Source organism: Variovorax sp. FG153, from assembly GCF_057809595.1.
In genome coordinates this window covers 1-56,116 of record NZ_JBMDKG010000012.1, presented here as the reverse complement: position 1 = coordinate 56,116, position 56,116 = coordinate 1, and the positions used below count along the sequence as shown (strand labels likewise).

The following is a 56,116-nucleotide window of genomic DNA, read 5'->3' as shown; positions in this document are numbered from 1 at the left end:
GGGGCGCCAGGTCAGCGAAGGCATGACCAGCGTGCGGTCGTCGGGCACGTAGTCGACCTGCGTGTCGGACTTGCGCTGCAGCGCCACGAGGCGGTACGACCAGTCGCCGTCGGCCGTCAGCGGTCCGGTCAGGTCGGCCTGGATCTGCTTGCGGCCCCAGGAGCCGAACTGCACGCCCACTTCGCGCGCGGCCTGCGTCTGCGGCCGCTTGCTGACCATGTTGATCACGCCACCGGCCGTGCCGGCGCCGAACAGCATGCCCGACGGGCCGCGCAGCACCTCGAGGCGCTCGAGCGTGTAGGGGTCGGGCCGCGCGGTCGCGGTGTACCAGCCCGCGGAGAAGAGCTGCAGCCCGTCGAGGTAGACCGAGGCATCGCTGCCGCGCACCAGGAAGCTGTCGGAGCGCGAGTCCAGGCCGTAGGCATCGGAGCGCACGCCGGCCGCGTAAGTGAGCGCGTCCTGCAGGTTGGTGGCGCCCTGGTCCAGGATCTGGTCGCGGGTCACGACCGTCACCGACTGCGGCGTCTCGGCCAGCGGCGTGTCGGTCTTGGTGGCGGTCGCCGCATTCCTCGCGCGGTAGCCGTTCACCGGCGTGGTCGCCGTTTCGGCCGGGGCCTCGACCCGGATTTCGGGCAGTGCCGTCGTGGCGGCCGTTTGCGCCAGCACCTGCTGGTTCGCGTAGATCGCGAGACACCCCATCAGCGCCAAACCGTTGCGCCGCGTCAACAAGACCGCCATTCCCACTCCGCTCCTCACAAGACATTAAGAATCATTCTCATTCTAGAACGAAGTAGTTCACATTTTTGACAATTCCGGGAGGGTGCAGGGGGCGCTGCGGAAGATGGCGATTCGTTGTTCCGGCGCAACGCAGCTGGCATCGGCACGCACCAGGCGCGGGATAGTCCCGTCAAGCTTCGCCTGCCGCCCCTGCAACATTCGCGTCCGCCGTCATGCACACCTCCCTCGCCTCCCGGTTCCCCGCCCTGCGCGGCGCCGCGGCATGGCTGCTCGCGCTGGCGGCCGCCTTCGTGCTCTCAGGCTGTGCCGGCCTGCCGCCACGGGCGGCCGACACGCCGGTGCTCGCCATCCCCGCTTCCAATGCCACCCTGCTCGGCCGCGCCGCCGCCCATCTCGATGCGCCGCGCGACGGGCTGTCGAGCGTGCGGCCGCTGATCGAGGCCTCGTTCGCGCTCGATGCCCGGCTCGAGCTGATCCGCCGCGCCCAGAGCTCGATCGACGTCCAGACCTACCAGCTCGGCAACGACAAGACCGGCCGCCTGCTGCTGCGCGAGCTGCGCGATGCCGCGCGCCGCGGCGTGCGCGTGCGGCTGCTGCTCGACGACTTCTATACCTCCGGCATGGATCCGCTGCTGCTCGGCCTGGCGGCCGAGTCGAATGCCTCGGTGCGGCTGTTCAACCCCTTCGTGAACGCGCGCGACCACTCGGCCACGCGCTGGATGGAGTTCTTCGGCGATTTCCGGCGGCTCAACCACCGCATGCACAACAAGCTGTTCGTGGCCGACGGCGCCATCGCCATCGCGGGCGGGCGCAACCTCGCCGACGAATACTTCCTGCGCAGCGAGGTCGCCAACTTCATCGACTTCGAACTGCTGATGGCCGGCCCGGTGGTGGCCGAATCGGCCGCGGTCTTCGACACCTACTGGAACAGCGACGTCGTCTATCCGATCGAGACCGTGGCCATCAACCACCGCACGCCGGCCGTGCTGAAGGCCGACTTCGAAACCGCCACCTCGTTGCGCTTCGCGCCCTGGCCCGACCCGCCGGGCGACAGCGACGTGCTCGGCGACCCGCCGCTCGGCCTGCAGCTGCTGAACATCACCACCCTGCAATGGATGCGCGCCGATGCGCACGCCACCGCCGACAGCCCGAACAAGGCGCTCGGCGTGATGCGGCATCCCACCGAATCGGTGGCGCAGCGCTTCCACGAACTGGCCGCCACCGCGCGCTCGAGCGTGCTCGTGATCTCGCCCTACTTCATCCCGGGCGACGAGGGCATGGCACGCATCCGCGAAGGCCGTCGGCGCGGCGTGCAGGTCAGCGTCATCACCAACTCGCTGGCCGACAGCGACGAGCCGCTGGTCAACATCAACTACAACCGCTACCGCGTCGACATGCTCAAGCTCGGCGTGGAGCTCTACGAGGTCAGCACCCAGCAGCTCAAGCGCAGCGGCCAGTTCCGCGACCTGCTGAAGAAGGCGCGCGGCCGGCTGCATGCCAAGCTCGCGCTGATCGACCGCGAATGGGTGATGCTGGGCTCGATGAACCTCGACCCGCGCTCGGCCCTGCTCAACACCGAGTTCGGCGTGCGCGTGCGCAGCTTCGACCTGACCCAGGCCCTGCTCTATGCCTACCAGCTCGACGACATCGAGGGCGTCTACCGCGTCGTGCTCAAGCCCGATGGCGAGAACGTGCAGTGGATCGGCACGGGGGACGTCAACAACGAGGTGCTCGACAGCGAGCCCGATTCGAGCATGCTGACGCGGCTGCAGCTGCTGCTGTTCTCGTGGTTCGTGCCGACGGACCAGCTCTAAGGATCGCCGGCGCGATCACCTGTACATGATCGTGAAGGTCGCGGTGCCATCCGCCCGCCCCGCCCCGATCTTGTCGCCGGTCTGGTAGTAGCGCGCCGTGAAGGGCACGATGTAAGAGCCGTCCTTCGACGGGCCGACCTCCGCGTCATCGCCGAACTTCACGGGCATCTGCTTGTCGTCGACGATCTGGATACCGACGCCCTGCGCCGTCAGTACGGTCCCGCTCGGGGTGATGCGCAGCACGCCTGGTTCGTTCGACGGGTCCTGCACGGCATCCATGCGCAGCAGCACCATGTTCTGGACGCCCGGTCCCGACTGGCAGTTGAGCTTGATGCTGAACTTGCGCTCGGCCGCGGTGCTGCCTTTGCCCCTGAAGTCGCCCTTGGCCACCTTGCCGAAATCCACCAGGATGTTGCGCGAGCCGGCGTCCACCGAACAGGTGGGTGTGATGATCGTGATGCCTTCCCCCAGCAGGAAGGTCGTGAGCACCGAGCGTTGGTCCGACCCCTGGGAGAAATACCGGGTGTAGGTGCCCTGCGCGAAGGGGCCGCTGCCCGTGCGGGCCGCGATCTTGAACAGCTCCACCTGAAAGGCCGAGCCCGGTTGGAACCATCCGAAATCGGAACTCGTGATTGTGTGCGGGTAGTAGGTGCTGGCTTGGGTCCCGCCGAAGAAGCGCGAAAGCCGGATGCCTACGCCGGGTACGTCGGTGGTGAAGACACTGTTGTAGCCGGGCACCGCCGTGCCCTGCAGCATCACGCCTCTCACGGTACCGCCGCCAGGGCAGGTCCAGGGTCTGTCGTTGCCAGTGAGGGTCAGCGGGAATATCTCGCGCCTGATCAGGCCGCCAACCGGGAGATCGTTCGGGATGTACACCCGACCCATCGACATGTTGACCGTCTTCTCGATGTAGCCTGGCACGACGTAGCACTCGGCCAGGGCACCGGACGACAGCGCGAACGCCGTCACGGCCACACCGAGGGAACGGCGCGCGGCCTTCATGGCATGGAATGGATGGCAGCGGTTCATTTCACCTCCTTTGGTTGCGCGCCCTTCGATCCGGCGGGCGTCTCGCACTGCCCGTTCAGTTCCCGGATCGGAGGCGGGTTGGGTTCCTCGGGCAGGCTGTAGACCACCGTGCAGCGGTCCTCCTCGCGCTGCCCCCATCGCACCGTGAGGCGCCCGCTCTGTTCAGCCCCCGTCACGAAGGCCTGTCCATCCGGACCCACGATGCCCATTTCCTGGCCTGTCTCGTTCTCGACCACCGAGCCGAAAGGCAGCGGCTCGCCCTTGCGGTCGCTCAGGGTCAACATCAGCCGAAAACCCACGGCCGTTTCGAACTTCGCCAAGACCACCGCACCGCGCGTGGGGACGACCGCAATCGCCGCGTTCTTGACCTCCACGGTTTCGCCCAGGTCCTGGGTGCGCAGAGCCAGACGGTTCTCCCGATAGGGACTGACGTTGGCGATCACGGCATTTCCCGCCCAGTCGGTGGCGATCCCGGGGCGCGATTCGACGCCCACGCCGGAAGCCTTGGGGACCTGGACCAGTGCGATGGTGTCCCCCAGCGGCTGCGACAGGGTCACGCCACCGCCGTGCGCCAACAGGCCCCCCGCCACGCCGAAGTTGGTCTGCCGGTAGCTGGAGCCCTGCGAATGGCTGAGGTCGAAGCGCCCCACCGGCGACAGATAGCTGGCGCTGGCACTGCCGGTCGATCCGGAGTCATCGACCCGATTGGCCGATACGCTGTAGCTGAGACGCGAATCCTCGAGCGCGGTGCCGAACACGCTGACCTGCTGGCTGGTGCGGCCCTTGCGCTCCTGCGTCATCGCATACTGGGCGCTGGCACCGGAGGCACCCAGCGGAATGCTCACGGTGAGCATGATCTGATTGCTGGGCTTGTTGCTTCGGTAGCTGCTGCTGCGGTTGTAGTAGATGCTGTAGCCGAACTGCTTGTAGTTCCCCGAGTACCCGATCTGCACCAGGCTGTCCTTGGCGCTGGTACCCCAGTAGCTCTGCTGGCGCGCCGAGGCGAACATGGAGCCCCAGTCGCCCAGCGACTGGGAGAGCTCCAGGCGCAGTTCATTGCGACGGTTGTTGAGACGCTCGCTCGGATCGAGGCCTTGCATGTCCGCGGCTTCCTGGAAAGTGCGGTAGCCGCTGGTGGAATAGCGATAACCCGCCACGCGAACGGTGGTCCCCGCATCGAAGGCCTTGGAGTAGAGGAAGCGCACCGACTGGCCGTTGTAGGTCCTGTCGACCAGCAGCGGCAGCGGCATGACGGCGCGCGCGGCCGACAGGTCGGCGGAAATGGCGCCGAAGGCGCGCATGTTCTTGCCCACGCCGGCCATCACCGACTGGTAGCGCCCGGAGGCGATGAACCCGCCGTAGACGCTGTAGTCGTTGCCAAGGCCGTGCGCCACCGTGGCCTGCACGAATGCCGGCTCGGCACGCGATCGCAGCGGCAGGCCCCATGGCGATTGCGCGATTCCGCCGGCGTAGGGAAAGTAGTCGTCACCGGGCGCGCGGCGGTACTTGCCGACCGTGGCGGAAAAGCGCCACGTGCCTTCGCGCAACAACGTGGGCACTGCGGAGAAGGCCTGGATGTACTTGATCTCGCGGCCATCCGCTTCCTTGACGATCACTTCCAGGTCGCCGCTCGACGCCGTGGGATAGAGGTCATCGATCACGAACGCACCGGGCGCCACGAAGGTGCTGTAGATCGTGTAGCCGTTCTGCCGCACCGTCACGCGCGCGTTGGTCTGCGCAATGCCGCGGATGGTGGGGGCATAGCCTTGCTGGCTATCGGGGAGCATGGCCTCGTCGGAGGCGAGTTGCACCCCACGGAACGGCATGCTGTCGAACATGTTGCCGGGCGTGTTGCCATCGCCGATCAGCAACTGGGCATTGAGCGAACTCAGATCGCGCTGGGCATAGGTGTTGACCGCCTGCCAGCGGGACTTGCCGTCCGTGCCGCGACTGTAGGTCGAGAAGTGGCGAAAGCGCCAGTCGCGGTAGTTGAAGCCGCCGCGCAAGCCGACGAACAGGCTGTTGCGCCGAGGCTCTTCGTAGGGCTCGCGGAAGGGGTTGCCGTCGAACGCGCTGCGCGGTATGGCGAAGGGATCGGGCCCGCGACGGTAGTTGTCGCCGCCATGGCGCGAGAAGTTGATCTGGTAGTCGACCATGCCGGCCGTGATGCCCCGATCCCACTTGCCGGGATCGACGGCACCGCGCGCCGAGCGCTTCAGCGCCGCCTGCGGAATGCTGAGTGCCAGGTGCAGCTTGCCACTGTCGTAACTGAAGGAGGCATCGGGAACAGCCGCGCCCAGATCAACGCAGGCCTCGTCCGCGAGCGTCGCCAGGGCGGGAAACACCGCCACGTTGACGCCCCACTCGTCGAGCATGCCGCGCGTGAGACAAGGCTCGGCGTCGTTCTTGCCCTCCTTGGCATCGAAGCGGATCGACATCTGCCCCACGCCTCGGCTGTTGACCGACACGTCCACGGTGTACTGACCCGGCAGTACACGATTGCCGAAGGCAAACAGCGACAGGTCGGCGCTCTGCTGGTTGCCGCCAACGCCGAGGAAGCTTTCGTTGAAGGTCGAGGCGGCGAATTGCTGCGCAAAGGCGGGGACGCCCATGGCACCGAGCGCGAGTGCGCACAGACTGAGGCGGAATGGCGCGCCTGCGCGCGTCCGCCGGACATACATGCACCGCATCGGCCTAGCGCTGTGCGCGGTTGATGGTGGAGGCTTCGGCCTTCGGCACCAGTTCGGGCGTCAAGGCCACGGGTTGAGCGCCTTCAGGCACCCTGACGAACTCCTCGGGCGTTTCGCTGCCGTAGTCGTTGATCGTCGTGAAGTTGATCTGAATGGCCTGCGGGCTCTTGAGGGTGCGGATCGGAAAGCTCAACTCTCCGAACGGCGGGACCATGCCCGCATCGAGCTCCTCCTGGTCCTTCTTGTCCTGGCCCTGACCCTTGTTGACCGTGAGTTTCAGCAAGGTGACGTGAAAGGCACTCGCATTGCCGACCTTGAGCACGGCGCCCTGCCCCCCGGGCCCCTCGCTCACGGACCACTTGAGCAGGCCGCGCGCCTCCGCGGCCGAGCCCGGAAGATTGGAGGGCCTGTAGAACAGCTTGAGCCGGTTGCGTATCGCCACCTGGAGCACGTTCTCCTGGTTCGGCTTCTGGGGGATCTCCTTGACGTTGAGCCAGAACGCCGACTCGCGGTCCTTCGGCAATTCGCCGCCGACACGCATGATGCGCAAGAGATTCTCTTTGCCCGGATCGAGCCGGGACAGCGGCGGCGTGACGATCAGCGGGGTCTTGTTGTTGCCTTCGCCGGCGTCGACCCAGGCCTGGACCACATAGGGCAACGTACCGGTGTTCTTCATCGGAAGGGAAGTCTCGCGGTCCTTCTCGTTCAGGACCACGCGCGTGCCGGAGAGCATCACGCTCGCACCCGCCAGCGCCTGAAGCCCGAACATCACCAGGGCACCGAAGACCCACCGAATTCTTTGATTGCTGCACATATCTAGTCCCCTGCGCGAGCCACGCCCATCACGCGCACGCAAGCACCCCGACGCATCGACAACGACGCCTCGAAGAAAAAGCCGATAAAAGGAAATTTCGACGCGAAAGCTGCGCGGCCTTGCGCCGCCGAAAGCGCGTCGATGAAGGCATGGGGCCGCAAGGACCCCATGCCATCAAGCCCGATTAGTTGTAGGCAATCGAGAACTGCGCGGTACCGTCGGCCGGACCGGCGGTCAGGGCGTCCGTGGACGGCGCCGTCGGCGTCACCGGGAAGAAGGACACGTAGCGCGCCTGGAACTTCAGGTTGTTGTCACCCGCACCCAGGATGTATTCGGACGAAGCCGCGCCCAGGGGGATCTTCAGGCCATTCGCATCGCCGATCTCGATGCCGACGCCCTTGGCGGCTTCGACGGTCGAGCCGGAGTTGTTGACCTTCAGCAGGCCTTCGGCCGCGGCGATGTTGCCGGGGACGCCGGCGCCGGAGAAGGTCACCTTGGCCTTGTTGGTACCCGCGGGGCAGTCGCGCAGGTTGATGGTGAACTTGGCCGCGGTGGAGCCCGTTCCCACTGCGGGGAAGGCGTTCTTCGACACCTTGCCGAGAGGCACGGTCATGTTCACGCTCTCGGGCGCCACCGAGCAGATGCTGTCGGTGATTTCGCCCGTGAAGTTGACCGTACCGTCGGCGGCCATCGCGGCTTGCGACAGGGCACCGACAGCGGCGATTACTGCGAGCTTGGTGAATGCATTCTTCAGCATTGGATTCCTTAATAAAAGTAGATACTAATAATTAGCCTGCACATCCTGCAGACCAATGCGATCCTATCCATCCATGCAATAAAAATGCATTCCACAAAACAATATGGAACAGCAACGTGATTAACTATCCTTCATATTAGCGACCAATGGTTAATTTGAAATAGTGAATTTATTTTCATCATTCAATTTAACTAGGATTTATTAGCGATCGACGCGAGAAGTCTCGAAATGCAAGGCAGAAGACGAACGCAGCCGCCTTGCAAGAACGCAATGACAGGGCACCGCACCGGCGCAAGCGCGGGATGCGACGAAGCCGCCTACTGATGCGTCAGCGTGATGGTCGCGGTCCCATTGGCAATGCCCGGCTTCAGCTCGCCACTGGTTCGCATGTAGCGCGCGACGAAGGGCACGGCATAGGTAAAGTCTTTCGACTCACCCACCCTCATCGCCTTGCCGAACTCCACGGGTCGGCGCTGGGCGTCGAGCACCTGGATGCCGACGCCGCTGGCCGTGATTCCCGCCGAGCCGGCTTCGTTGATCCCCAGCACGCCCGGCAGCGTGGTCGCGTTCGTGGGGTCCATGGTCATCGATACGGTGGACTGCACGGAGCCCGGTGCCGCCTGGCAAGCAACCTCGATGTTGAACGGCGTATCGCGTGCAACGGTTCCGATGCCACCGGTGAGATCGCGGATCGGCACGCGGCCCATCGGAACGAGGAGCTTGCGCGATGGCTCGGTCACGGTGCACGAAGGTGCGACGATCTTTCCACCGTTGAGGATGATCCGGAAATAGTAGTCCTGCGGCTTGTTGGCGACGATCGCATGTCCATAGAGTCCGGGCGTCAACAGCCCGTTGCCGACGCGTTTCGCCGTCTTGATCAGGTCGAAGTTGAACTGGACCCAGCCGCGGTAGTTCGAGGTGGTGGCGCCAGGCGTCGTGCCGTCGACCGAGAACTCGAACGGAAGCGCGCCCGTGGCGCTCTCCCGCCCCCCCATGACCTGCACCCGGTATCCGACCCCCGGTACATTGGTGGAATAGATTCTTTCCCACATGGAGGTGTTGCTCACGAGCGCCCCCTGGGTTCCTCTCAGTTGAACCGTCAACGACTGGCCGAAGTTGCAGTTGGCGATCCAGGCGTTTCTGAGAGCACCTTGCCGATGTGCCAGAACCGTTCCTACAGGCTGGTTGTTGTCCACGACCACCTGGCCGAAGTCGAAGCTGAATTCGCCGATTCGTATGCCGCTCGAATAGAAACATTCCTCCGCTTGCGCCGCGGTCGCCGCCATGGCGACAGCAGTCCAGAGCGTCAACACGCGGATCTTTCTCGCCATCGTTCTGATTGACATGTCTTCTCTACTTCACGAAACGTGGGAGTTCGGGCACGCATTGCCCCTGTGGCAATCCGCCTGAACGGACGAAGGACACGATCTCATCGACGGCCCTTGAGCGAGACGGCCTGCGCCTCGTCGGTGCACCGGCCCACGAACTGGCGAACGGGCAAGGGACTGGCCTCTTCGGGCAGGCTGTACGACACCGCGCATTGGTTCGCCGAACGCTGACCCCAGCGCACCGCGAGGCGGCCGCTCTGGCCCGCGCCGGTCACATAGGCCCGGCCCTCGGGGCCGACGATGCCGACCTCCTGGCCGGCATCGTTCTCGATGCGCGCACCGAAGGGCAGCGGCTTTCCGCGGCCGTCGGTGAGCGTCAGCATCAGCCGGTAGCCCACCGAGGTCTCGAAGGTCGTCAGCACCACCGCGCCGCGCGTCGGCACGAGTTCGGTGGCGGCGGACTTCACTTCCGTCGTGTCGCCCAGGTCCTGCGTGCGCACCGCCACGCGGTTGAGCCGGTAGGGGCTGAGGTTCGGGATGACGGCACTGCCCGAGCCATCGGTCACCACGCCCGGACGCGCGTCGAAACCGACCCCGCCGGCCTTGGGCACCTGCACCAGCGCGACCGTCTCGCCCAGGGGCTGCGACAGCGTGATGCCGCCGCCATGCACCAGCAGCCCGCCCGCCATGCCGATGGTGGTCTGGCGGAAGCCCCGGCCCTGCGAGTGGCCGAGGTCGAAGCGGCCGAAAGGCGCGAGATAGCTGCCCCCCACGCTGCCGCCGGCGCCCTGCTCGCTCGCATGGCTGGCGCTCACGCTGTAGCTGAGGCGGCGATCCTCCAGGGCCGCGCCGTACAGGCTCACCTGCTGGCTGGTGTTGCCCTCGCGATCGCGCGAGACCGCGTACTGCGCGCTGGCCGCGGAAGTGCCGAGCGGAATGCTCAGCGTGAACATGAGCTGGCTCGTGGCACGGCGGTCCTGGTAGGCGCTGCGGTTGTAGAAGACGCTGTAGCTGAACTGCTTGTAGCTGCCCGACCAGCCCAGCTGCACCAGCCGGTCCTTGAAGGAGGTTCCCCAATAGCTCTGCTGGCGCGCGGAGGCGAAGAGCGAGCCCCAGTCGCCGACCTTCTGCGCGAGCTCGAAACGCAGCTCGTTGCGCCGACTGTGCAGGCGCTCGGACGGCGACAGCGCCTGCATGTCCACGGCTTCCTGGAAGGTGCGGTAGCCGCTGGTGGAATAGCGGTAGCCCGCGACGCGAAAGTTGGTGCCGCTGTCGACGAAGGACTTCGCGTAGAGGAACCGCAGCGACTGGCCGCTCTGGCGCTCCTTCCCGCCGAGCGCGAACGCCATCGGCGTGCCGGCCGGATCGGTCGGCAGGCCGCGCGGCGCCGTGGTGCTGGCGGTCGAGAGGTCGAGCGACAGCGCGCCGAAGCTTCGCATGTTCCTGCCCACGCCGGCCAGCACCGACTGGTAGCGGCTCGAGGCCATGAAGCCGCCGTAGACCGTGTAGTCGTTGCCCAGGCCGCGCGCCAGGGTCGCCTGCACGAAGACCGGCTCGATGCGCGCGCCTTGTTCCCGCAGCCACGGTGCCAGCAGCGTGCCGGCACCGCCCTGGCGCATGTCGCCGATGTAGCTGCTGCTGTAGCCGAAGGCGCTGCGGTACTTGCCCACCGTGGCGCCGTAGCGCCAGGTGCCTTCGCGCAGCAGCGTCGGCACCGCCGAGAAGGCCTGTATGTATCGGCTTTCGCGCCCGTCGGCTTCGGTGACCGTGACTTCGAGGTCTCCGCCGGAGTCCGTGGGATAGAGGTCGTCGATCACGAACGGCCCCGGCGCGACGAAGGTGCTGTAGACGACATAGCCGCTCTGGCGCACCGTGACGCGCGCGTTCGTCTGCGCGATGCCGCGGATGGTGGGGGCGTAGCCTTGCTGGCTGTCGGACAGCATGGCCTCGTCGGTGCCGATCTGCACGCCGCGAAACGGCACGCTGTCGAAGAAGTTGGCGGGCGTGTTGCCGTCGCCGATCTGCAGTTGCCCCTGGATCGAAGGCAGGTCGCGCTGCAGCGTGGAGGTGACGGCCTGCCAGCGGCCGCGGCCGTCGGTGTCGCGGTTGTAGGTCGAGTAGTGGCGCATGCGCCAGTCGCCGATGTTGAAGCCGCCGCGCAGGCCCGCGAACAGCGTGTTGCGCTGGGCATCCTGGCGCCCGCGGTCGAGGAAAGGATTGGCGTCGAAGAGGCTCGGCGAGTTCGCGAAGAGGTTCGACCGCTCGCGCTGGTTGTCGCCGCCGTGGCGCGCGAAGTTCAGCTGGTAGTCGAGCATGGCGGCGGTGATGCCTCTGTCCCAGCGCGCCGGTTCGACCGCGCCGCGCGCCGCGCGCTTGAGCGCCGCCTGCGGAATGCCGAGCGACAGCGCGAGCTGGCCCGCGTCGTAGCTCACGGTCGCTTCGGGAATGCTGGCCGGCAGGTCCACGCAGACATCGTCGGCCGCGCCGGCCAGCGCGGGGAAGGCCTCCACGTTGACACCCCACCCGCCCAGCATGCCGCGCGTGAGGCAGGCCACGGCATCGGTCTTGCCCGGCACGTCGTCGAACCGGATGGTGCTGCGGCCAACGGCCCGCCCGTTGACCGTCACGTCGACGGCATAAGTACCGGGCAGCACTCGATTGCCGAAGGCGAAGATCGAGAGATCGGCGCGCGGTTGCTTGCCGCCGCCGATGCCGAGGAATTCTTCCTCGAAACGCGAACCGGCGACCTGCTGCGCCAACGCAGGAATGCCGAGGCTCGCGATGACCGTCGCGCACAGCGTGCGACGGAACGGCGCGGCGCGCAGGATGCGGCGCATGACCTCAGCGCGCGGCATCGCTGGTGGATGGCGTATCGACGACCTCGGGCGTCAAGGCCACGGGCTCGACGGCCACGGGCACGCGCACGCGTTCCTCGGGCGTTTCGCCACCGTAGTCGTTGATCGTGGTGAATCGGATCTCGATCGGTTGCGGCGTCTTCATGGCATCGAGCGGAAAGCTCGACTCCGCGAGCGGCGCGACCATGACGGCCCGGATCACCTGCTGGCCGGCGTTGAGGGTCAAGCCGGTGAAGGTCACGTGATAGACCGTGGGATTGCGGATCTTCAGCACCGCCCCCTGGTCCGGCGCACCGGCAGCGACGCTCCAGCGCAGCTGCGTGCGCGCATCCGCCGGCTGGCCCGACAGCGCGGCGGGACGATAGAACAGCTTGATGCGGGTACGCACCGCGATCTGCAGCACATTCTCTTCCTGCGTCTTCTCGGGAATCTCCTTGACGTTGAGCCAGTACACCGATTCGCGGTCGCGCGGCAATTCACCGGGCATCCGCAGGATGCGCAGGATGTTTTCCTTGCCGGGATCGAGCCGCGACAGCGGCGGCGTGACCAGCAGCGGCACGTCGGTCAGGCCCTCGCCCGCATCGACCCAGGCCTGGATGACATAGGGCGAGCCGCCGGTATTGCGCATGGGGATCGAGGCCTCGCGCTCTTTCTCGCCGAGGATCACGCGCGTACCGCTGAGCGATACCGCCGCATCGGCGTGCCATGAAATGCCCAGTCCCAATGCCATGGCCAGGGCCCAACCGAATGTCTGCTTGCTGCACATAGGAGTTTTCGGGCGCACGCGCCCCATGCGGCGGTACGCCGCCGTACGAAACATGAAGAAAAAGGAAAGCGAAGAGGAGCGCCGCCTCGAGGCGGCGCCAACGGCCGGTGGCTGCGAGAGCCGCGGCCGCGGATCACCCGAACTTAGTTGTAGGCGACGGTGAACTGGGCCATGCCGTTGGCCGGGCCGACCGTGACCGAATCCTTGGTCGCGAGGTAGTTCGCTTTGAATTGCAGCGAGTTGGTGCCGTTGCCCAGGATGTAGCTGGGAGATGCCACGCCAAGCTTGATCGGATTGCCAGCCGAATCCTTCAACTGAATCGCCACGCCCGTTGCGGCCGCCACCGTCTGCCCTGAATTGGCAATGGCCAGGTTGGTGCCATCGGCGGTGCCAGAGAACGTGACCTGCGCATTCTTGGCCGAGGCGGTGTCGCAGTTGAGCAGATCGATGGTGAAGTCGACCGGCGTGGAAGTGCTGCCGAGACCGGTGAGCGTCCGGCTCACGATCTTGCCGAGTTGCACGGTCTTGTTCTGGCTGCCGGGCGCCACCGAGCAGGTGGCGTCGATGATTTCGCCCTGGAAATTGATGGTGCCGTCATAGGCCATCGCGGCTTGCGAGAGAACGCCGACAGCGGCGAATGCGCAGAGTTTGGAGAGGGGATGCTTGAGCATTGGATTCCTTGATTTCAATCGATGAGAGCCCGCTCGATGGCGGCAGGCCCTGCGAGACAAACATCGCCGGCTGCCGCGGGAACGCGGAAAGCCCGGAGATGAATTGATATTCCTTGGTTGATTTCTTGACTACGAGTTTTCGATCAGCGATCTCCCATTGAGTTGAATTGAGCATGAATCCCGCATGGCTTGACGTCGATTCAGACGATTGAGTCGCGATGACGAAGCCCCGTGGCTCGCGTCACGGACGACCATCGGCCACGCTGCCCACCCACGTCGACGGCAGCGAAGGCCTCGCGAGGCCGGCAACTAGGGCGATGGGTTCAGGGCGACCAGGCGGTACCCGACTCCGTAGATCGTCAACAGCCTGATACCCTTCTCCGGGCCCAGTCCCAGCTTGCGGCGCACACGCGTCACGTGCACGTCGAGCACCCGCGAACCGGGGCTGCTGGGCCGATCGAACAACCGCTCCTCGATCTCCGTGCGGGCGACGACCTTGCCGAGGTTCTGGAACAGGATGCAGGCGACCTCGAATTCGCGCGGCTGCAAGCGCACTTCCACGCCATCGACCAACACCACGCGCGCCGCTCGCTTGAAATGAAAACTGCCCCAGATCAGGTCTTCCTCGGCAGACGGCACGTGCCCCCCTTGCCTGCGCGTGTGGAGCAATCGCAACCGCATCGCCAGTTCGGCGCCATCCACCGGCGCCGTGGCGAATTCGATCCGCTCGCCATTCAGCGAGTCCTCGTCGAAGGTGGCCGCGAGTTCCAGGGCATCGCGCGACACGACGACCAGGATGGGCAGCTTCACCATGGTCCGAAGATTCGCCCAGCGCCGCTGGCTCCATCCCTTGTCGGCGCATGCGATCAGCGCGTCGTAGTGACGGCCCGAGGACATCGACTCCCACAAGGTCTGCACCGAATCGAAGGCAGCCGAGGCGAAGCCCTGCGAGTCGAGCGCGCTACGCAGGGTGCCGCGATTGCGCTCGTCGCCGAAGACCAGCGCCAGCGAGGAAATCGACCTCGAAAGGCCCTGCCCGGTGTTGGTGGCGGGACTCATGCGCAGACTCCGAGGGTCGGTGTTTCCGGCTCGAAGCTCGGGACCGCCTGGGCAACGAAGCGCCTGACGCTTTCGCCGACGATGTCGAGATCCATGTCCGGTTCGCGAGCGACGCGCAGCACCACGCCTTCGACGAAGCACTGCAAGGCGAACACCCGGCCGCGCACCTCGGCCTCGGGCAGCGCCTTGCAGGCCTGGCGCATGCGGGCCTGCAACAGCGCGACGAGCGCATGACGCTCGAGCGCCAGAGCTTCGGCCGTTGCGCCGGCCACGCGCGCCCTGCGAGTACCTTCGGCGACCGCCTCCAGCACGAAGGCGGCATTCGTTGCCCCCGTTGCGCGCCAACTGCGCAGCCGCTCGCAGACGAACGCCGCCACGGTCTCGGGCCGCAGATCCGGCAAGTCGCCGAGGCCCATGCCCTGCAGACGCTCCAGCAAGGCCAGCACGATGTCGTCCTTGGTCTCGAAGTGAAGGCGAATCTCGGAAGGGCTCATGCCGACCGCGTCGCAGATATGCACCATGGAGACGGGCCGGATGCCGCGCTCCGCGAAGCACGCACTCGCGGCCAGGAGAATGCGATCGCGGACCGTACCCTCCCGTACCGCGCCAGCCGCCTGCAATTTGTTTCCCTGCAATTGAATCCTTTCGGCCCACTTCTTCGTAAACACAATCCGCGCCACGAAAAGAGAGTGAACATTCAGTTTTTGTTAGGTTACTCCAGTCTTCGCGCAACCACGACACTGCTGACCAGATTCCTAGGGACAAGTGTCATATTTCCCCGGAAAGGAGGAACTAGTTCTCGCCCACCCCTCGGCAAGATCAGTCGATTGTCAGCAAACAGCGGCCTTCTTCGGGGAAAACGAATGCAACCGCAAACAGCAGAAACAAGGGCGCCAGCGCCGCGAAAGCTTGCCTCTCAGATCATGAAAAATGAATGAGCATTTATACTTTCTTTACTCCATGAGCGCCGACGTAAGCTCCCCAGCCAGCCGACACCACACCTCAAGGAAATTCACGCGTGAATAACAAGATCAAGCGCTCGTCTCCCAGCAGCGAACAGCGGGCCGAGTTGCAGAAGCTGAGGATCCTGAAGGCCGCGAGAACCTGCTTCATCCAGGACGGGCTGCATGCGGGCACCATCGCCCGCATCAGCGAGACCGCGCAGATGAGCCCGGGGCTGATCTACCGCTACTTCTCGAGCCGGGAGGAGATCGTTCTCGGCCTCATGCGCCTGCAGGTCAAGGCCGGCTTCGGCCCGGGCATCGCCGGACTGACGCCGAAGGTGGTGACGGCCCGCATCTGCGAATACCTGCGCCGGTGGCTCGCGGGCGACCCCGATGTTCCAAGCCCGCCGCTGATCCTGGAAATGAGCGCGGAAAGCACGCGCAACGAGGCGATCGCCAAGCACATCGTCGACGCCGACAAGGAAGCCAGGGCGTCGCTGATCGCCTGGCTGACGGACCTCTCCGTCCAAGCCGGGGAGACAGTGAGCGAGAAGGAGATCCAGATCCGCGCCATGGCCCTCGGCTGCTTCATCGACGGCCTGGTGCTTCGCGCGGCGCGCGAGCCCGACCTCGACATGGAGATCGTCGAGAAGAGCATGGACAGCCTCATGGCCATGGTGGCCCCTTCGCCGCCACGCAAGGCGACCTGAGGGCAGCCGGGTCCCGGCGACGCGCTCCCCGTGATAGAGTCCGCCGCAGCGTGACTGCCACGCTCGGCCCCGGGGACGACTCCAGGGCGCGATCGCCGCCCCGGGGACGACCCTGCACTTCCTGTGAAGTTCAACCATGGTCCATCCTCGCAGCGCGCAGCCCCTCACCGCCGCCACCTCCTCCGTCCCACCGCAGACCTGGCTGCTGCTGATAGCAGCCTGGGCCGTCGTCGGCGCGTTCACCGTCTTCGGCGCCGGCTGGCTCGGCCCCTCGATGACACCGGTCACCGCGGGCATCGCGTTCGCGGCGCTGTTCGTCACGATCCTGGCCGCGTCCTTCGGCGTGGTGAAGGAAGCCGACCATCTCGCGCATGCGCTGGGCGAGCCCTACGGCACCCTGATCCTGACGCTGTCGATCGTGCTGATCGAGGTGGTGCTGATCGCCTCCGTGCTGCTGGGGCCGGGCGACTTCCCCACCATCGGCCGCGACTCGATCTTCGCCGTCATGATGATCATCATGAACCTCGTGATGGGCCTGTGCCTGATCGCGGGCCACGGCCGCAACGGCCATCAGCGCTACAACGCGCAGGGCACCGCCTCCTACCTGTCGATGGTGGTGCTGCTCGCCAGCATCGCGCTGGTGCTGCCGAAGTATCTGAGCGGCGCGGGTGAGTTCACACGCGTCCAGGCCATCGGCATCTCGGCCATCACCGCCGTGGTCTATGCGGTCTTCCTCGGCCTGCAGATGCGCAGCCACCGCAAGCTCTACATGGAGCCCGCGCCGGGCGACGATGCCGACCCGGCCCGCCATGCCGTCGGCCTGCTGCCCCAGCCCGCGCGGACGGACACGAAGCTCCTCGTGCTGCGCTCGGCCCTGCTGATCGCGCTGATCCTGCCGATCGTGCTGCTCGCCCACCATCTCGCGGTGGTCACCGACTACGGCATCGCGGCGGCGGGCGCGCCCACCGCCCTGGGCGGTGTCCTGATCGCCATCATCGTGTTCACGCCCGAGTCCATCACGGCCGTGAAGGCCGCGATGAACAACGAGATGCAGCGCGCCATCAACCTGTGCCTCGGTGCCTTCGTCTCCACCGTGGGACTGACGGTGCCGGCCGTGCTCGTGATCGGCCTCGTGACCGGCAAGCAGGTGATCATGGGCATCTCGAACACGGAGACGGTGCTCTACATCGCCACCGTGGCGCTGGGCATGCTGAGCTTCAACGGCCAGAAGACCTCGGCGGTCCAGGGCTGGATGCACCTGGCGCTGTTCGCGATCTTCGGGCTGCTCCTCTTCAGTCCCTGAGCCGAGGCTCCCGTTCAATAGGTGCGGCTCGGCACGCCCTGCATGGACAGCGCCCACTGCGCAATCCGGTCCTTGCGTTCGAAGGCCACGCCCGGGTGCTTGTTCGCATAGGCCAGGAACTCGCCCAGCGCCTTCACGCGCGCGGGCGTGCCGCCGATGCGGTCGTGGGTGGAGATCGACATCATCCGCCGGCGTCCGGCCGCCTCGGCATAGAGCTGGTCGAACTCGTCCTTGAGCTCCTGGCCGAAGGCCGCGGCCGTGAGCGGACCCTCCGCGCCGAAGCGCGCGATGTCGTTCATGCGCAGCGTGTAGGGCACGACCGCGAAGGGCTTGCCGTTGACCTGCGTGGTCATCGGCTCGTCGGCCGAGAGATCGTCGATGTGGTACGTGAAGCCCAGTTCCTGCAGGATGCCGAGCGTGCGTGGCGTGCCGCGCAGCCAGAACGCGTTGTAGCCCGCGGGACGGGTGCCGGTGGCCTTGAGCAGCGCATCGATGTTGGCCTGGTACGAGGCGCGCTCCTGCTCGGGCGAGATGTCCCAGTGCGGGGTCCAGGTCTGGCCATGCGCGGCGGCTTCGTGGCCGCGCTGCACGATCTCGCGCGCGAGCTGCGGGTTGCGCTCCACGGCCTGGCCGGTCATGTGCGAAGTCACCTTCACGCCATGCCGGTCCCACAGGTCGAGCAGCCGCGGGATGCCTTCGCGCACGCCGTATTCGAACCAGGTGCGCGCCGGCAGGTCCGGGTACTTCGCATCCATCGGCGGAAACGGCGAGCCGTTGTCGTGCTCGCTCTGCGCGCCCGACTCGAACTGCATCGACACCGAGATCACGAGCCGCGCGCCGTTCGGCCAGTGACGGCCGGTAGCGGCCTTGGCCGCGGCCTTCGGCCGCGCCTGGGCCCGCGCTTCGCCGGCTGCCAGGCCGGACAGCGCGGCGGCCGCCACCGTGCCCGCGCCGCCGCGCAGGATGTTGCGGCGCTCGAGGCTGCCGATGGAGGGGTTGGCGTTCATCTGGAAGATCCCTTTCATGGATGGTGGGGTTTCGAGGGCGGGTTCCACTGCTGCTTCCAGTAGTTCGCCTTGGGGTGCTCGCGCAGGAACACGCAGCACTGCACCCATTGGCCGGGCGACAGCGCCTCGACCGCGCGGGACAGCACCGTGAACGTTGTGTCGGCCATCCGCTGGCTCACCTCGCTCGCGCGCGGATTCGTCAGCACCAGCGTGGCGATCAGTTGCTGCGCGCCGGACTCGTCGCCGCAGAGTTCGGCCACGATGGGTTGCACGCGCGACTTCAGATCGCCGAGCGCGGCCGATCCGCTGTCCGCGAGCGCGCGGTGCAGCGTCCGCAGGGTCCGCGGCCAATCGATGGCCGCGAGCAGGGGAGGCGACGCCTCGACAACGATGTGGGGCATGGCGCGCGACCTCAATCCAGCTTGATGCCGGCCTCGCGGATCAGTTGCTGCCAGCGGATGCGCTCGCCGGCCATCATCCGCGCGAAGCCCTGCGGCGAGCTGTCGACCGTGATCGATCCCAGTTCCGCGAGCTTGTCGCGCGTGTTCTTCTGCGCCAGCGCGCGGCGCATGTGGTCGACCAGCCAGGCCTGGCGTTCGCTCGGCGTGGCCGCGGGCGCGACGAAGCCGTACCAGCCGCCGATCTGCGCATCGACGCCGCTCTCCTTGAGCGTCGGGACCTCGGGCAGCGCGGGAATGCGCGCGGGGCTGGTCACGGCGAGCGCCTTGAGCCGGCCCGACACGATGTGCTGCAGCACCGCCGGCGTGGCCTCGAACAGCAGTTGCACGGTGCCGCCCATCAGATCGTTGAGCGCCGGCGCCGAGCCGCGGTACGGCACGTGCAGGATCGACACCTGCGCCTCGCGCTTGAAGAGTTCGGCCGCCAGGTGCTGCGGCGTGCCGTTGCCCGCCGAGGCGTAGGAGTAGCGGCCCGGCGCCTTGCGCAGCACCTCGAGCGCCGCGCGCAGGTTCGGCGCGGGGAACGAGGGATGCGCCACCATCACCAGCGGCACCGATGCGGCCCAGGCCAACGGCGCGAAGTCCTTGGCCGGGTCGTAGTTGAGCTTGGGATAGAGCGCGGCATTCGCAGCCATCGGGCCGAGCGCCGCGAGCAGCAGCGTGTGGCCGTCGGCCTCGCCGCGCGCCACGGCTTCGGTGCCGATGTTGCCACCCGCGCCGCCGCGGTTGTCCACGAGCACCGTGGCGCCGCTCTCCGTCTGCAGCGCATGCGCCATCAGGCGCGAGATCGCGTCGGTGGTGGCGCCGGCCGGATACGGGCAGACGATGCGGATCGGCTTGGAGGGAAAGGCCTGTGCGTGCGATGCGCCGGCAAGGCCGGGGATGGCAAGGGCCGCGCCGGCCTGGAGGAAATTTCGTCGCTGCATGAATCGGTGCTTCCTGATGTCTCGTCTTGGGAGGCAGTTTCAGAGGATGCGCCGGCCGCGGCAAATCGCATTTTTCGGCACGCCCCATCGGATAATCCGATAGCCATGACCGCACGCCCCAGCAGCCGCGCCCAGCGCGCACGCGATCCCCTCGAGCTCGTTTCGCTGCGGCAACTGCGCTACTTCAGCGCCGCGATGCGCGCGCCCAGCTTCAACGAGGCGGCGCGCGAATGCTCGATCTCGCAGCCCGCGTTGTCGGAACAGATCGCGCTGCTCGAGCAGGTGCTCGGCGTGCCACTGTTCGACCGCACCGGCGGCCGCGCGGTCCCCACGCTGTCTGGGCACGAACTCGAACGCCGCATCGCGGGCAGCCTGCTCGAACTGCAGTCGGCCTTGCGCGAGGTGCCCGAGCGAGCCGACACCATCTCGGGCCTGGTGCGCGTGGGACTCGTGCAGTCCTACGGCGCCTGCTGGGTGGTGCCGGTGATGCGCGCGGCGCAGGCGCGCTGGCCCGCGCTGTCCGTGGCGCTGCGGCGGCGCACCGCGCACGCGCTCGAGGAAGGCGTGCTGCGCGGCGACTTCGAGTTCGCGGTGAGCTTCGATCCGCATCCCCATGCCGACCTCGAGATCGCGCAGTGCTTCGTCGAGCGGGCCGTCGCCGTCGGCGCCCTGCCGCGGCGCGCGCGGCGGCTCACGCTGGCGCAGCTCGCGCCTTGCGGGCTCGCGCTGCTGCCGAGCGAATACATGATGCGCCGCGAGCTCGACGCGGCCTTCGCCTCGCAGGGCCTCAAGCCGCAGGTCCGGCTCGAATCGGATGCACTCGAAGACCTGGTGGCGGCCGCGCGCGAGAGCGGCATGGTCGCGATCCTCAACGCCGCGGCCGCATCGAGCCTGGCGGTGCACGACGCGGTGCCGATCGACAGCGTCGAACTGCAGCGCAAGGCCTGCCTCGTGCGTTCGCGCACACGCCATCACACGAACGCGTCGCGCCATCTCTGGGATGCGCTGGTCGCGGGCGCGCCGGCCCTGCCGTCGGGCTGGACCGCGCCCGGCAAGGCACGGCGCTAGATGCTTCGCAGGTTCACGCGCCGCGACAAGGCCTCGGCACTCTCGCGCCGCTCGCTGTAGCGATCGACCAGATGGCCGGCGCAGTCGCGCGTCAGCAGCGTGAACTTGACCAGCTCCTCCATGACGTCGACCACGCGTTCGTAGTACGGCGAGGGCTTCATGCGCCCGGCTTCGTCGAACTCGAGGTAGGCCTTGGCCACCGAGGACTGGTTCGGGATGGTGATCATGCGCATCCAGCGTCCGAGCACGCGCAGCTGGTTCACCGCATTGAAGGACTGCGAGCCGCCCGAGACCTCCATCACGGCCAGCGTCTTGCCCTGCGTCGGCCGCACGGAGCCGACCGACAGCGGGATCCAGTCGAGCTGCGCCTTCATGATGCCGGTCATCGCGCCATGGCGTTCCGGCGAGCACCAGACCATGCCTTCGGACCACTGCGCGAGCGCGCGCAGCTCCTGCACCTTCGGATGGTCCTCGGGTTCGCTGTCGGGCAGCGGCAGGCCGCGCGGATCGAAGACGCGGGTCTGCGCGCCCAGCGTGCGCAGCAACCGCTCGGCCTCTTCGGTCAGCAGGCGGCTGTACGAGCGCTCGCGGACCGAGCCGTAGAGCAACAGGATGCGCGGCGCGTGCGTCGAACGCTCGGCGGGCCACAGGTGCCGTGGGTCCGGCAGCCGGAAGGCCTCCGCATCCAGGTTCGGCAGGTCAGGGCTTGGCGACACGCTGGCCTTTCGCATCGATGACGGGCTCGCCGTCTTCCTTCGAGAACGCGCCGCGCTGGGCGTGCGGCAGCAGGTCGAGCACGGCCTCCGATGGCCGGCACAGGCGCGTGCCCAACGGCGTGACGACGATCGGGCGGTTGATGAGGATCGGATGCGCGAGCATGAAGCCGATCAGCTCCGCATCGGTCCACTTCGCATCGGCCAGCCCGAGCTCGTCGTGGGGCGTGCCCTTCTGGCGCAGCAGGTCGCGCACGCCGATGCCCATGTCGGCGACCAGTTGCTCGAGCGTTGCGCGGCTCGGCGGATGCTTGAGGTACTCGATGACGGTCGGCTCCTCGCCGCTGTTGCGGATCAGCGCGAGCACGTTGCGCGACGTGCCGCAGTCGGGGTTGTGATAGATCGTGATGTCGCTCATGGAAGGGAGGGATGTCGCTGGTGAGAAAGCAGATCAGCCGAAGCTCAGGCGCAGTGCGAGCGCGGCGAGGGTCAGGGCGAGCACGGGCACCGTCATGACGACGCCCACCTTGAAGTAGCAGTCCCAGCCGATGGTGGTGCCCTTCTTCGCGAGCACATGCAGCCACAGCAAGGTGGCGAGGCTGCCGATCGGCGTGATCTTCGGGCCCAGGTCGCAGCCGATGACGTTGGCGTAGACCATCGCCTCCTTCACCACGCCGGTGGCGCCCGAGGCATCGATGGAGAACGCGCCGACCAGCACCGTCGGCATGTTGTTCATCACGGAGGACAGCACGGCCGCCAGGAAACCCGTGCCCAGGGCCGCGCCCCAGATGCCGCCTTGCGCGAACACGTCGAGCAGCGTCGAGATCCGCTCGGTCAGGCCGGCATTGCGCAGGCCGTAGACCACCAGGTACATGCCCAGCGAGAACACGACGATCTGCCAGGGCGCGCCGCGCAGCACCTTGCGCGTGGCAATGACCTCGCCGCGGGCCGCCACGGCCAGCAGCAGCAGCGCGCCAACGGCCGCCACGGCGCTGACCGGCACGCCCAATGGCTCGAGGCCGAAGAAGCCGACGAGCAGCAGCACCAGCACGACCCAGCCCGCGCGGAAGGTGGCCGGGTCGCGAATGGCATCGGCCGGGCGCTTGAGGCGGCTGGCGTCGTAGCGCGCGGGGATGTCGCGACGAAAGTAGAGCAGCAAGGCCAGCAGGCTGGCGACCACCGCAACGAGGTTGACCGGCACCATCACCGCCGCATAGGCGCTGAAACCGATCCCGAAGAAGTCGGCCGAGACGATGTTGACGAGATTCGACACGATCAGCGGCAGGCTCGCGGTGTCGGCGATGAAGCCCGCCGCCATCACGAAAGCCAGGGTGGTGGCCGGCGTGAAGCCCAGCGCCACCAGCATGGCCATCACGATCGGCGTGAGGATCAGCGCGGCGCCGTCGTTGGCGAACAGCGCCGAGACGGCCGCGCCCAGCAGCACGATGAAGGCGAACAGCCGGCCGCCGCTGCCGCCGCCCCAGCGCGCGACGTGCAGCGCGGCCCATTCGAAGAAGCCGGCCTCGTCGAGCAGCAGGCTGATGACGATCACGGCGATGAAGGTCCCGGTGGCATTCCAGACGATCTGCCAGACCCGCACGACGTCGGGCGGATGCACCACGCCGAGGGCCAGGGCCACCAGCGCGCCCAGCGCGGCGCTCCATCCGATGCCGAGGCCGCGCGGCTGCCAGATGACGAGCACCAGGGTCGCGAGAAAGATGAGAACGGCGGTGAGCATGGGGCGAGCAAACGATGCGGTGCCGACCGTCAGCAGTCGCAGGACGCGCCTTGCGCATCGACCCCGCAGGGCTGCCCCTGGCAGCAGTTCTCGCTCAGATAGGCCAGCAGCCCGTTCATCCGGTCGAACGAGGCGCGGTAGATCAGGTGGCGCCCCTGCCGCTCCTGCGACACCAGGCCCGCGCGGCCCAGCTCCTTGAGATGGAACGACAGGCCCGTGGCCGGAACGCCCAGCGTTTCGGTCAGCGCGCCAGGCGTCATGCCCTGCGGGCCGGCCACGACCAGGGCGCGAAACACGCGCAGGCGCACGCTCTGGGCAAGTGCCATCAGGGAACGGATGACGACTTCTTCTTCCATACTTCAATCATCGTTGAAATATTGAATCGTGGCAACCGACTTCCGGCTCGGCCCGCTCCGGCGCTTGAAACCCCGGCGATTGCCCTTATGATTAGCACTCGCTGTGGTTGAGTGCTAACAAGCCTCGCCTCCAGTCGACGGGCAACCGGTCCTGCGGGATGGGCGCCCAAAAAACCACCACCCAGTTTCTTATCCAGGAGATGCAATGAAACTTCGTCCTTTGGCCGATCGCGTGATCGTCAAGCGTGTTGACAGCGAAACCAAGACTGCCTCGGGCATCGTCATTCCCGACGCCGCCGCCGAAAAGCCCGATCAGGGTGAAGTCCTGGCCGTGGGCCCGGGCAAGCGCAACGACAAGGGCGAACTGGCCGCACTGACCGTCAAGGTCGGCGACCGCGTCCTGTTCGGCAAGTACAGCGGCCAGACCGTCAAGGTCGGCGGCGACGAACTGCTGGTCATGAAGGAAGACGACCTGTTCGCGGTCGTCGAGAAGTAATTCAACAGATCCCCATTCGGAGTAATAGAACATGGCAGCAAAAGACGTAGTCTTCGGCGGTGAAGCCCGCGCACGCATGGTCGAGGGTGTGAACATCCTGGCCAACGCGGTCAAGGTCACCCTGGGCCCCAAGGGCCGCAACGTGGTGCTCGAGCGCTCGTTCGGCGCCCCCACCGTGACCAAGGACGGTGTGTCGGTCGCGAAGGAAATCGAACTCAAGGACAAGCTGCAGAACATGGGCGCCCAGCTCGTGAAGGAAGTGGCTTCCAAGACTTCGGACAACGCCGGTGACGGCACCACCACCGCGACCGTGCTGGCACAAGCCATCGTGCGCGAAGGCTTCAAGTACGTGGCCGCCGGCATCAACCCGATGGACCTGAAGCGCGGCATCGACAAGGCCGTGACGGCCCTGGTCGAAGAGCTGAAGAAGGCTTCGAAGCCCACCACCACGTCGAAGGAAATCGCTCAAGTCGGCTCGATCTCGGCCAACAGCGACGAAACCATCGGCAAGCTCATCGCCGACGCGATGGACAAGGTCGGCAAGGAAGGCGTGATCACCGTCGAAGACGGCAAGTCGCTGGACAGCGAACTGGACGTCGTCGAAGGCATGCAATTCGACCGCGGCTACCTGTCGCCCTACTTCATCAACAACCCCGAGAAGCAATCGGCGCTGCTCGACAACCCCTTCGTGCTGCTGTTCGACAAGAAGATCAGCAACATCCGTGACCTGCTCCCCACGCTGGAACAAGTCGCCAAGGCCGGTCGTCCGCTGCTGATCATTGCCGAAGAAGTCGAGGGCGAAGCCCTGGCGACGCTGGTCGTGAACACGATCCGCGGCATCCTGAAGGTCGTGGCCGTCAAGGCGCCTGGCTTCGGCGACCGCCGCAAGGCCATGCTCGAAGACATCGCCATCCTGACGGGCGGCAAGGTCATCGCCGAAGAAGTCGGCCTGACCCTCGAGAAGGTGACGCTGGCCGACCTGGGCCAGGCCAAGCGCATCGAAGTGGGCAAGGAAAACACCATCATCATCGACGGCGCCGGCGCTGCTGCCGACATCGAAGCCCGCGTGAAGCAAGTGCGCGTGCAGATCGAGGAAGCCACGAGCGACTACGACCGTGAAAAGCTGCAAGAGCGCGTGGCCAAGCTGGCCGGCGGCGTTGCGGTGATCAAGGTCGGCGCCGCCACCGAAGTCGAAATGAAGGAAAAGAAGGCTCGCGTCGAAGACGCCCTGCACGCCACCCGCGCTGCAGTGGAAGAAGGCGTGGTTGCCGGTGGTGGCGTGGCCCTGCTGCGCGCCAAGCAAGCCGTGGGCGACAAGGTCAAGGGCGACAACGCCGACCAGGACGCCGGCATCAAGCTGGTGCTCAAGGCCATCGAAGCCCCCCTGCGCGAAATCGTGAACAACGCCGGCGGCGAAGCCTCGGTGGTCGTTAACGCGGTGCTGGCCGGCAAGGGCAACTACGGCTTCAATGCCGCCAACGACTCGTACGGCGACATGCTCGAGCTGGGCATCCTGGACCCGACCAAGGTGACCCGCACCGCGCTGCAGAACGCCGCCTCGGTGGCCTCGCTGCTGCTGACGACCGAAGCCATGGTGGCTGACGCTCCGAAGGACGAAGCTCCTGCCGGCGGCGGCATGCCCGACATGGGCGGCATGGGTGGCATGGGCGGCATGGGCATGTAATTGCCTCTCGCCCGGCGAGCGCTTCGGCGTTCGGCGGGCGGGTCGTCCAGACACGAAGAAGGCCGGGGTTCGCCCCGGCCTTTTTCATTTCGAGCGCCGTCTCGGCCCCGCCGCGGTCGACGCCATGTCGATCGGCAGCGGCGCATCGGCCTTGACCTCGCGCAGCACGATCGCCGAGCGCACGTGCGTCACGCCGGCCTGCTCGAACAGCGTGGTGTGCAGGAACTGCTCGTAGTGCTTGATGTCGGGCACCAGCACCGTGAGGATGTAGTCGGCCGGCCCGGTGGCCGAGGCGCAGCGCACCACCTGCGGACTCGCGGCCACGGCGCGCTCGAAGTCGCGCACCTTGGCCTCGCTGTGGCGGTCGAGGTTCACCTCGGTCACGGCCGCGAGGTTCAGCCCCACCTTCTCGCGGTCGACGATCACCGTGTAGCCGCGGATCACGCCGCTGGCCTCCATGTCCTTGATGCGGCGCCAGCAGGGCGTGGGCGACAGTCCCACCGCGTCGGCGATCTGCTGCACGGTCTGGCGCGCGTCGCGCTGCAGTTCGTCGAGGATGCGCAGCGAATGATGGTCGAGAGGAATAAATTCGTCGTTCATGGCGATTTTCGAGATGGATATTCCTGATTACAGGGTCACCCTGTAGTGATTCAAGAGAATATTCCTCCTGAGCGAGAACAACAATCTCGCAATGAATTCGAATGACCTCTCTTCGGCCGCAGCCCCCACCCGCGCCGCCGAAACCGCCGCCACGACCACCCTCGCCCGTCCGGGCTACCAGCTCGCCGACAACCTCTGGGCGAACTCGGGCGTGGTCTTCCTCACCGGCACGCAGGCGCTGGTGCGCCTCTTGTGCATGCAGCGCCAGCGCGATGCCGCGCGCGGCCTCGACAGCCGCGGCTTCGTCAGCGGCTACCGCGGCTCGCCGCTCGGCATGGTCGACCAGGCGATCTGGAAGGCCGGCAGCCGCTTCGAGCAGGAGGGCGTGCGCTTCGTGCCCGCCATCAACGAGGAACTGGCCGCCACCCAGGTGCTCGGCACCCAGCGCGTGGAGTCCGACCCCGAGCGCGAGGTCGATGCCGTGTTCGGCATGTGGTACGGCAAGGGCCCGGGCGTGGACCGCGCGGGCGACGCCATCAAGCACGGCAATGCCTACGGCGCCTCGCCCAACGGCGGCGTGCTGGTGGTGGCGGGCGACGACCACGGCTGCGTGTCCTCGTCGATGCCGCACCAGTCCGACCAGGCCTTCGCGGCCTGGAGCATGCCGGTGGTGCAGCCGGCGAACGTGGCCGAACTGGTGGAGTTCGGGCTCTACGGCTACGCGCTCTCGCGCTACTCGGGCACCTGGGTCGGCATGCCGGCGCTGTCGGAGGTGGTCGAGAGCTCGAGCACGGTCGACCTCGACCTGATCCTCGCGCGCAGCGCCGCCTGGCTCGATGCCGACGGCGTGCGCGAGGCCACCGGCCATCGCGCGCCGGCCGACGGCCTGCACTACCGCTGGCCCGACCTGCCCTCGCTGCGCATCGAGTCGCGGCTGGCCGACAAGCACGAGGCGGTGGCCGCGTTCGCGCGCGTCAACAGCATCGACCGCGTGGCGGTCGAGAGCCCCGAGGCCCGCGTCGGCATCGTGACCTGCGGCAAGGCGCACTACGACCTGATGGAGGTGCTGCGCCGGCTCGAGATCTCGACCGAGCGCCTGGCCGCGGCCGGCGTGCGCATCTACAAGGTGGGCCTGAGCTTTCCGCTCGAGCAGACCCGCATGCGCGCCTTCACCGCGGGCCTGGCCGAGGTGCTGGTGATCGAGGAGAAAGGCGCCTTCGTCGAGAACCAGCTGCGCGAGATGTTCTACAACGCGCCGGCCGACGAACGCCCGGCGCTGGTCGGCAAGCACGACCGCGACGGCCGCCCCTTCATCTCGGCGCTCGGCGAGCTGCGGCCCTCGCGACTGATCGAGCGCGTGGCCGAATGGCTCGAGCGCCACGTCGGCGGCGCCGACGGCATCGGCCGCCCGACCGAGCGCGTGCGCGACTTCACGCCGCCCGACCTGCTGGCCAACGCCAGCGATGCCGTGAAGCGCCTGCCCTACTTCTGCGCCGGCTGCCCGCACAACACCAGCACCAAGGTGCCCGAGGGCTCGACCGCGCGCGCCGGCATCGGCTGCCACTTCATGGCCAGCTGGATGGAGCGCGGCACCGCGGGCCTGGTGCAGATGGGCGGCGAAGGCGTGGACTGGATCTCGCATTCCAAGTTCACGCGCGTGCCGCACGTGTTCCAGAACCTCGGCGACGGCACCTACTACCACTCGGGCTACCTGGCGATCCGCCAGGCGGTGGCCGCCAAGGCCACCATGACCTACAAGATCCTGTTCAACGACGCGGTCGCGATGACCGGCGGCCAGCCGGTGGACGGCGTGATCACCGTCGACGCGATCGCGCGCCAGGTCGAATCGGAAGGCGTGGCGCGCGTGGTGGTGGTCAGCGACGACATCCGCAAGTACGACGGCCAGAAGGACCGCTTCCCGGCCGGCACCGGCTTCCACGACCGCAGCCTGCTCGACACGGTGCAGCGCGAGCTGCGCGAGGTGGCGGGCGTCACCGTGCTGATCTACGAGCAGACCTGCGCCGCCGAGAAGCGCCGCCGGCGCAAGAAGGGCGAACTGGCCGATCCGCCCAAGCGCCTGTTCATCAACCAGGCGGTGTGCGAGGGCTGTGGCGACTGCACGGTGCAGAGCAACTGCGTGGCGGTGGTGCCGCACGAGACGCCGCTGGGCCGCAAGCGCCAGATCGACCAGACCCACTGCAACAAGGACTACTCCTGCGCCCAGGGCTTCTGCCCGAGCTTCGTCGGCGTGACCGGTGCCTCGCTGCGCCGCAAGGCCGGCGCGCTGCAGCGCGAGAAGGACGCCGTGCTGGCACGCGCCGCCGCGCTGCCGCAGCCCCCGGGCCACGACTGGGACAACGCGCCCTACGACCTGCTGGTCACCGGCGTCGGCGGCACCGGCGTGGTGACCGTGGGCGCGCTGGTCGCGATGGCCGCGCACCTCGAGGGCAAGGCCGCGAGCGTGCTCGACTTCATGGGCTTCGCGCAGAAGGGCGGCTCGGTGCTGAGCTTCGTGCGCATGGCAAGCCATCCGGAGCGCCTGAACCAGGCCCGCATCGACACCCAGCAGGCCGATGCCGTGCTGGCCTGCGACCTCGTCGTCGGCGCCTCTCCCGAGGCGCTGCAGGCGGTGCGCCACGGCCGCACGCACATCCTCGCGAACCTGCACGAGATCCCGGTCGCCGAGTCGCTGCGCAATCCCGACGCCGAGCTGCACATCGACCTGCTGCTCGAGAAGCTGCAGTTCGCGGCCGGCGAGGAACAGGTGAAGACCTTCGACGCGCAGGCGCTGGCCGAGGAGTTCATCGGCGACACGCTGGCCGCCAACATCCTCGCCGTGGGTTACGCATGGCAGCTCGGCCTGGTGCCGCTGGGCTTCGAGGCGCTGATGCGCGCCATCGAGCTCAATGGCGTGGCGGTCGCCGCCAATCGCCTGGCCTTCGCGCTGGGCCGCATGGCCGCGGCCGATCCCGAAGGGCTCGAGCGCCTGGGCGACACGCTGCAGCCCGCGTCGACGATGGACCTCGCGAACGCGGCCGACGGCGACGACCTCGAGGCCATCGTCGCGCGCGGCGTGGCCCATCTCTCGGGCTACCAGAACGCCGCCTGGGCGCGGCGCTTCGAGACCCGCATCCGCGCGCTGCAGAAGCGCGAATCGGCGCTCGGCGGCGATGCCTCGCTGCCCTTCACGCGCAACGCGGCGCGCAGCCTGCTCAAGCTCATGAGCTACAAGGACGAGTACGAGGTGGCGCGCCTGTACACCGACGGCAGCTTCCAGCGCAGCCTGATGGAACAGTTCGAGGGCGAGAAGATCAAGCTCGAGTTCCACATGGCCCCGCCCTTCCTCGCGCCGCCGAAGAACGGCCAGGCGCCGCGCAAGATCCGCTTCGGTGCCTGGATGCTGCCCGCGATGCGCGTGCTCGCGCGCGGCAAGGCGCTGCGCCACACGCCCTTCGATCCCTTCGGCCGTACGCAGGAGCGGCGGCTGGAGCGCGAGCTGATCGCCCACTTCGAGGCCCGGCTCGACGAACTGGCGCAGGACATGGCGGCCGCCGACCAGAAGCTGCTGGCCGACATCGCCGCGCTGCCGATGACGATTCGCGGCTACGGCCACGTGAAGATCGGCAACCTCGCGCTGGCGCGTGCGCGCGAAGCCGAACTGCTGCACCGCCTGCGGCCGCAGCGCTATCCGGCGCCGGCCTCGACCAAGGCCGCGGGGCAGATCAAGGGTATCGCGATCGTCGCGGCGCACTGAGGCCGCGGAGGCACTCAGGCCGCGAAGGACGCGCGCAGCAGCGGATAGAGCTTGCGAAAGCGCGCATGCCGCGCGCGGTGCCCCGCCGCGGCCTCGGCCTCGGCCTTCGGATCGAAGCGCTGCCGCACCGCGGGCGCGGTGCAGACCGCGGCGATCGCGCCGCCGTCGGCCAGCCAGGCCAGCCGCGCGGCGCCCAGCGCGCCACCGGCCTCGCCACCCTCGGCCAGCGTCAGCGGCACCTCGAGGATGTCGGCCAGCAGCTGCGCCCACCAGCTGCTGCGCGCGCCGCCCCCCACCAGCGCCAGCGCGCCCGCGGGCCGCGCCAGCGTGTCGAGCCCGTCGCGCAGGCCGAAGCTCACGCCCTCGACCACGGCATAGGCGATGTCGTCGGCGCCATGCGCCTGCGTGAGCCCGAACAGCACGCCCTGCGCGTTCGCGTTGTTGTGCGGCGAGCGTTCGCCCGACAGGTAGGGCAAGAAGATCGGCGCGCGCGCACGCGCCGCGTCGTCGAGCCGCGCGGCCGCCGCCAGCAGCGTGGCCTCGTCGCCGAAGCCCAGGTGCCGCGAGGCCCAGCTCACGGCGCTCGCGGCCGAGAGCATCACCGACATCTGGTGCCAGCGGCCCGGCAGCGCGTGGCAGAAGGCATGCACCGCCTGCGCGGGATTCGGTTCGAAGCGGCTCGAGGCGACGAAGATCACGCCCGAGGTGCCGAGCGAGACGAAGCCCTGCCCCGGCTCCACGATGCCCATGCCGACCGCGCTGGCGGCGTTGTCGCCCGCGCCGCCGGCGATCTTCACGTCCGCAGCCAAGCCCCAGCGTTCGGCGAGCGCGGGCTTCAGCATGGCAGAGACCTCGCTGCCCTCCACCAGCCGCGGCATCTGCGCGCGCGTGAGGCCGCTGGCCGCGAGCAGCTCGTCGGACCAGTCGCGCGCGCCGACGTCGAGCCACAGCGTGCCGGCCGCGTCGGACATCTCGCCGACCGCCTCGCCGCTCAGCATGAAGCGCAGCCAGTCCTTGGGCAGCAGCACGCGCGCCACGCGCGCGAAGATCTCGGGCTCGTGCTCGCGCACCCACAGCAGCTTGGGCGCGGTGAAGCCGGGCATCGCGAGGTTGCCCGCGATCTCGCCCAGGCGCGGCACCGCGCGCGTCAGCGCCTCGCACTGCGCGCCGCTGCGGCCGTCGTTCCAGAGAATGGCCGGGCGCAGCACCTCGCCGGCCGCGTCGAGCAGCGTGGCGCCGTGCATCTGGCCCGACAGCCCGATGGCGCGCACCTGCGACAGCGCGGCAGGCTGGTCGGCGCGCAGCTGCGCCATCACCTGCTCGAGCGCCTGCCACCATTGCGCGGGCGATTGTTCGGACCACAGCGGATGCGGCCGGTCCACGGTCAGCGATGCGCGCGCCACGCCGACGATGCGGTGATCGTCGGCGAGCAGCAGCGCCTTGAGCTCGGACGTGCCGAGGTCGAGTCCCAGATACAAGAGAAGCTCCCGGTGGGTTTGGATGAAAGGCGGCGTTCAGGCCATGCCGTTGCCGAAGCGGGTGTCGGCCTGGCGGCGGAACTCGCTGGGCGTCATGCCCTTGATCTCGAGAAAGCGCCGGTTGAAGTTCGCCACGTTGTTGAAGCCGACCTGATAGCAGATGTCGGTCACGTAGTGGTCGGTCTGCATCAGCAGGTGGCAGGCGCTGTTGATGCGCACGCGGTTGACGAAGTCGGTGAAGCTGTTGCCGGTGGAACGCCGGAAGAAGCGGCTGAAGCGGCTCTCGCTCATGCCGAGCTCGGCGGCCAGGTCGGCCATCGAGAGCTGCTCGGTCATGTTGTTGGTGATGCGGTTGACGATGCCGTTGATCTGGTCGACCTGCGCGTCGCCGTCGGCGCCCTGCGCGCCCTGCATCTGCACGCTCGACAGCAGCCGGTAGTCGGTGCACTGCGCGAGGTCGGCCAGGAAGCCCAGGAACAGCCCGAGCCGGCGCACGCCGCGCGCGGCCTTGATGTCGTCCCAGTGCTGTTGCGCCTGCTGCGAGAGGCCGAAGAACTCGATGCCGTGGCGCGCGCGCTCGAGCAGCTGCATGACCTCGCGCAGCTCGGGAATCTGCGCCGCGGCCTGCTCGATCGGCTCGTGCCGGAACTGGATCACGCGGTCGCGCCCGGCGGCACCTCCTTCGGGCACGTCGAGCGAGATCCAGTTGTGCGGCAGCCGCGGGCCGCACAGCACCAGGTGGCCGGGCTGGAACGGCCCGATCCAGTCGCCGATGAAGGCCTTGCCCGAGGTCTCGGTGATCAGGTGCAGCTCGTAGTCCTCGTGGAAGTGCCAGCGCACCAGCGGGCTCGGGAAGCCGTGCGCCAGGCATCGCACCAGGCCGGTCTCCTCGGGCGCCTCGTAGCCCAGCGAGGGCGAACGCGCGAAGTCGCGCTCCAGCTCGGGCTGGCGCTGGCGGGGAATCGAACGCTTGCGGGTGGTGGTGGTCATGGCTGCATGCTCGCTCGCGGGCCGCGCCCGCTGCCAATGCAAGGGTGCTAGAGATTGTCTCCCTGCGCCAGCGCCGCCTGCACGGCCGCCAGCACCGGTGGATCGGCACCCTCGCGGGTGCAGTTCAGGGCCGCGGCGGTGGCGGCGAAGCGCATCACCGCGCGCCAGCCGTCGTCGCCGAGCGCCGCGAGCTGGTCGCGGTGCTCGACGCCCTGGTCGAGCAGCGCGACCGACAGGCCGGCCGTGAAGGTGTCGCCGGCGCCGATGGTGTCGACCACCTGCACGCGCGGCGCGGCCACCGACAGCGGCGCCTTGCCCGCGCGCCACAGCGTGGCGCCCTCGCCGCCGCGCGTGACGATGACGGCGCGCGCGCCCGCGGCCAGGATCTCGGTGGCCAGCGCATCGACCGGGCGATCCGGTGCCAACAGCGCGGCATCCTCGTCGCTGAGCTTCACGAGGTCGGCCATCGCGAACCAGTTGGCGACTCGCAGGCGGTAGGCCGCGAGGTCGGGGATCAGGCTGGGCCGCACATTGGGATCGAACACGATCACGCAGCGGCCCGCGTTGGCGCTCACCAGGTCGGCGATGCGCGTCGCGGCCGGCTCCTGCAGCAGCGAGATCGAGCCGAAGTGCAGGAAGCGGCAGTCGGCCGGCAGCTGCGGCAGCGGCTCGGGCGCCCAGGTCGCGTCGGCGCTGCCGTGCGTGTAGAAGGCATAGCGGTTGGTCTGCGGCGTGCGCTCGACGAAGGCCAGGGTCGAGGGCGCGCTGCTGCGAAGGATGAAGCCGGTGTCGACGCCATTGCGTTCGAGGAAGGCCATCAGCCGCTCGCCGAACAGGTCGGTCGACAGCTGCGTGAAGAAGCCGGTGTGCTGGCCCAGGCGCGCGCAGGCCACGGCCGTGTTGAGCGGCGAACCGCCCTCGTGGCCGAGGAAAGCCAGTGCGCCGGCCTCGCTGGCGGTGAAATCGATCAGGGCTTCGCCCGTGAGTGCAATGCGCATGGTGGAGAAAGGATTTTCTTCGGTCAGTTCAGGGCGCCAGCGTCGTCCAGGAAGCCGCGTTCGGCGGCCAAGGTGGCGGGATGGTCGAGCAGTTCGGCGAACAGGCGCGGCGGGATGGTGATGGCGCCGACGCCCAGCGCGAGCAGCGACAGGTAGGCCTCGCGCGAGCGGATGCTCGCCACCAGCAGCCGCGTGCCCGACGCGGGCCGTTGCGCGACCAGCGACTGCATGCGCGCGATCAGCGCGAGCCCGTCCTGGCCCGCGTCCTCGAGCCGCCCGAGGTACGGCGCCGCATAGGCCGCGCCCAATTGCGCCGCGAAGTGCGCCTGCTCGGGCGCGTAGACGGCGGTCCAGGTCACGGGCACGCCCTGCGCGATCAGCCGCGCGCCGGCCACCAGGCCCTGGCGCGTGGCGGGAATCTTGATGACGAGCTGGCCGGCGTCGAACTTCGGCAGCAGCGAGCGCGCATCCTCGAGCATGCCGTCGACCTCGCTCGAGTACACCTGCGCCTGCACCTGGCGCGCGCCCAGCTCGATGCAGCGCTGCAGCAGGCCGGGCACGTCGGCGCGACCGACACCGGCGCGCCGAAGCAAGGTCGGGTTGGTCGTCACGCCATGGACGACCGGGTGCGGCAGGCAGGCCCGCAACTCCGCGAGGTCGGCGCTGTCGAGGTAGAGATGGAAATCGTCGTTCATGGATCGCGTGCGGCGGGGGCCGGCTATCTTCTCACCGGGCGGCCCGCGCTTCACCGCAAGGAAGGCAAGCGCTCCGATACTTTCCTGACTTCGCTGCAGCGTGCATCGCCACCTCAGCTCATGACGTTGCCGCCATCGACGTTCAAGGTCTGCGCCGTGATGTAGCGCGCCTCGTCGCTGGCCAGGAACACGGCCGCGCCCGCGATGTCGCCCGGCAGGCCCATGCGGCCCAGCGGCACCTCGAGCCCCACGCGCCGCTTCTTCTCGCCGAGGGCCAGTCCCTCGGCCCGGGCGAACAGGCTGTCGACCTGGTCCCACATCGGCGTGTCGACCACGCCGGGCGCGATGCCGTTGACGCGGATGCCGTGCGGCGCCATCGCGAGCGCCGCGCTCTGGGTGTAGCTGATCACGGCGGCCTTGGTGGCGCAGTAGTGCGACACCAGCGCCTCGCCGCGCCGCCCCGCCTGCGAGGCCATGTTGATGACCGAGGCGCCGCGGGTGCCGGCCTCGACCATGTGGCGCAGCACGGCCTGCATGACGAAGAACATGCCCTTCACGTTGACGGCGAACAGGCGGTCGAACGAGGTCTCGTCGCTGTCGAGCAGCGGCGCGAGATCGAACACGGCGGCGTTGTTGAACAGCACGTGGATCGGCCCGAAGGCCACCTGCGCCTCGACCAGCAGGCGCGCGATGGCCTGCATGTCGGTCACGTCGGCCGCGATGTAGGCCAGGCGATCGGGATGGCGCTGCTGCAGCGCGCGCACCGCCTCGGAGGGCGCGGCCGCGCGATCGACCACGCTGCAGCGCGCGCCCTCGGCGATGCAGGCCTCGGCGATCGCCAGGCCGATGCCGCCGCCGGCGCCGGTCAGCAGCACATGGCGATCCTGCAGCCGGGTGCTCATGCCTTGTCGCCGATGAAACTCGCGACACGCCCGCTCGCGCGGCGCACCGCATCGACCAGCCGCGCATCGCCCGCGATCGGGCCCCACAGGCCCGCGTCCGCGCACAGCGCGGCGACCGGGTCGGCCGCATCGCAGATCGCATGCGCCACGGCTTCGTCCATGCCCTGGTCCTGGTAGGCATAGGGCAAGGTGCCGCGGTGCCAGCGCTGCAGGAAGGCCAGGAACAGCGCGGGCAGCATCGCCACGCTGTCGATGGGCTGGCCCGCGGCCAGCCGCTCGCGCACGGTCGGTGCGATGAAGCCAGGGATCTTCGAGAAGCCGTCGGCGGCCACGCGCTGGTTGGTGTCGCGGATGGCGGGATTGCCGAAGCGGTCGAGCACCACGTCGCGGTAGGCCGCGAGATCGATCGGGCTCGGGCTCAGGCAGGGGATGACATCGTCGCTCACGTAGTCGAAGGCCATCTTGCGGATGGCGGCGTCGTGCGTGCCCTCGTGGATGAAGCCGAGCCCCACCAGCGTGCCGGCCCAGGCGATGCAGCTGTGGGTGGCGTTGAGGATGCGGATCTTGGCTTCCTCGTAGGGCTGCACCGAGTCGACCAGTTCGACACCCACGCGCGCCCAGTCGGGGCGGCCGGCCGCGAAGTCGTCTTCGATGACCCACTGGATGAAGCTCTCGCCGGTGATCGCGGCCGCGTCGTCGCGGCCGGTGGCGGCCTGCACGCGCGCGCGCAGCTCGGGCGGCGGGCGCGGCGTGATGCGGTCGACCATGGCGTTGGGGCAGCGGGTGTTGGCCTGCGTCCAGGCCAGCAGCCCGGCATCGCCCGCGCGCTCGATGAACTCGAGCAGGCCGGCGCGGAAGCGCTCGCCGTTGTGGCGCAGGTTGTCGCAGTTCAGCAGCGTGAGCGGGCCCGCGTCGGCCGCCTTGCGCGCGCGCAGGATCGCGCAGACGGCGCCGTAGATGGTCACGCCCGCGCCACCCGCCTCGCCTTTGGCGGCACGCGCGATGTCGGCAGCGAGGTCGGCGAAGGACAGGTCGAGCCGGCCCTTGGTGTCGAGGTAGTAGCCGGCCTCGGTGACGGTGAAGGAGACGATGCGCGTGGACGGCGCGGCGCCGCGCGCGATCGGGCCGGCGAGCGAGGGCTCGTAGGGCAGCACCTCGCGGATGGCCTCGATCTGCTCGTAGCGGTACTCGCCCGCGGGCGACACGGTCTCGAGCGTGTAGCGGCCGCCCTGCGCGCGCAGCGCCTCGACGACCTCGGCCATGTCGGGCCGGATGTTGGCGCCCGAGATCGACCAGCGCGTGTCGCCCGCGTCGATCAGCCGCTGCAGGTAGACCGCCTGGTGTGCCCGGTGGAAGGACCCGAGGCCGAGGTGGAGCACCGTGAACTCCGAGGGAGCGGGTGGAAGGGGTGCTGCTGCGAGAGTCACGAAGAATGTCCCGGAAGAGGAAGAGTGAAACGAGAGAGGGGATTCAGGCCGCGACCGCGCGCCCGTCGCGCGTGAACAGGTGCAGCACCGAGGGATCGAGCTCGACCGCCACGTCGTCGCCGGCCTGCAGCGGCGTGCGGTCGTTCTGGCGCGCCACCAGCGGCACGCCGCCCACGTCGACGTGGATCAGCGTGTCGGCGCCCAGCGCCTCGATCAGCTCGACGCGGCCCTGCACGTCCGACACCGGCGCGCCGGCCTTCGCATGCACGCGCAGGCCCTCGGGCCGCACGCCGAGGAAGCCGTCGCTCGGCAGCCGGCCGCCGGTGGCGGCCGAGAAGCTCGGGATGGCGCTGGCCGCCACCATGTTCATCGAGGGCATGCCGATGAACTGCGCGACGAACTGGTTGGCCGGGCGGTCGTAGAGCTCGAGCGGCGTGCCGACCTGCTCGATCAGCCCGTCCTTGAGCACCACCACGCGGTCGGCCAGGGTCATGGCCTCGACCTGGTCGTGCGTGACGTAGATGGTGGTCGCGCCCAGCGCGCGGTGCAGCTTGTGGATCTCCACGCGCGTGTTGCCGCGCAGCGCCGCGTCGAGGTTCGACAGCGGCTCGTCGAACAGGAACACCTTGGGCGCGCGCACGATGGCGCGGCCGATGGCCACGCGCTGGCGCTGGCCGCCCGAGAGGTCCTTGGGCAGGCGGTCGAGGTACTGCGTGAGGTTCAGCGTCTTGGCCGCATGCTCGACCTTGGTCTTGATCTCGGACTTGCTCGTGCCCGCGAGCTTGAGCGCGAAGGACATGTTGTCGTACACGCTCATGTGCGGATAGAGCGCATAGCTCTGGAACACCATCGCGAGGTCGCGCTTGCCCGAGGGCGCCCAGGTGATGTCCTTGCCGTCGAGCAGCAGGTTGCCGCTGGTGATCGGCTCGAGTCCCGCGATCAGCCGCAGCAGGGTCGACTTGCCGCAGCCCGAAGGCCCGACGAAGACGATGAATTCGCCCTTCTGGATTTCGAGGTCCACGCCCTTGATGATGTTGACGTCACCAAAGCTCTTCTTGATGTTCTTCAGTTGGAGGTAGGCCATTTACGTCTCCTTGATATCTTGTGGACAGGCCGTCGATGCACGCACACCGATCGACGACTCACTGCGAAATTCGGGAGCTGCCGCGGAACCGGCTTTGCCGGGCCGCTGGCAGCGCCCCCTCGAGGGGGGATCCGAAGCGACACGAAGTGCGCGAAGATTCGGGGGTGGGTTCATTTCACGGCGCCGAAGGTCAGGCCCTGCACCAGTTGCTTCTGGCTGAACCAGCCGAACACGACGATGGGCGCGATGGCCATCAGCGAGGCCGCCGACAACTTGGCCCAGAACAGGCCCTCGGGGCTCGAGTACGAGGCGATCAGCGTGGCCAGCGTGCCGGCCTTGGCCGAGGTGAGGTTGAGCGCCCAGAAGGCTTCGTTCCAGCTCAGCACCAGGCACAGCAGGCCGGTGGAGGCGAGGCCGCCGACCGACAGCGGCATCACGACATGGCGGAACTCGGTCCACAGGCTCGCGCCGTCCATGCGCGCGGCCTCGAGGATCTCGTTCGGGATGTCCTTGTAGGCGCTGTAGAGCATCCAGACCATGATCGGCAGGTTCGACAGCGTGAACACGATGGTCAGCGCGCTCAGCGAGTCCAGCATGCCCGCGGTCTGCGCGAGCACGTAGATCGGCACCAGCGCGCCCACGGCCGGCATCATCTTGGTCGAGAGCATCCACATCAGGATGTCGCGCGTCTTCTTCGTGCGGAAGAAGGCCATCGAGTACGCGGCCGGCGCCGCGATCAACAGGCCGAGGATGGTCGAGCCCAGGCTGGTGATCAGCGAGTTGCGCGCGTACAGCAGGTAGTCGCTGCGCCGCTGCACCTCGCCGAAGTTGTCGAGCGTGGGCTCGAAGATGAACAGCGGCGGCACGTGGATCGCCTGCAGCTCGGTCTTGAAGGCCGTGAGGAACAGCCAGCCGAGCGGGAAGAACAGCAGCAGCGCGACGGCCCAGGCGCCGACGGTGCGCAGCAGTTGCGGCAGGAAATTGCTGGGCGCTTGTTGTTGCATGGCGTGGCGCTCCTCAGTCCAGGTTCTTGCCGATGATGCGGATCAGGAACACGGCCACGATGTTGGCCAGCACCACCGCGAACAGCGCGCCCGCGGAAGCCACGCCCACGTCGAAGTTCATGAGCGACTGCTTGAAGATCATGTAGGTCATGTTCGTGCTCTCGTTGCCCGGGCCGCCGTTGGTGGTGATGGCGATCTCGGCGAACACGCTGAGCAGGAAGATCATCTCGATCATGATCACCACCGCCATCGGGCGCGCGAGGTGCGGCACGGTGAGGTAGAAGAAGCGCTGGAACGCGCTCGCGCCGTCCATGCGCGCGGCCTCCATCTGCTCGCGGTCGAGCGACTGCAGCGAGGTGATGAAGATCAGGCAGGCGAAGGGCAGCCATTGCCAGGCCACCATGATGATCACCGACAGCAGGGGCACGTCGGTGAGCCAGTCGATCGGCTGGGCGCCGAACATGCGCCACACGTCGGCCAGGATGCCGTAGATCGGGTTCATCATCATGTGCTTCCACAGCAGCGCGTTGACCGCGGGCATGACGAAGAAGGGCGAGATCAAGAGCACACGCACGATGCCGCGGCCCGGGAAGGGTTCGTTGACCAGCAGCGCGAGCAGCACGCCGAGCACCACGGTGATGCCGATCACGCTGCCGATCAGGAGCAGCGTGTTCCAGGTCGCGGGCCAGAAGTCCGGGTCGGTGACGAAGTACTCGAAGTTGGCGAGGCCCGCGAAGGGATGGTCGCCGGGCTGCATGAGGTTGTAGTTCACGAACGAGAAGTACAACGTCATCGCGAGCGGCACGATCATCCAGAGGAAGAGCGTGAGCACGGCCGGCGCCATGAGCGCGCGGGGCAGGAGTCTTTTCATGGGTGATCCCTTCTCTCTTCTGTCTGGCGCCCTCCCCCAGGGGGAGGGCGCAGGCCGCGGGGCTTACTTGTAGTAGCCGGCCTTCTTCATCTCGCGCTCGGCCGTGGTCTGCGAGGTCTTCAGCGCCTGGTCGACCGTGACCTTGCCCGCGAGCGCCGCGCTCATCTGCTGGCCCACCGCCACGCCGATGGCCTGGAACTCGGGGATGGCCGCGTACTGCACGCCGACATAAGGCGACTTGGGCAGCGTGCTGTCGCTGAGGTTGGCGCTGTCGATGGCCTTCTTCTCGGCGGCGGCGAACTTCGCGACCTTCTGGAACTCGGGGTTCGCGTAGGTCGACTTGCGCGTGCCGGTGGGCACCGCGCCCCAGCCCTGCTCCTTGGCGACCAGGTTGATGTAGTCCTTGGAGGTGGCCCACTTCACGAAGGTCTGGGCGGCGGCGGCCTTGGTCGAGCTGGCGGGGATCGCCAGGTTCCAGGTCCACAGCCAGTTGGCGCCCTTGGGCGTGACGGCCACCGGTGCCTGCGCGAAAGCCACCTTGTCGGCCACCTTCGACTGCTTGGGATCGCTGATGAACGAGGCCGCGATGGTCGCGTCGACCCACATGCCGCACTTGCCTTCGTTGAAGAGCGCGAGGTTCTCGTTGAAGCTGTTGGCCGAGGCGCCCGGCGGGCCGTAGGCCTTCATCAGGTCGACGTAGAAGCCGATCGCGTCCTTCCAGGGCTTGGTGTCGATCTGCGGCTTCCACTGCATGTCGAACCACTGGCCGCCGTTGGTGTTGACCAGCGTGGTCAGGAAGGCCATGTTGTCGCCCCAGCCCGGCTTGCCGCGCAGGCACATGCCGTAAACGCCGGCCTTCGGGTCGTGGATCTTGCCGGCCAGTTCCTTCACCTGGGTCCAGGTCGGCTGCTCGGGCATCTGGAAGCCGACCTTGTCGGCCAGGTCCTTGCGGTACATGAGCATCGAGCTCTCGCCGTAGAACGGCGCGGCGTAGAGCTTGCCCTGGTACGACAGGCCGTCGCGGATCGCGGGCAGCAGGTCGTCGGCGTCGTAGGCGGCATCGGTGGCGATGGGCTGCAGCCAGCCCTTCTTCGACCAGATCGGCGCTTCGTACAGGCCGATGGTCATCACGTCGAACTGGCCGCCCTTGGTGGCGATGTCGGTGGTCACGCGCTGGCGCAGCGTGCCCTCCTCCAGCGTGACCCACTTGAGCTTGATGTCGGGATTGGCCTTCTCGAAGAAGGGCGTGAGCTTCTGCATCTCGATCATGTGGCCGTTGTTGACGGTCGCGATCACGAGTTCGGTGGCCGCCTGGGCAACGAGGCCGGTGCCGGCGAGTGCGAGGACGAGGCCCGCTTTCAGAAAACGCTGCATGTTGTCTCCTAGAGGGTGAGCGACGCCCCCTTGGGTCGCCGTGCCCGGATTCTGGATAAACCGGCTTGCGATTTTGGTACTTCGAATGTCATCGACAGTACTTTCATGCACCGATTGGCTAGTGAAATCCCTAGTCAATGCAATACAGCATGTGTTTTGTGCAATCCAAAGCGTTCAGCCGGTGCCCAGCAGCTGCCGGCGGAACTGGGCCGCCGCGGGCGAGAGCGGCCGCCCCTCGCGCGTGACCAGGCAGATCGGCGGCACGCGCACCGGCAGCTCGATCGGCACCACCCGCAGCAGCCCGAGCCGCGCGTAGTGCCGGGCCTGCGAGGCGGGCATGACGGCCGCCATGTCGGAGCTCTCGAGCAGCGCCGTGATGGCGATCGGCGAGGCGGTCTCGAGGATGTCGAGCCGCGCCTGCACGCCGGCCTCGCGCATGGCGGCCTCGAAGCGCCCGCGCTGCGGCGAGCCCGGCGGCTGCAGCACCCATTGCCAGGCCGCCAGGTCGGCCAGCGTGAGGCCCTCGCGCTCGAAGGCCGGATGGCCGCCGCGCACCACCACCACCTGCGATTCGCCGAGCAGCGGCACGCTGGCGTAGCGCGACTCGTCGTGCCCGTCGGTGAGCCGGCCCAGCACCAGGTCGACCTCGCCCTGCTCGAGCTGGGCCTGCATCACGTCGCTGGTCTCGACCACCACCGACACCGCCACCTGCGGATGGCGCCGGCGGTACTCGACCAGCGCGGGCGCCAGCAGCTCGGGCACGGCGCCGGGCACGCTGCCCACGCGCAGCGCGCCGCTGAGGCCGGAGCGCAGCGCCAGCATCTCCTCGCGCGCGCTGCCGAAGTCGCTGACCACGCGGTGGGCGTAGCGCACCAGGATCTCGCCGTAGGCGGTGGGCTCCATGCCGCGCGCCAGCCGCTCGAACAGCTTCTCGCCGAGCGAATCCTCGAGCTGCTGCAGCAGCTTGGTGGCCGCGGGCTGGCTGATGTTCATGGCCTCGGCCGCGCGGCCCAGGTGGCGGTGAGCGTCGAGGCGCACCAGCAGCAACAGCTGGCGCGGTCGCACCTGCAGCATCAGCGAGGCATCGGGCGAGGCTTTCTGGAGGGTCATCACCAAAAGTATATGGAGACCCCGCCAATTTCGATTGGATCGAGGGGAGCGAACGGCCTAACCTGCGGCCTCGCCATGCATGGAAAGCAATGGCATCCAAGACCAACAAGCAGGAGACAACCCCGATGCGCCCCTTTTCCCCGGCCTTCCGCCAGCGATGCGCCGTCGCCTTCGCCGCCGCGCTCGCGCTGGCCACCGGCCTCGCCACCGCCCAGACCGCGCCCGCCTACCCCGACAAGCCGCTGCGCATCATGGTCGGCGCCTCGCCGGGCGGCGGCACCGACATCCTGGCGCGCGTGCTGGCCGACAAGCTCTCGCCCGCGCTCAAGCAGCCGGTGGTGGTCGAGAACCGGCCCGGCGCCTCCAACACCATCGCGGGCGAGCTCACGGCGCGCGCGCCGGCCGACGGCGCCACGCTGCTCCTGGCCACCAACACCGCGCAGGCGGTGGCGCCGCACATCCTCAAGCTCAAGTACGACCCGCTCAAGGACCTGCAACCGCTGGGCCTGGTGGCCGTGATGCCCAACGTGCTGGTGGTGTCGGCCAGCTCGCCCTACAAGTCGGTGAAGGACCTGCTGGCCGCGATGGCGGCCAGGCCCGGCGGCTTCAAGTACGCCTCCTCGGGCATCGGCAGCACCCAGCACGTGGGCGGCGAGGCCTTCAACCTGGCCACCGGCATGAAGTCGGTGCACGTGCCCTACAAGGGCAGCTCGCAGGCGCACATCGACATCATCGCGGGCGAGGTCGAGATGATGTTCGACAGCACCTCCTCGGCCATGGGCCAGATCAAGGCCGGCAAGTTCCGCGCGCTGGCCGTGAGCGCGCCGCAGCGCTCGCCCGAGCTGCCCGACGTGCCCACGCTGGCCGAGCAGGGCGTCAAGGGCGCCGACGTCTCGACCTGGTACGGCCTCTACGTGACCGCCGGCACGCCGCGCCCGGCCGTCGAGCGCCTGAGCGCCGAGCTCGCGCGCAGCCTGCAGCTGCCCGACGTGCAGGCCCGCATCAAGGCCCTGGGCGGCGAGCCCGGCAACCTGATCGGCGAGCCCTTCGCGGCCATGAACCGGCAGGAGTTCGAGCACTACGGCCAGCTCGTGCGCGCCGCCAACATCAAGGCCGAATGAGGCCGTCCCCCGCTTTTTCTCCACCGACGATCGCCATGTCCACTCCTTCGAAGATTCCGACCGTGACCTCCGCCAAGCCCCGCATCGCCGTGCTGCTCGGCGACCCCAGCGGGGTCGGCCCCGAGATGGCGGTCAAGCTGCTCGCGCGCCAGCGCAACCTCGACGCTGCGCGCGTGCTGCTGATCGCCGACCCGGTGGTGCTGGCCGCGGGCGAGCGCATCGCCGGCGCGAAGCTCGATCCGCTCGCGACCGAGAGCCTCGACACGCTGCGCTTCGAGGACGGCCGGCCCACGCTGCTGTCCCGCGACTGGATGGACGGCGCCGAGCCGGTGCTCGGTGAATCGAACGAAGCCTCGGGCCGCGCCTCCTTCGAAGCGCTCGAGCTCGCGACCGCGGCCGTGCGCCGCGGCCAGGTCGACGCGATCCTGTTCGCGCCGCTCAACAAGCATTCGCTGCGCCTGGGCGGCCTGGTGCACGAGGACGAGCTGCGCTACATGCAGGCGCGCTTCGCGGTGCCGGGCTTCGTCTGCGAGTTCAACCTCACGGGCGCGCTGTGGACCTCGCGCGTGACCTCACACATTCCGCTCAAGGACGTGGCGAGCCACATCACCGGCGAAGGCGTGTGCGACGCCGTGAAGATCATCACCGCGGCACTGCGCCAGTCGGGCGTGGCGCAGCCGCGCATCGCGGTCTTGGGGCTCAACCCGCATGCCGGCGACGGCGGCTCGATCGGCATGGAGGAAATCGAGATCATCGGCCCGGCCATCGAGAAGCTGCGCGCCGAGGGCTACGACGCGCGCGGCCCGTTCTCGCCCGACACGGTGTTCATCGGCGCGCGGCGCGGCGACGTCGACGCGGTGGTCTCGATGTACCACGACCAGGGCCAGATCGCGATGAAGCTCATGGGCTTCGAGCAGGGCGTGACCCTGCACGGCGGCCTGCCCGTGCCCGTGGCCACCTCGGCCAGCGGCAGCGCCTTCGACATCGCGGGCCGGGGCATCGCGCAGATCGAGGGCCTGCAGCAGGCCTTCGACCTGTGCCTGCGCATGGCCAGCGGCGCGCCGGTGCGCGCGGCCGCGACGGCCGAGGCCTGAGTCGGCGGCGACCAGAAAAAAGGGCCGCATACGCGGCCCTGTCGAATCGTTGTTCTGCGAGTCCCGGGGGGCTTCAGGCGCCCGACGGCTGGCCGTAGGCGTTGGCCTCGGGCTGGCTGGGCTGCACGAAGAAATAGATCAGCACGAGGTTGACCAGCGGAATGATCATCAGCAGCTGGAACCAGCCGCTCTTGCCGATGTCGTGCAGGCGGCGCGAGCCCGCGGCCAGCACGGGCAGCAGGAAACCCAGCGCGGCGATCAGGTAGACGATCTGGTGGATGAGGCTGGCGACGATCAGCACGACCACCTCGGCCAATATGAACCACCAGAACTCGGAGCGCGAGGCGCGCCCACTGAAATCCGTGTACTTCTGAAAGCAGGTCTTGACCGCTGTTTGAAAATCCATTTGCTCGGCTCCTCTTGAGGTCCCCGGGAAATTTCCCGGGGCCATCATATCGGCGCCTTCTTCAACGGCAATGGCAACGAATGGCGTACTTCAAATGGCCAAGCAGCTATTGCGCGGGCGGACTCAGGCGCTGCAGCAGCCCCGCGGTCGAGGCATCGAGCCCCGTGACGTCGCCCGAGGCGAGCCGCGGCTCGATGTCCTTCGCGAGCACCTTGCCGAGCTCCACGCCCCACTGGTCGAAGCTGTTGATGCCCCACAGCGCGCCGCTGGTGAACACGCGGTGCTCGTACAGCGCGATGAAGGCGCCGAGCGCCTCGGGCGTGAGCTTCTCGAACACGAAGAAGCTGCTGGGCCGGTTGCCCGGGAAGTTCTTGTGGCCGCCCGCGTCGAGCTTGCCCACCATCAGCGCCTGCGCCTGTGCGAGCGCATTGGCCAGCAGCTTCGGATGGTGGCCCTCGAGGTCGTGCGAGGCATCGCGCACCGCGAGGAACTCCAGCGGGATCACGTCGGTGCCCTGGTGCAGCATCTGGAAGTAGGCATGCTGGCCGTTGGTGCCCGGCTCGCCCCAGAGCACGGGCGAGGTGCCCAGGCCCGGCGGCAGCGCGGCACCGGTCGCGTCGACCTGCTTGCCGTTGCTCTCCATCTCGAGCTGCTGCAGGTAGGCCGGCAGCCGCTTCAATGCGCTGTGATAGGGCGCGATGCAGCGGCTCGTGAAGCGGTGGAAATTGCGATACCAGACGTCGAGCAGGCCGAGGCGGATCGGCAGGTTCTGCGCCAGCGGCGCGGTGCGGAAGTGCTCGTCCATCGCATGCGCGCCCGCCAGCAGCCGGCGGAAGCCCTCGGCGCCGATGGCCAGCGCGATCGGCAGGCCGATGGCCGACCACAGCGAATAGCGGCCGCCCACCCAGTCCCAGAAGCCGAAGGTGGTCTCGATGCCGAATTTGTTGGCTGCTTCCACGTTGGTGGTGAGCGCCGCGAAGTGGCCCGCGATGTCGGTGCCGCCCGATTGCTCGTACCAGCGCTTGGCGGACTGCGCGTTGGTCATCGTCTCGGCCGTGGTGAAGGTCTTCGAGGCGATCAGGAACAGCGTGTGCTCGGGCGCGAGGCCCTCGAGCACGCCGTCGAGCTCGTGGCCGTCGACGTTCGAGACGAAATGGAAATGCTTGCCCGGCGCCGCGAACTCCGCGAGCGCCAGCACCGCCATCTGCGGGCCGAGGTCGGAGCCGCCGATGCCGATGTTGACCACGTCGGTGATGGTGTGGTCGCCGCGCACCTTCTCGGCGTAGGCGAGCATGGCGTCGAGCGTTTCGTGCACCTCGCGCAATTGCGGCGCGGTCTTGCCGGCCTTGGCATCGGCCGGCGCGCGCAACAGCGTGTGCAGCACCGCGCGGTCTTCCGTGTTGTTGATGTGCTCGCCCGCGAACATCGCGTCGCGGTGCGCCTCGAGGCCGCACTCGCGCGCGAGCGCGAACAGCAGCGCTTCCACGCGCGCATCGATCAGGTTCTTCGACAGGTCGGCGAACAGGTACGGCGCCTCCTGGCTGAAGTGCGCGAAGCGGCCGGCGTCGTCGACGAAGGCATGGCGCAGGTCGAACTGGCGGCCCGCGGTCTCGAAGTAGGACTGCAGCTGCGCCCAGGCCGGCGCGCGGTCGCAGCGAAGCGGGGTCGCCATGATCAGCGGCCGCTTTCCTGCATCAGCTTCTCGAGCTTGATCGCATCGGCCGCGAAGGCGCGGATGCCCTCGGCGAGCTTCTCGGTGGCCATCGCGTCCTCGTTGAGCGCGAAGCGGAAACCGGCCTCGTCGTAGGCGATCTTCTCGGCCTTGCCCTGGGCGGCGGCCTTGGCGTCGAGCGCGTGCTCGAGCGGCTCGTTGCTCGCGGCCAGTTCGGCCAGCAGCTCGGGGCTGATGGTCAGCAGGTCGCAGCCGGCGAGCGCCTTGATCTGGCCCACGTTGCGGAAGCTCGCGCCCATCACCTCGGTCTTGATGCCGTTGGCCTTGTAGTACTCGAAGATCTGGCGCACCGACTTCACGCCCGGGTCGTTGGCGCCGGCATTGGCGGCCTCGTCCCACTTGGCGCCCTCGGACTTCTTGTACCAGTCGTAGATGCGGCCGACGAAGGGCGAGATCAGCTGCACGCCGGCCGCGCCGCAGGCCACGGCCTGCGCGAACGAGAACAGCAGCGTGAGGTTGGTGCGGATGCCCTTCTTCTCGAGCTGGCGCGCGGCCTCGATGCCTTCCCAGGTGGAGGCGACCTTGATCAGCAGCCGCTTCTCGGTGTCGATGCCCTCGGCCTTGTAGAGCGCCGTGATGCGCTCGCCGCGCGCCACGGTGGCGGCGGTGTCGAACGACAGGCGCGCATCGACCTCGGTCGAGACGCGGCCCGGGATGATCGAGAGGATCTCGGTGCCGAAGCGCACCAGCAGGCGGTCGATGACCTCGTCGAGCGGCTTGCCCGCATGCTTCTTCACGCTCTCGTCGAGCAGCGGACGGTACTCGGGCTTCTGCACCGCCTTGAGGATCAGCGACGGATTGGTGGTCGCGTCCTGCGGCTTGGAGGCGCTGAGCTGCTTGAAGTCGCCGGTGTCGGCGACCACGGTGGTCCATTGACGGAGTGCATCGAGTTGGTTCATGGCAATGATTATGTTGCAGTGATGGCGACGTGGCCTGCACGTTGTTGCATGCGGGCCGATGCTTTCATGCGCACCGTAGCACGGCTTCAGGCCCGGTTCCATGACGGCGCGAACAACATGCGGCCAGCAGGGTTTCGGCCCCGTGCCGCCCTACAGGCGCTGTGGTCCACGGCTGACGGCGACGGCTGGCGGGCGCGTCTAGTCTGGCGAGTCCTTCCTTCGCGAATCGTCGGATTCGCCGTCCCGTCCCGACCCAGGAGCCCCCTCCATGCAGCGCAGACTTCCTCCCGCAGCCTCCACCGACCTCGCCCCCTTCGACGACCGCCGCACCAGTGCCGCCATCGGCACGCTGGCCACGGCCTTCGTGATCGGCGGCGCGGCGGCCTGGCTCGCGCTGGATGCCGCGCGCCGCTCGCGCGTGCGGCTGGCCGGCCCGGCCGACGGCGCCCCGCTGATGCGCGCGCCGCTGCAGGTGGTGGCGCCGGTGGACCTGCACCGCTATGCGGGTCTCTGGCACGAGCAGGCGCGGCTGCCCAACCGCTTCCAGAAGTCCTGCGCCGGCCCGGTCACGGCCCACTACACACCGCGGCCCGACGGCACGATCGAGGTGCTCAACCGCTGCGAGCGCGCCGACGGCAATTTCGAGGAATCGCTGGGCACCGCGCGCGTGGTGCCGGTGGCCGGCCAGCCCGGCGCGGGCCGGCTCGAGGTGCGCTTCGCGCCCTCGTGGCTGGCCTGGCTGCCGGTGGTGTGGGGCGACTACTGGATCCTGAAGCTGGACCGCGACTACCAGGTGGCGCTGGTCGGCACGCCGAACCGCGAGTACCTGTGGGTGCTGTCGCGCGCCCCCTGCCTGGACGACGCGACCCTGCAGGCCGAGCTCGACTACGCGGGCAGCCTGGGCTTCGACATCGACAAGGTCGAGCGCACCGGCAGGTAGCGCGAGAGCTGGGTCGCGAGCGCGGCCGGCGCGGTGCAGTGGATCGCGTGCCAGCCGAAGGCGCGCGCGGCTTCCACGTTGGGCGCCGAATCGTCGATGAACACCGTCCGCTCCGCCGCCAGCGCATGGCGCACCGCGAGCAGTTCGTAGATCTCGCGGTGCGGCTTCAGGAACTTCACGTCGCCCGAGAACACGCCACCGTCGAAACGCCGCATGAAGCCGTGGCGCGCCATGATCGCGCGCGCATAGGGCGAGGGCATGTTCGAGAGGTAGTAGAGCTTCAGCGGCTCGCCGGCCTCGCGGCGCTCGAACAGTTCCTCGAGCAGCGCCACCGTGACATCGATCGGCACCAGGCGTTCGCCGAGTCCGTCGAGCATGGCCAGCAGGCGGTCGGCCGGCAGCGAGAGCCGAGCCGCCATGCGGGCGACCGATTCCTCGAGCGTGCGGGTGCCGCAATCGAAGCTGGTCCAGTCGTCGTGATGGAACAGCGCGCGGCCCAGGGCCGCGGCGGCGGATTCAGTGGGAGCATGCTCCGCCAGATGGGCCTGGACCAGCCGGGTGGGCTCCCAGGCGAAGAGCACGGCGCCAAGATCGAAAACCACGTTCATGGCGCCATTGTTCCATGCGCGCGCTACACCACGCTGACGCCGTGCGCCCCCAGGGAGAGCCGGGTCTGCGCGCCCGCGGCCAGCGGGTTCGACAGGTCGGTCGAGACCACGAAGACCGCGCCCAGCGGCGTGTCGAAGCCGTACTCGTAGAAGCTGCCGAGGTAGGCCACCTTCTTCAGCGTGGCCGGCAGGCCGGTGTCGGCCGCCGAAGCCTCGCCGATGCGCCAGGCCTCGGGCCGCACCGCCACCTTGACCGCGCCCGGCGCCACCGCATGACGCGGCCGCAGCCGCAGCGGCCCGAGCGTGACGTCGCCGTCGGCGCCGGCCACGGCCGGGAACACCATCGCCTCGCCCATGAAGCCCGCGACGAACTCGCTCTCGGGCCGGCCGTAGAGCTGCTCGGGCGTGCCGCGCTGGGCGATCACGCCATGGTCCATCACGATGATCTGGTCGCTCACGGCCAGCGCCTCGCTCTGGTCGTGCGTGACGTAGGCCACCGTGAGCCCGAGCCGCTGCTGCAGCGAGCGGATCTCCTCGCGCATCTCGCGCCGCAGCCGCGCGTCGAGGTTCGACAGCGGCTCGTCGAACAGCAGCACCGCGGGCTCGAGCACCAGCGCGCGCGCCAGCGCCACGCGCTGCTGCTGGCCGCCCGAGAGCTCGCTCGGCAGCCGCTGGTCGAAGCCCACCAGGCCCACGCCGCGCAGCGCCTCGCGCGCACGCGCCGTGGCCTCGTCCTTCTTCACGCCGCTCATGCGCAGGCCATAGCCCACGTTGCCGATCACGTCCATGTGCGGGAACAGCGCATAGCTCTGGAACATCATGCTGACGTTGCGCTCGGCGGGGCTGAGCGTGGTGACGTCGCGCCCGCCCATGAAGATCGCGCCCGAGGTCGGCGACTCGAGCCCCGCGATCATGCGCAGGGTGGTGGTCTTGCCGCAGCCCGAGGGGCCGAGAATGGTGGTCAGCGTGCCCTCGGGCACCTCGAAGCTGATGCCCTTGACCGCCAGCGGCGCGTTGCGGTCGGCACCGTAGCGCTTGGTGACGTCGCGAAACTCGATGCCCGTGCTCATGCCAGCCCCTCCATCTTGTGATGCCCCTGGTGCCCCGGCGCCGTGCCGCGCCGTCCCAGCCTGCGTTCGCCCACCACCCACTGCACCAGCGCGATCGCGAGCGACATCAGGATCATCAGCACCGTGCAGTAGGCCAGCGCGATGCCGTAGTCGCCGTTGCCGACGCGGCCGATGATGTAGGTGGTGGCGAGTTCGTTCTCGGCCGTGACCAGGAAGATCACCGCGCTCACGGTCGTCATCGCGCGCACGAAGCTGTAGACCAGCGCCGCCACCAGCGCCGGCTTGAGCAGCGGCAGCACCACCTTGAACAGCGTCTGCGAGGTCGAGGCGCGCAGCATCAGCGAGGCCTCGTCGAGCGAGCGGTCGAGTTGCTTGAAGGCCGCGGTGCCCGCGCGCACGCCCACCGGCAGGTTGCGGAACATGAAGCACAGCACGATGATGAGCCCGGTGCCCGTGAGCTCGAACGGCGGCACGTTGAAGGCCAGGATGTAGCTCACGCCGAGCACCGTGCCCGGGATCGCGAAGGCCAGCAGCGCGCCGAACTCGAAGGCGCCCTGCCCCTTGAACTCGTTGCGCGCCAGCAGCCAGGCGATCAGCAGGCCCAGTGCCGCGGTGATCGGCGCCGAGATGCCCGCGAGCTTGAGCGTGGTGAGCAGCGAGTTCCAGGCCGTGCCGGCCCACACCAGCCCGAACTGGCCCCACTCGAGCGCGAACGCGGTCTTGAAGTGCTGCAGAGTGAAGCTGTAGTCGCGCCCCCAGGTCTGCACGAAGCCGCCCGCGAAGGCGAACAGGTAGACCACGGCCGTGAAGGCGATCCACGGCAGCGCGATGCAGTGGATGGTGCGGCGCACGCCGTCGGGCAGCGCCATCGGGATGCCGGCGTCGCCCTTGCCGCTGACGGTGGTGTAGTTCTGCCTGCCGAGCAGCCCGCGCTGCAGCGCGAACACGCCGAGCGCGAACAAGGTCAGCACCCAGGCCAGCGAAGCCGCGCGGCCCTGGTCGTACTGCGCGCCGACGATGGCGAAGAAGATGTCGGTCGACAGCACCGAGAACTGGCCGCCCACCACCACCGGGTTGCCGAAGTCGGCGATGCTCTCGATGAAGCCCACCAGGAAGGCATTGGCCAGCCCGGGATTGAGCAGCGGCAGCGTGATGGTGAAGAAGGCGCGGCGCCGGTCGGCGCGCAGCATCTGCGCCGCCTCCTCGAGGCTGGGTGCGATGCCCTGCACCACGCCGCGCATGATCATGAAGGCGATCGGCGTGAAGGCGAACAGCTGCGCCACCAGCACGCCGGGCATGCCGTAGAACCAGCGCGTGGGCTCGATGCCGAACAGGCTTTCGAGCAGCTGGTTGACGATGCCCGCGCGGCCGAACAGCAGGATCAGGCCGAGGCCCACCACGAAGGGCGGCGTGATGATCGGCAGCAGCGCCAGCACCCGCAGCGCGCCCTGTCCGCGCCGGCTGCCGCGCTCGGCCATCAGCGCCATCAGCGTGCCGAGGAAGGTGGTGCCCGCGGCCGTGAGCAGCGCCAGCACCAGCGTGTTCCAGGCCACGCCGCAGCGCACTCCGCCCGCGAGGCAGCCCAGGCCCCAGATGCGCTCGGTGAAGACCCGCGCGAGGAAGGCGGCCATCGACACGCGGCCATCCTCGTCGAGGAAGGCGCCCGACAGCGCGCGGCTCACGGGGTAGGCGATGAACAGCGCCATCAGCACGCCGCAGCCCAGCACCGAGGCGGCCACGAACAGGTCGCCCTTGAAGCGGCCGAGCCGCGCGATGCCGAAGGCCGCGAGCAGCACCAGCGCACAGAGCGCCACGAAGCCGCCGGCGCCGATGCCGAACTGGTTGACCCCGAGCTCGCCGAAGCGCGCCTCGAGCGCCGCGAAGGCCCAGCCGCGCGCGCCGATCGCGAAGCCCGCGAGCGCGAGCCCGAGCGCACCGCCCGCGCCGCCGGCCAGCAGCCAACGCCCCTGCGCGCGGCCCGGCGGCAGCCAGGCGCCGATGGCGCAGACCAGCAGGCCCGCCAGCCCGACGAACAGCCAGGCGCGCCCCTGCAGGGCCGCCTGCATCAGGCCATTGGCGCCCTCGGCGCCGCCGAAGACCTGCGGAACGGCCTCGTACCAGGTCGCATCCTGGATCGCATACCAGGGCAGCAGCAGGTAGGCCGCGAGGCCCAGCAAGACCCAGGCGCGGATCCAGCGCTGGGTGCGCCGCGCCGCGGCCTCCGATGCCGGATTGCGCGGGGCCGCCGCGCGGGGCGAGGCTCCGATGGAACGCGCTTCCACTTAGCGCGGCAGCGAGTTGACGTCCTTCTCCCAGCGCGCGATCAGGCGGCGGCGCTCGGCGCTGGCACCGTACTTGGCGTAGTCGTAGTTGATGAACTTGATCTTCTTGAAGTCGGGAATGCGCGGATCGAGCTTGGCATTGACGTTGCTGGGCAGCTGGAACTGCTTGTTGGCGGCGCCGAGTTCCTGCGCGGCGGGCGTGAGCGCCCATTCGTAGAACTTCTTCGCGGCCTCGAGGTTGCGCGCGCCCTTGATGATGCTCATGGAGCCGATCTCGGCGCCGGTGCCGTCGCTCGGCGTGATGGTCTCGACCGGGAAGCCCTGCATCTTCTCGCCCGGGCCGTCGTGCACGAAGCTGATCGACACCGCGGTCTCGCCGCGCGCCACGGCCTTGATCGGACCGGTGCCCGAGCGCGTGTACTGGCCGACATTCTTGTGCAGCGCCTTGAGGTACTCGAAGGCCTTGTCCTCGCCCATGAGCTGCACCAGCGTGGCGATCATGGTGTAGGCCGTGCCGCTCGAGGCGGGGTTGGCCACCTGGATGTCGCCCTTGTACTCGGGCTTGAGCAGGTCGGCCCAGGTCTTGGGCACGGGCAGCTTCTTCTTGGCCAGCAGTTCGGGGTTGTAGCCGAAGCCCAGCGGGCCCGAGTAGATGCCCACGGTCTTGTAGCCCGACTGCTTGGCCTGCTGCTGGGCCCAGGGATGCAGCTGCGGCAGCGAGGGCGACTTGTATTCGAGCGTCAGACCTTGCTCGGCCGCTTGCAGATGCGGGTCGCCGGTGCCGCCGAACCAGACGTCGGTCTTGGGGTTGTCCTTCTCGGCGATGAGCTGGGCCAGCGCCTCGCCCGAGCCCTTGAGCGCCATGTTGATGCGGGTGCCGGTGGTGCGCGCATACACGGTCGAGATCACGCTGCACCACTCGGCCTGCACCGAGCAGATCACGTTGACCGTGCCCTGGGCCGATGCCATGGCCGATCCACCCATCAGCGCCGCCGCAACAAAAAGCTTCTTCATGGAGTTCTCCGCTTTGTCCAATAAAAAAAGGCCTCCCGGCCGTGGGTGCAGCGTAGCTTTAGTACAAGTGCGTGGAATTGGTACAAGTACCATCGCGATTGGCGGACCGGCGCATTGCCTGCTCTCGCCCCAGACCCAAGGAAAGTGTTCCCATGAGCTTCGATCTCGTTCTGTTCGGCGGCACCGGCGATCTCGCATGGCGCAAGCTGATGCCCGCTCTGTTCCAGGCCTTCCGGCACGGGAGCCTGCCGAAGGACGGGCGCATCGTCGGCGTGGCGCGGGACAACCTGTCGGACGACCAGTACCGCGAGCTGATCCAGTCGCGCTTCAATGCCGTCGAGGGCGCCAAGCGGCCCTCGCCCGAGGAGTTCGAGAAGTTCGCCTCGATGCTGCACTACCTGCGCATGGACCTGTCGAAGCCCGACGACTATGCGCGCCTGTCCGACCTGCTCAAGCAGCGCGATGCCGAAACGGTCGTGATGTATGTCGCCACCGCGCCGGGCCTGTTCACGCAGGTGGTCGAGCAGATCGCAGCCGCCGGCCTCAACGGCGCGCGCACCCGCATCGTGCTCGAGAAGCCGCTGGGCCACGACCTGGCCTCCAACCGCGCGATCAATGCCGCGGTGGGCAAGGTGCTCGAGGAGAAGCAGGTCTTCCGCATCGACCACTACCTCGGCAAGCCCTCGGTGCAGAACCTGTTCGCGATGCGCTTCGGCAACGCGCTGTTCGAGCCCATCTGGCGCCGCGAGCACATCGCCAACATCCAGATCACGATCGCCGAGGACCTCGGCGTGGAGAAGCGCGGCGCCTTCTACGACCAGACCGGCGCGCTGCGCGACATGGTGCAGAACCATGCGCTGCAGCTGCTGTGCGCCATCGGCATGGAGCCGCCGATCAACTCGCACGCCGACGCGATCCGCGACGAGAAGCTCAAGGTGCTGCGCGCCCTCAAGCCCTGGACGCCCGAGACGCTGGGCCTGCACACGGTGCGCGGCCAGTACACGGCCGGCACGGCCTACGGCGAGCGCGTGCCCGGCTACCGCGACGAACCCGGCGTCGACCGCGAGAGTCGCACCGAGACCTTCGTCGCGCTGCGCACCGAGATCGCCAACTGGCGCTGGGCCGGCGTGCCCTTCTACATCCGCACCGGCAAGCGGCTGGCCTCGCGCGACGCGCGCATCGAGGTCAACTTCCGCCCGACGCCGCACGCGATCTTCCGCGCGCCGGCCGGCAGCGCGAACAAGTTCGTGATCAACCTGCAGCCCAAGGACGGGCTCGAGCTGCACATGCTCGCGCAGGCGCAGGACAACCGCCGCAGCAACGGCCGCCAGGACAGCGCGGCGCAGCTCGCGCCGGTGCAGCTGGACCTCGACTTCGACAAGCGCTTCGGTTCCGAGCGCGTGGGCGCCTACGAACGGCTGCTGCTCGACGTGATCGACGGCCGGCTCAACCTGTTCGTGCGCAGCGACGAGCAGGAGGAGGCATGGCGCTGGGTCGAGCCGCTGATCGACAGCTGGGCCAGCGACGGCGGACCGCGCCCCTACGCAGCCGGCACCTGGGGCCCGAGCGCGTCGAGCGCGATGATCGCGCGCGACGGGTTCTCGTGGGGCGAGGAGCAGTAGCTCAGCCGAACTGCACGCAGCGCATGCTCAGCGTGCCCGACTGGAAGCCCTCGTGGACCGTCTTCGCGCGCTCGCCCGCGCCCGCGGCGCCGAGCGCGTAGAGAAACGGGAAGTAGTGATCGGGCGTGGCCACCGCGGTCGATGCGCCCGCGAGCCTTTCATAACCGATCAGCGCGCGGTCGTCGCGCCCGGCCAGCGCGGCCTTCACCGCATCGTCGAAGGACTGGGCCCAGGGCCGGCTCGCCGCCGGGCCGTCGGGCGTGCCGCGGTCGGTGGCGCGCAGGTTGTGCACCACGTTGCCGCTGCCCATCACCAGCACGCCCTTGTCGCGCAGCGCGGCGAGGTCGCGCCCCACCGCGTAGTGGAAGGCCGCGGGCTTGTCGTAGTCGATGCTGAGCTGGAACACCGGCACGTCGGCCTTCGGATAGAGATGCCTGAGCACGGTCCAGGTGCCGTGGTCCAGGCCCCATTGCTCGGTGGCGACCACCGGCGACTGCTTCACCGCCGCGGCCGCCTCGCGCGCGAGCGCGGGATGGCCGGGCGCCGGGTAGTCGATGTCGTGCAGCGCCTGCGGAAAGCCGCCGAAGTCGTGGATGGTGCGGGGCCGGGCCTGCACGCCGACGCCGGTCGCGCCGCTGCTGAGCCAGTGCGCCGAGACGCTGAGGATGGCCGTGGGCCGCGGCAGTTCGCGGCCCCAGGCGGCGAGCCGGCGCGTGAAGCCGTTGTCGGCCAGCGCATTCATCGGCGACCCATGGCCGATGAAGATCACCGGCATGCGCCGCGCGGGCGCCTCGCCGGCGGCCGACGCCGCCTGCGAGACGGAAGCCAGCGCGCCCAGCACGGCGGTCGCGCCGAGCGCCGAGCCCATGAGGAAGCCGCGGCGGCCGAGCGCGCGCAGCGCGCTGGCGTCGGAAGGAAGAGAGGTCATCGGAAGGGGCATGGCGCGGTGCGGAAGAGGCCGCGCCACTGTGCCGCGATGCGGCGCGCCGGGCTGTGCCTTTGCGCACATCTTTGCGCGCCGGTCCCGATCCTCAGATCCGCCCCTCCTCCGCCGCATGGCATGCCACCTGCACGCCGCGGATGCTCTGGAGCTTCGGCCGCTCGGCCGAGCAGCGCG

Annotated in this window: 49 protein-coding genes (1 of these 49 cut by a window edge); 11 read left to right on the top strand and 38 right to left on the bottom strand. The window is 68.4% G+C overall.

Going from position 1 to position 56,116, the window contains the following annotated elements; translation table 11 throughout:
- Positions 1-738: the 5' portion of a TonB-dependent siderophore receptor gene (locus tag ACODT0_RS15460; RefSeq protein WP_489041654.1), read on the bottom strand. Its footprint begins 1,374 nt before the window's first position; only the first 738 of its 2,112 coding nucleotides appear in the window; it begins with the start codon at positions 736-738; the stop codon falls past the left edge of the window.
- Positions 739-950: 212 nt separating this feature from the next.
- Here ACODT0_RS15460 and ACODT0_RS15455 point away from each other — a divergent pair, with 212 nt between their 5' ends.
- Positions 951-2,552 carry a phospholipase D-like domain-containing protein gene (locus ACODT0_RS15455; RefSeq protein WP_413764378.1) on the top strand — a complete coding sequence of 534 codons (1,602 nt, stop codon included), beginning with the start codon at positions 951-953 and terminating at the stop codon, positions 2,550-2,552.
- Positions 2,553-2,567: 15 nt separating this feature from the next.
- Here the strand turns inward: ACODT0_RS15455 and ACODT0_RS15450 are convergent, their stop codons facing one another.
- The 10 genes from ACODT0_RS15450 to ACODT0_RS15405 all read right to left on the bottom strand — a co-directional run bounded on the left by ACODT0_RS15450 (position 2,568) and on the right by ACODT0_RS15405 (position 15,189).
- Positions 2,568-3,581, bottom strand: coding sequence for a fimbrial protein (locus tag ACODT0_RS15450; RefSeq protein WP_489041652.1), 1,014 nt, complete (start codon positions 3,579-3,581; stop codon positions 2,568-2,570).
- Complete coding sequence (locus ACODT0_RS15445; protein WP_489041651.1) at positions 3,578-6,193, bottom strand: fimbria/pilus outer membrane usher protein; 2,616 nt, start codon at positions 6,191-6,193, stop codon at positions 3,578-3,580. The genes ACODT0_RS15450 and ACODT0_RS15445 overlap by 4 nt, the downstream gene beginning before the upstream one ends.
- 82 nt (positions 6,194-6,275) lie before the next feature.
- On the bottom strand, positions 6,276-7,040 hold the full coding sequence (locus ACODT0_RS15440; RefSeq protein WP_479671755.1) for a fimbrial biogenesis chaperone: 765 nt from the start codon (positions 7,038-7,040) through the stop codon (positions 6,276-6,278).
- Positions 7,041-7,269: 229 nt separating this feature from the next.
- On the bottom strand, positions 7,270-7,842 hold the full coding sequence (locus tag ACODT0_RS15435; protein WP_479671754.1) for a fimbrial protein: 573 nt from the start codon (positions 7,840-7,842) through the stop codon (positions 7,270-7,272).
- A gap of 317 nt (positions 7,843-8,159) precedes the next feature.
- Positions 8,160-9,188, bottom strand: a complete 1,029-nt coding sequence (locus tag ACODT0_RS15430) for a fimbrial protein (RefSeq protein ID WP_489041650.1) — start codon at positions 9,186-9,188, stop codon at positions 8,160-8,162.
- Between the two features lie 83 nt (positions 9,189-9,271).
- Positions 9,272-12,025 carry a fimbria/pilus outer membrane usher protein gene (locus ACODT0_RS15425; protein WP_489041649.1) on the bottom strand — a complete coding sequence of 918 codons (2,754 nt, stop codon included), beginning with the start codon at positions 12,023-12,025 and terminating at the stop codon, positions 9,272-9,274.
- On the bottom strand, positions 12,012-12,818 hold the full coding sequence (locus tag ACODT0_RS15420; protein WP_489041648.1) for a fimbrial biogenesis chaperone: 807 nt from the start codon (positions 12,816-12,818) through the stop codon (positions 12,012-12,014). The genes ACODT0_RS15425 and ACODT0_RS15420 overlap by 14 nt, the downstream gene beginning before the upstream one ends.
- 116 nt (positions 12,819-12,934) lie before the next feature.
- Complete coding sequence (locus ACODT0_RS15415; RefSeq protein WP_261209728.1) at positions 12,935-13,462, bottom strand: fimbrial protein; 528 nt, start codon at positions 13,460-13,462, stop codon at positions 12,935-12,937.
- A gap of 309 nt (positions 13,463-13,771) precedes the next feature.
- Entirely contained in the window at positions 13,772-14,521 is a 750-nt protein-coding gene (locus ACODT0_RS15410; protein WP_261209726.1) for a winged helix-turn-helix transcriptional regulator, read from the bottom strand.
- The gene (locus ACODT0_RS15405; protein WP_489041647.1) at positions 14,518-15,189 is read right to left on the bottom strand and encodes a TetR/AcrR family transcriptional regulator; all 672 of its coding nucleotides are present in this window, start codon (positions 15,187-15,189) and stop codon (positions 14,518-14,520) included. Before ACODT0_RS15405 ends, ACODT0_RS15410 begins: the two co-directional genes overlap by 4 nt.
- A 350-nt stretch (positions 15,190-15,539) precedes the next feature.
- On the opposite strand from ACODT0_RS15405, the gene ACODT0_RS15400 reads away from it, so the two are divergent.
- Both ACODT0_RS15400 and ACODT0_RS15395 read left to right on the top strand, forming a co-directional pair.
- Entirely contained in the window at positions 15,540-16,175 is a 636-nt protein-coding gene (locus ACODT0_RS15400; protein ID WP_261209722.1) for a TetR/AcrR family transcriptional regulator, read from the top strand.
- A gap of 136 nt (positions 16,176-16,311) precedes the next feature.
- Positions 16,312-17,478, top strand: coding sequence for a calcium:cation antiporter (locus ACODT0_RS15395; protein WP_489041646.1), 1,167 nt, complete (start codon positions 16,312-16,314; stop codon positions 17,476-17,478).
- 14 nt (positions 17,479-17,492) lie between these two features.
- Here ACODT0_RS15395 and ACODT0_RS15390 read toward each other — a convergent pair whose 3' ends face one another.
- Genes ACODT0_RS15390 through ACODT0_RS15380 form a run of 3 tightly spaced genes read right to left on the bottom strand, consistent with a single transcriptional unit; the run spans position 17,493 to position 19,869 of the window.
- Positions 17,493-18,503: a polysaccharide deacetylase family protein gene (locus tag ACODT0_RS15390; RefSeq protein WP_489041645.1), complete on the bottom strand. Its 1,011-nt coding sequence runs from the start codon at positions 18,501-18,503 to the stop codon at positions 17,493-17,495.
- Positions 18,500-18,886 (bottom strand): 5-carboxymethyl-2-hydroxymuconate Delta-isomerase, encoded by a 387-nt coding sequence (locus ACODT0_RS15385; protein ID WP_413764391.1) that lies wholly within the window; start codon positions 18,884-18,886, stop codon positions 18,500-18,502. Before ACODT0_RS15385 ends, ACODT0_RS15390 begins: the two co-directional genes overlap by 4 nt.
- Before the next feature lie 11 nt (positions 18,887-18,897).
- Positions 18,898-19,869, bottom strand: coding sequence for a Bug family tripartite tricarboxylate transporter substrate binding protein (locus ACODT0_RS15380; protein ID WP_261209713.1), 972 nt, complete (start codon positions 19,867-19,869; stop codon positions 18,898-18,900).
- A 105-nt stretch (positions 19,870-19,974) separates the two neighbouring features.
- Between ACODT0_RS15380 and ACODT0_RS15375 the strand changes: the two genes are divergently transcribed.
- Entirely contained in the window at positions 19,975-20,937 is a 963-nt protein-coding gene (locus ACODT0_RS15375) for a LysR family transcriptional regulator (protein WP_261209711.1), read from the top strand.
- Here the strand turns inward: ACODT0_RS15375 and arsH are convergent.
- From arsH to ACODT0_RS15355, 4 genes are read right to left on the bottom strand one after another with little or no spacing between them, the layout of a single operon-like run.
- Positions 20,934-21,668 (bottom strand): arsenical resistance protein ArsH, encoded by a 735-nt coding sequence (gene arsH / locus ACODT0_RS15370; protein WP_261209709.1) that lies wholly within the window; start codon positions 21,666-21,668, stop codon positions 20,934-20,936. The two genes, ACODT0_RS15375 and arsH, sit on opposite strands and share 4 nt — an antisense overlap.
- Positions 21,637-22,068: an arsenate reductase (glutaredoxin) gene (arsC, locus tag ACODT0_RS15365; protein WP_261209707.1), complete on the bottom strand. Its 432-nt coding sequence runs from the start codon at positions 22,066-22,068 to the stop codon at positions 21,637-21,639. The genes arsH and arsC overlap by 32 nt, the downstream gene beginning before the upstream one ends.
- Before the next feature lie 33 nt (positions 22,069-22,101).
- On the bottom strand, positions 22,102-23,388 hold the full coding sequence (locus ACODT0_RS15360) for an arsenic transporter (protein WP_261209705.1): 1,287 nt from the start codon (positions 23,386-23,388) through the stop codon (positions 22,102-22,104).
- Positions 23,389-23,417: 29 nt separating this feature from the next.
- Positions 23,418-23,744: an ArsR/SmtB family transcription factor gene (locus ACODT0_RS15355; RefSeq protein ID WP_489041644.1), complete on the bottom strand. Its 327-nt coding sequence runs from the start codon at positions 23,742-23,744 to the stop codon at positions 23,418-23,420.
- Positions 23,745-23,949: 205 nt separating this feature from the next.
- Here ACODT0_RS15355 and ACODT0_RS15350 point away from each other — a divergent pair, with 205 nt between their 5' ends.
- Together ACODT0_RS15350 and groL are read left to right on the top strand one after the other, a co-directional pair.
- The gene (locus ACODT0_RS15350; protein ID WP_007835162.1) at positions 23,950-24,240 is read left to right on the top strand and encodes a co-chaperone GroES; all 291 of its coding nucleotides are present in this window, start codon (positions 23,950-23,952) and stop codon (positions 24,238-24,240) included.
- 31 nt (positions 24,241-24,271) lie between these two features.
- Positions 24,272-25,924 (top strand): chaperonin GroEL, encoded by a 1,653-nt coding sequence (gene groL, locus ACODT0_RS15345; protein ID WP_261209685.1) that lies wholly within the window; start codon positions 24,272-24,274, stop codon positions 25,922-25,924.
- A gap of 84 nt (positions 25,925-26,008) precedes the next feature.
- On the opposite strand, the gene ACODT0_RS15340 is transcribed toward groL, so the two are convergent.
- Positions 26,009-26,524 carry an Lrp/AsnC family transcriptional regulator gene (locus ACODT0_RS15340; protein ID WP_261209683.1) on the bottom strand — a complete coding sequence of 172 codons (516 nt, stop codon included), beginning with the start codon at positions 26,522-26,524 and terminating at the stop codon, positions 26,009-26,011.
- A gap of 91 nt (positions 26,525-26,615) precedes the next feature.
- Between ACODT0_RS15340 and ACODT0_RS15335 the strand changes: the two genes are divergently transcribed.
- Entirely contained in the window at positions 26,616-30,278 is a 3,663-nt protein-coding gene (locus ACODT0_RS15335; protein WP_489041643.1) for an indolepyruvate ferredoxin oxidoreductase family protein, read from the top strand.
- 14 nt (positions 30,279-30,292) lie between these two features.
- Here ACODT0_RS15335 and xylB read toward each other — a convergent pair whose 3' ends face one another.
- The 11 genes from xylB to ACODT0_RS15280 form a co-directional block, all read right to left on the bottom strand.
- Positions 30,293-31,756, bottom strand: coding sequence for a xylulokinase (gene xylB, locus ACODT0_RS15330; RefSeq protein WP_489041642.1), 1,464 nt, complete (start codon positions 31,754-31,756; stop codon positions 30,293-30,295).
- A gap of 36 nt (positions 31,757-31,792) precedes the next feature.
- Entirely contained in the window at positions 31,793-32,746 is a 954-nt protein-coding gene (locus ACODT0_RS15325) for an AraC family transcriptional regulator (RefSeq protein ID WP_057594072.1), read from the bottom strand.
- A gap of 47 nt (positions 32,747-32,793) precedes the next feature.
- The gene (locus ACODT0_RS15320; protein WP_261209675.1) at positions 32,794-33,744 is read right to left on the bottom strand and encodes a carbohydrate kinase family protein; all 951 of its coding nucleotides are present in this window, start codon (positions 33,742-33,744) and stop codon (positions 32,794-32,796) included.
- A gap of 23 nt (positions 33,745-33,767) precedes the next feature.
- Positions 33,768-34,439: a transaldolase family protein gene (locus ACODT0_RS15315; RefSeq protein ID WP_479671741.1), complete on the bottom strand. Its 672-nt coding sequence runs from the start codon at positions 34,437-34,439 to the stop codon at positions 33,768-33,770.
- Positions 34,440-34,552: 113 nt separating this feature from the next.
- Positions 34,553-35,341 (bottom strand): L-iditol 2-dehydrogenase, encoded by a 789-nt coding sequence (locus ACODT0_RS15310; RefSeq protein ID WP_489041641.1) that lies wholly within the window; start codon positions 35,339-35,341, stop codon positions 34,553-34,555.
- Positions 35,338-36,720 carry a D-arabinitol 4-dehydrogenase gene (dalD, locus tag ACODT0_RS15305; protein ID WP_489041640.1) on the bottom strand — a complete coding sequence of 461 codons (1,383 nt, stop codon included), beginning with the start codon at positions 36,718-36,720 and terminating at the stop codon, positions 35,338-35,340. The genes ACODT0_RS15310 and dalD overlap by 4 nt, the downstream gene beginning before the upstream one ends.
- Positions 36,721-36,811: 91 nt before the next feature.
- Positions 36,812-37,852 (bottom strand): ABC transporter ATP-binding protein, encoded by a 1,041-nt coding sequence (locus ACODT0_RS15300; RefSeq protein WP_489041639.1) that lies wholly within the window; start codon positions 37,850-37,852, stop codon positions 36,812-36,814.
- 170 nt (positions 37,853-38,022) lie between these two features.
- Positions 38,023-38,856, bottom strand: coding sequence for a carbohydrate ABC transporter permease (locus ACODT0_RS15295; RefSeq protein ID WP_296741062.1), 834 nt, complete (start codon positions 38,854-38,856; stop codon positions 38,023-38,025).
- A 13-nt stretch (positions 38,857-38,869) separates the two neighbouring features.
- Positions 38,870-39,727: a carbohydrate ABC transporter permease gene (locus ACODT0_RS15290; protein WP_057594079.1), complete on the bottom strand. Its 858-nt coding sequence runs from the start codon at positions 39,725-39,727 to the stop codon at positions 38,870-38,872.
- 63 nt (positions 39,728-39,790) lie between these two features.
- Positions 39,791-41,101 carry an ABC transporter substrate-binding protein gene (locus ACODT0_RS15285; protein ID WP_261209665.1) on the bottom strand — a complete coding sequence of 437 codons (1,311 nt, stop codon included), beginning with the start codon at positions 41,099-41,101 and terminating at the stop codon, positions 39,791-39,793.
- Between the two features lie 174 nt (positions 41,102-41,275).
- Positions 41,276-42,211, bottom strand: coding sequence for a LysR family transcriptional regulator (locus ACODT0_RS15280; protein WP_296741057.1), 936 nt, complete (start codon positions 42,209-42,211; stop codon positions 41,276-41,278).
- A 125-nt stretch (positions 42,212-42,336) separates the two neighbouring features.
- On the opposite strand from ACODT0_RS15280, the gene ACODT0_RS15275 reads away from it, so the two are divergent.
- Together ACODT0_RS15275 and ACODT0_RS15270 are read left to right on the top strand one after the other, a co-directional pair.
- Positions 42,337-43,332 (top strand): Bug family tripartite tricarboxylate transporter substrate binding protein, encoded by a 996-nt coding sequence (locus ACODT0_RS15275; protein WP_489041638.1) that lies wholly within the window; start codon positions 42,337-42,339, stop codon positions 43,330-43,332.
- A gap of 35 nt (positions 43,333-43,367) precedes the next feature.
- Complete coding sequence (locus ACODT0_RS15270; RefSeq protein ID WP_489041637.1) at positions 43,368-44,426, top strand: 4-hydroxythreonine-4-phosphate dehydrogenase PdxA; 1,059 nt, start codon at positions 43,368-43,370, stop codon at positions 44,424-44,426.
- 73 nt (positions 44,427-44,499) lie between these two features.
- Here the strand turns inward: ACODT0_RS15270 and ACODT0_RS15265 are convergent, their stop codons facing one another.
- The 3 genes from ACODT0_RS15265 to tal form a co-directional block, all read right to left on the bottom strand.
- Positions 44,500-44,832, bottom strand: a complete 333-nt coding sequence (locus ACODT0_RS15265) for a DUF805 domain-containing protein (RefSeq protein WP_489041636.1) — start codon at positions 44,830-44,832, stop codon at positions 44,500-44,502.
- Between the two features lie 106 nt (positions 44,833-44,938).
- Positions 44,939-46,504 carry a glucose-6-phosphate isomerase gene (gene pgi, locus ACODT0_RS15260; protein WP_489041635.1) on the bottom strand — a complete coding sequence of 522 codons (1,566 nt, stop codon included), beginning with the start codon at positions 46,502-46,504 and terminating at the stop codon, positions 44,939-44,941.
- 2 nt (positions 46,505-46,506) lie between these two features.
- Positions 46,507-47,463: a transaldolase gene (gene tal / locus ACODT0_RS15255; RefSeq protein WP_057594085.1), complete on the bottom strand. Its 957-nt coding sequence runs from the start codon at positions 47,461-47,463 to the stop codon at positions 46,507-46,509.
- A 268-nt stretch (positions 47,464-47,731) separates the two neighbouring features.
- Here tal and ACODT0_RS15250 point away from each other — a divergent pair, with 268 nt between their 5' ends.
- The gene (locus ACODT0_RS15250; protein WP_057594086.1) at positions 47,732-48,403 is read left to right on the top strand and encodes a lipocalin family protein; all 672 of its coding nucleotides are present in this window, start codon (positions 47,732-47,734) and stop codon (positions 48,401-48,403) included.
- On the opposite strand, the gene ACODT0_RS15245 is transcribed toward ACODT0_RS15250, so the two are convergent.
- Genes ACODT0_RS15245 through ACODT0_RS15230 form a run of 4 tightly spaced genes read right to left on the bottom strand, consistent with a single transcriptional unit; the run spans position 48,349 to position 53,377 of the window.
- The gene (locus ACODT0_RS15245) at positions 48,349-49,011 is read right to left on the bottom strand and encodes an HAD family hydrolase (RefSeq protein WP_057594087.1); all 663 of its coding nucleotides are present in this window, start codon (positions 49,009-49,011) and stop codon (positions 48,349-48,351) included. The two genes, ACODT0_RS15250 and ACODT0_RS15245, sit on opposite strands and share 55 nt — an antisense overlap.
- A gap of 23 nt (positions 49,012-49,034) precedes the next feature.
- A complete protein-coding gene (locus ACODT0_RS15240) occupies positions 49,035-50,081 on the bottom strand; it encodes an ABC transporter ATP-binding protein (protein WP_489041634.1) in 1,047 nt (348 codons plus the stop codon).
- Positions 50,078-52,363: an ABC transporter permease gene (locus ACODT0_RS15235; protein ID WP_489041633.1), complete on the bottom strand. Its 2,286-nt coding sequence runs from the start codon at positions 52,361-52,363 to the stop codon at positions 50,078-50,080. The genes ACODT0_RS15240 and ACODT0_RS15235 overlap by 4 nt, the downstream gene beginning before the upstream one ends.
- Complete coding sequence (locus ACODT0_RS15230; RefSeq protein WP_422097934.1) at positions 52,364-53,377, bottom strand: ABC transporter substrate-binding protein; 1,014 nt, start codon at positions 53,375-53,377, stop codon at positions 52,364-52,366. It abuts the gene before it with no gap.
- 152 nt (positions 53,378-53,529) lie between these two features.
- Here ACODT0_RS15230 and zwf point away from each other — a divergent pair, with 152 nt between their 5' ends.
- A complete protein-coding gene (gene zwf / locus ACODT0_RS15225; protein ID WP_413764406.1) occupies positions 53,530-54,999 on the top strand; it encodes a glucose-6-phosphate dehydrogenase in 1,470 nt (489 codons plus the stop codon).
- Position 55,000: 1 nt separating this feature from the next.
- Here zwf and ygiD read toward each other — a convergent pair whose 3' ends face one another.
- Complete coding sequence (gene ygiD / locus ACODT0_RS15220; protein ID WP_489041632.1) at positions 55,001-55,939, bottom strand: 4,5-DOPA-extradiol-dioxygenase; 939 nt, start codon at positions 55,937-55,939, stop codon at positions 55,001-55,003.
- Positions 55,940-56,116: the final 177 nt, after the last annotated feature.

Excerpts from the sequence above, each read along its gene's own strand:
- ACODT0_RS15340 (WP_261209683.1), bottom strand. The coding sequence starts at position 26,524 with ATGAACGACGAATTTATTCCTCTCGACCATCATTCGCTGCGCATCCTC.
- ygiD (WP_489041632.1), bottom strand. The coding sequence starts at position 55,939 with ATGCCCCTTCCGATGACCTCTCTTCCTTCCGACGCCAGCGCGCTGCGC.
- ACODT0_RS15395 (WP_489041646.1), top strand. The coding sequence starts at position 16,312 with ATGGTCCATCCTCGCAGCGCGCAGCCCCTCACCGCCGCCACCTCCTCC.
- ACODT0_RS15280 (WP_296741057.1), bottom strand. The coding sequence starts at position 42,211 with ATGACCCTCCAGAAAGCCTCGCCCGATGCCTCGCTGATGCTGCAGGTG.
- ACODT0_RS15240 (WP_489041634.1), bottom strand. The coding sequence starts at position 50,081 with ATGAGCACGGGCATCGAGTTTCGCGACGTCACCAAGCGCTACGGTGCC.
- ACODT0_RS15315 (WP_479671741.1), bottom strand. The coding sequence starts at position 34,439 with ATGAACGACGATTTCCATCTCTACCTCGACAGCGCCGACCTCGCGGAG.
- ACODT0_RS15310 (WP_489041641.1), bottom strand. The coding sequence starts at position 35,341 with ATGAGCACCCGGCTGCAGGATCGCCATGTGCTGCTGACCGGCGCCGGC.
- ACODT0_RS15335 (WP_489041643.1), top strand. The coding sequence starts at position 26,616 with ATGAATTCGAATGACCTCTCTTCGGCCGCAGCCCCCACCCGCGCCGCC.
- ACODT0_RS15455 (WP_413764378.1), top strand. The coding sequence starts at position 951 with ATGCACACCTCCCTCGCCTCCCGGTTCCCCGCCCTGCGCGGCGCCGCG.
- groL (WP_261209685.1), top strand. The coding sequence starts at position 24,272 with ATGGCAGCAAAAGACGTAGTCTTCGGCGGTGAAGCCCGCGCACGCATG.
- ACODT0_RS15390 (WP_489041645.1), bottom strand. The coding sequence starts at position 18,503 with ATGAAAGGGATCTTCCAGATGAACGCCAACCCCTCCATCGGCAGCCTC.
- tal (WP_057594085.1), bottom strand. The coding sequence starts at position 47,463 with ATGAACCAACTCGATGCACTCCGTCAATGGACCACCGTGGTCGCCGAC.
- pgi (WP_489041635.1), bottom strand. The coding sequence starts at position 46,504 with ATGGCGACCCCGCTTCGCTGCGACCGCGCGCCGGCCTGGGCGCAGCTG.
- ACODT0_RS15415 (WP_261209728.1), bottom strand. The coding sequence starts at position 13,462 with ATGCTCAAGCATCCCCTCTCCAAACTCTGCGCATTCGCCGCTGTCGGC.
- zwf (WP_413764406.1), top strand. The coding sequence starts at position 53,530 with ATGAGCTTCGATCTCGTTCTGTTCGGCGGCACCGGCGATCTCGCATGG.
- ACODT0_RS15275 (WP_489041638.1), top strand. The coding sequence starts at position 42,337 with ATGCGCCCCTTTTCCCCGGCCTTCCGCCAGCGATGCGCCGTCGCCTTC.
- ACODT0_RS15440 (WP_479671755.1), bottom strand. The coding sequence starts at position 7,040 with ATGTTCGGGCTTCAGGCGCTGGCGGGTGCGAGCGTGATGCTCTCCGGC.
- ACODT0_RS15295 (WP_296741062.1), bottom strand. The coding sequence starts at position 38,856 with ATGCAACAACAAGCGCCCAGCAATTTCCTGCCGCAACTGCTGCGCACC.
- ACODT0_RS15230 (WP_422097934.1), bottom strand. The coding sequence starts at position 53,377 with ATGAAGAAGCTTTTTGTTGCGGCGGCGCTGATGGGTGGATCGGCCATG.
- ACODT0_RS15285 (WP_261209665.1), bottom strand. The coding sequence starts at position 41,101 with ATGCAGCGTTTTCTGAAAGCGGGCCTCGTCCTCGCACTCGCCGGCACC.
- ACODT0_RS15245 (WP_057594087.1), bottom strand. The coding sequence starts at position 49,011 with ATGAACGTGGTTTTCGATCTTGGCGCCGTGCTCTTCGCCTGGGAGCCC.
- ACODT0_RS15325 (WP_057594072.1), bottom strand. The coding sequence starts at position 32,746 with ATGACCACCACCACCCGCAAGCGTTCGATTCCCCGCCAGCGCCAGCCC.
- arsC (WP_261209707.1), bottom strand. The coding sequence starts at position 22,068 with ATGAGCGACATCACGATCTATCACAACCCCGACTGCGGCACGTCGCGC.
- ACODT0_RS15410 (WP_261209726.1), bottom strand. The coding sequence starts at position 14,521 with ATGAGTCCCGCCACCAACACCGGGCAGGGCCTTTCGAGGTCGATTTCC.
- ACODT0_RS15355 (WP_489041644.1), bottom strand. The coding sequence starts at position 23,744 with ATGGAAGAAGAAGTCGTCATCCGTTCCCTGATGGCACTTGCCCAGAGC.
- ACODT0_RS15420 (WP_489041648.1), bottom strand. The coding sequence starts at position 12,818 with ATGGGGCGCGTGCGCCCGAAAACTCCTATGTGCAGCAAGCAGACATTC.
- ACODT0_RS15430 (WP_489041650.1), bottom strand. The coding sequence starts at position 9,188 with ATGTCAATCAGAACGATGGCGAGAAAGATCCGCGTGTTGACGCTCTGG.
- ACODT0_RS15320 (WP_261209675.1), bottom strand. The coding sequence starts at position 33,744 with ATGCGCATTGCACTCACGGGCGAAGCCCTGATCGATTTCACCGCCAGC.
- ACODT0_RS15350 (WP_007835162.1), top strand. The coding sequence starts at position 23,950 with ATGAAACTTCGTCCTTTGGCCGATCGCGTGATCGTCAAGCGTGTTGAC.
- ACODT0_RS15265 (WP_489041636.1), bottom strand. The coding sequence starts at position 44,832 with ATGGATTTTCAAACAGCGGTCAAGACCTGCTTTCAGAAGTACACGGAT.
- ACODT0_RS15380 (WP_261209713.1), bottom strand. The coding sequence starts at position 19,869 with ATGCAGCGACGAAATTTCCTCCAGGCCGGCGCGGCCCTTGCCATCCCC.
- ACODT0_RS15270 (WP_489041637.1), top strand. The coding sequence starts at position 43,368 with ATGTCCACTCCTTCGAAGATTCCGACCGTGACCTCCGCCAAGCCCCGC.
- ACODT0_RS15290 (WP_057594079.1), bottom strand. The coding sequence starts at position 39,727 with ATGAAAAGACTCCTGCCCCGCGCGCTCATGGCGCCGGCCGTGCTCACG.
- ACODT0_RS15300 (WP_489041639.1), bottom strand. The coding sequence starts at position 37,852 with ATGGCCTACCTCCAACTGAAGAACATCAAGAAGAGCTTTGGTGACGTC.
- ACODT0_RS15360 (WP_261209705.1), bottom strand. The coding sequence starts at position 23,388 with ATGCTCACCGCCGTTCTCATCTTTCTCGCGACCCTGGTGCTCGTCATC.
- ACODT0_RS15385 (WP_413764391.1), bottom strand. The coding sequence starts at position 18,886 with ATGCCCCACATCGTTGTCGAGGCGTCGCCTCCCCTGCTCGCGGCCATC.
- ACODT0_RS15450 (WP_489041652.1), bottom strand. The coding sequence starts at position 3,581 with ATGAACCGCTGCCATCCATTCCATGCCATGAAGGCCGCGCGCCGTTCC.
- ACODT0_RS15435 (WP_479671754.1), bottom strand. The coding sequence starts at position 7,842 with ATGCTGAAGAATGCATTCACCAAGCTCGCAGTAATCGCCGCTGTCGGT.
- ACODT0_RS15375 (WP_261209711.1), top strand. The coding sequence starts at position 19,975 with ATGACCGCACGCCCCAGCAGCCGCGCCCAGCGCGCACGCGATCCCCTC.
- arsH (WP_261209709.1), bottom strand. The coding sequence starts at position 21,668 with ATGCGAAAGGCCAGCGTGTCGCCAAGCCCTGACCTGCCGAACCTGGAT.
- ACODT0_RS15425 (WP_489041649.1), bottom strand. The coding sequence starts at position 12,025 with ATGCCGCGCGCTGAGGTCATGCGCCGCATCCTGCGCGCCGCGCCGTTC.
- ACODT0_RS15445 (WP_489041651.1), bottom strand. The coding sequence starts at position 6,193 with ATGGGCGTCCCCGCCTTTGCGCAGCAATTCGCCGCCTCGACCTTCAAC.
- ACODT0_RS15250 (WP_057594086.1), top strand. The coding sequence starts at position 47,732 with ATGCAGCGCAGACTTCCTCCCGCAGCCTCCACCGACCTCGCCCCCTTC.